Source organism: Rhodococcus sp. CH91 (genome assembly GCF_022554085.1).
In the GTDB taxonomy this organism is placed as follows: domain Bacteria; phylum Actinomycetota; class Actinomycetes; order Mycobacteriales; family Mycobacteriaceae; genus Rhodococcus.
Genome location: NZ_JAKFYR010000006.1, coordinates 57,672 through 115,342, shown reverse-complemented (window position 1 = coordinate 115,342; position 57,671 = coordinate 57,672). Strand labels below are relative to the sequence as shown.

General features: G+C 68.9%; 55 protein-coding genes (2 of these 55 cut by a window edge). 35 read left to right on the top strand and 20 right to left on the bottom strand.

Translation table 11 applies throughout. The features are described 5' to 3' along the window. Nucleotides 1-341, top strand: the 3' portion of a protein-coding gene (hpf, locus tag MOM01_RS13490) for a ribosome hibernation-promoting factor, HPF/YfiA family (protein ID WP_241385938.1). The gene continues 328 nt to the left of window position 1, outside the view; 341 of the gene's 669 nt are visible here — the last part of the coding sequence; its start codon lies off the left edge, out of view; it ends in the stop codon at nt 339-341. Between the two features lie 183 nt (nt 342-524). Beyond that, entirely contained in the window at nt 525-3,329 is a 2,805-nt protein-coding gene (gene secA / locus MOM01_RS13485; RefSeq protein WP_241386109.1) for a preprotein translocase subunit SecA, read from the top strand. A 52-nt stretch (nt 3,330-3,381) separates the two neighbouring features. On the opposite strand, the gene MOM01_RS13480 is transcribed toward secA, so the two are convergent. Next, nucleotides 3,382-3,924: an Rv3235 family protein gene (locus tag MOM01_RS13480; protein ID WP_241385937.1), complete on the bottom strand. Its 543-nt coding sequence runs from the start codon at nt 3,922-3,924 to the stop codon at nt 3,382-3,384. Between the two features lie 173 nt (nt 3,925-4,097). On the opposite strand from MOM01_RS13480, the gene MOM01_RS13475 reads away from it, so the two are divergent. The 6 genes from MOM01_RS13475 to MOM01_RS13450 all read left to right on the top strand — a co-directional run bounded on the left by MOM01_RS13475 (nt 4,098) and on the right by MOM01_RS13450 (nt 10,346). Further along, nucleotides 4,098-4,586: an HAD-IA family hydrolase gene (locus MOM01_RS13475; RefSeq protein ID WP_241386108.1), complete on the top strand. Its 489-nt coding sequence runs from the start codon at nt 4,098-4,100 to the stop codon at nt 4,584-4,586. Beyond that, nucleotides 4,583-5,992: a WS/DGAT/MGAT family O-acyltransferase gene (locus MOM01_RS13470; RefSeq protein WP_241385936.1), complete on the top strand. Its 1,410-nt coding sequence runs from the start codon at nt 4,583-4,585 to the stop codon at nt 5,990-5,992. Before MOM01_RS13475 ends, MOM01_RS13470 begins: the two co-directional genes overlap by 4 nt. 3 nt (nt 5,993-5,995) lie before the next feature. After that, a complete protein-coding gene (locus MOM01_RS13465; RefSeq protein WP_241385935.1) occupies nt 5,996-6,505 on the top strand; it encodes a DUF6912 family protein in 510 nt (169 codons plus the stop codon). A gap of 96 nt (nt 6,506-6,601) precedes the next feature. Continuing rightward, nucleotides 6,602-7,732 carry a ferredoxin reductase gene (locus tag MOM01_RS13460; RefSeq protein WP_241385934.1) on the top strand — a complete coding sequence of 377 codons (1,131 nt, stop codon included), beginning with the start codon at nt 6,602-6,604 and terminating at the stop codon, nt 7,730-7,732. 30 nt (nt 7,733-7,762) lie between these two features. Then, nucleotides 7,763-9,049 carry a fatty acid desaturase family protein gene (locus MOM01_RS13455; RefSeq protein ID WP_241385933.1) on the top strand — a complete coding sequence of 429 codons (1,287 nt, stop codon included), beginning with the start codon at nt 7,763-7,765 and terminating at the stop codon, nt 9,047-9,049. Between the two features lie 61 nt (nt 9,050-9,110). Continuing rightward, nucleotides 9,111-10,346, top strand: coding sequence for a fatty acid desaturase family protein (locus tag MOM01_RS13450; RefSeq protein ID WP_241385932.1), 1,236 nt, complete (start codon nt 9,111-9,113; stop codon nt 10,344-10,346). Between the two features lie 58 nt (nt 10,347-10,404). Here the strand turns inward: MOM01_RS13450 and rsgA are convergent, their stop codons facing one another. Both rsgA and aroA read right to left on the bottom strand, forming a co-directional pair. Continuing rightward, complete coding sequence (rsgA, locus tag MOM01_RS13445) at nt 10,405-11,424, bottom strand: ribosome small subunit-dependent GTPase A (protein ID WP_241385931.1); 1,020 nt, start codon at nt 11,422-11,424, stop codon at nt 10,405-10,407. Beyond that, complete coding sequence (aroA, locus tag MOM01_RS13440) at nt 11,391-12,677, bottom strand: 3-phosphoshikimate 1-carboxyvinyltransferase (RefSeq protein ID WP_241385930.1); 1,287 nt, start codon at nt 12,675-12,677, stop codon at nt 11,391-11,393. The genes rsgA and aroA overlap by 34 nt, the downstream gene beginning before the upstream one ends. A 90-nt stretch (nt 12,678-12,767) precedes the next feature. On the opposite strand from aroA, the gene MOM01_RS13435 reads away from it, so the two are divergent. Further along, nucleotides 12,768-13,514, top strand: coding sequence for an SOS response-associated peptidase (locus tag MOM01_RS13435; protein WP_241385929.1), 747 nt, complete (start codon nt 12,768-12,770; stop codon nt 13,512-13,514). A gap of 6 nt (nt 13,515-13,520) precedes the next feature. Here MOM01_RS13435 and ybaK read toward each other — a convergent pair whose 3' ends face one another. Further along, nucleotides 13,521-14,018, bottom strand: a complete 498-nt coding sequence (gene ybaK, locus MOM01_RS13430; protein ID WP_241385928.1) for a Cys-tRNA(Pro) deacylase — start codon at nt 14,016-14,018, stop codon at nt 13,521-13,523. A gap of 205 nt (nt 14,019-14,223) precedes the next feature. On the opposite strand from ybaK, the gene MOM01_RS13425 reads away from it, so the two are divergent. Then, nucleotides 14,224-14,868 carry a sigma-70 family RNA polymerase sigma factor gene (locus MOM01_RS13425; RefSeq protein WP_374112307.1) on the top strand — a complete coding sequence of 215 codons (645 nt, stop codon included), beginning with the start codon at nt 14,224-14,226 and terminating at the stop codon, nt 14,866-14,868. Beyond that, a complete protein-coding gene (rsrA, locus tag MOM01_RS13420; protein WP_241385926.1) occupies nt 14,865-15,143 on the top strand; it encodes a mycothiol system anti-sigma-R factor in 279 nt (92 codons plus the stop codon). Before MOM01_RS13425 ends, rsrA begins: the two co-directional genes overlap by 4 nt. 75 nt (nt 15,144-15,218) lie before the next feature. On the opposite strand, the gene MOM01_RS23435 is transcribed toward rsrA, so the two are convergent. Next, a complete protein-coding gene (locus MOM01_RS23435) occupies nt 15,219-15,293 on the bottom strand; it encodes a 50S ribosomal protein bL37 (RefSeq protein WP_022597109.1) in 75 nt (24 codons plus the stop codon). Between the two features lie 94 nt (nt 15,294-15,387). On the opposite strand from MOM01_RS23435, the gene MOM01_RS13415 reads away from it, so the two are divergent. After that, nucleotides 15,388-15,603 (top strand): biotin/lipoyl-binding carrier protein, encoded by a 216-nt coding sequence (locus tag MOM01_RS13415; protein ID WP_241385925.1) that lies wholly within the window; start codon nt 15,388-15,390, stop codon nt 15,601-15,603. Between the two features lie 34 nt (nt 15,604-15,637). After that, the gene (locus MOM01_RS13410; RefSeq protein ID WP_241385924.1) at nt 15,638-17,113 is read left to right on the top strand and encodes a sensor histidine kinase; all 1,476 of its coding nucleotides are present in this window, start codon (nt 15,638-15,640) and stop codon (nt 17,111-17,113) included. Between the two features lie 89 nt (nt 17,114-17,202). On the opposite strand, the gene MOM01_RS13405 is transcribed toward MOM01_RS13410, so the two are convergent. After that, nucleotides 17,203-17,457, bottom strand: a complete 255-nt coding sequence (locus MOM01_RS13405) for a WhiB family transcriptional regulator (RefSeq protein ID WP_006550236.1) — start codon at nt 17,455-17,457, stop codon at nt 17,203-17,205. Between the two features lie 259 nt (nt 17,458-17,716). Further along, complete coding sequence (locus MOM01_RS13400) at nt 17,717-18,667, bottom strand: diacylglycerol/lipid kinase family protein (RefSeq protein ID WP_241385923.1); 951 nt, start codon at nt 18,665-18,667, stop codon at nt 17,717-17,719. A gap of 47 nt (nt 18,668-18,714) precedes the next feature. On the opposite strand from MOM01_RS13400, the gene MOM01_RS13395 reads away from it, so the two are divergent. Continuing rightward, nucleotides 18,715-19,140, top strand: coding sequence for a hypothetical protein (locus MOM01_RS13395; RefSeq protein WP_241385922.1), 426 nt, complete (start codon nt 18,715-18,717; stop codon nt 19,138-19,140). 12 nt (nt 19,141-19,152) lie between these two features. On the opposite strand, the gene MOM01_RS13390 is transcribed toward MOM01_RS13395, so the two are convergent. Further along, on the bottom strand, nt 19,153-19,656 hold the full coding sequence (locus tag MOM01_RS13390; protein WP_241385921.1) for a GNAT family N-acetyltransferase: 504 nt from the start codon (nt 19,654-19,656) through the stop codon (nt 19,153-19,155). A 74-nt stretch (nt 19,657-19,730) separates the two neighbouring features. Between MOM01_RS13390 and MOM01_RS13385 the strand changes: the two genes are divergently transcribed. Further along, nucleotides 19,731-20,531 (top strand): ParA family protein, encoded by an 801-nt coding sequence (locus tag MOM01_RS13385; protein ID WP_241385920.1) that lies wholly within the window; start codon nt 19,731-19,733, stop codon nt 20,529-20,531. A gap of 82 nt (nt 20,532-20,613) precedes the next feature. On the opposite strand, the gene MOM01_RS13380 is transcribed toward MOM01_RS13385, so the two are convergent. Both MOM01_RS13380 and MOM01_RS13375 read right to left on the bottom strand, forming a co-directional pair. Then, nucleotides 20,614-21,825, bottom strand: coding sequence for an Rv3212 family protein (locus MOM01_RS13380; protein WP_241385919.1), 1,212 nt, complete (start codon nt 21,823-21,825; stop codon nt 20,614-20,616). A 4-nt stretch (nt 21,826-21,829) separates the two neighbouring features. After that, nucleotides 21,830-23,512 (bottom strand): DEAD/DEAH box helicase, encoded by a 1,683-nt coding sequence (locus tag MOM01_RS13375; RefSeq protein WP_241385918.1) that lies wholly within the window; start codon nt 23,510-23,512, stop codon nt 21,830-21,832. Nucleotides 23,513-23,717: 205 nt separating this feature from the next. Here MOM01_RS13375 and MOM01_RS13370 point away from each other — a divergent pair, with 205 nt between their 5' ends. Both MOM01_RS13370 and MOM01_RS13365 read left to right on the top strand, forming a co-directional pair. Continuing rightward, the gene (locus MOM01_RS13370) at nt 23,718-24,422 is read left to right on the top strand and encodes a ferritin-like fold-containing protein (protein WP_241385917.1); all 705 of its coding nucleotides are present in this window, start codon (nt 23,718-23,720) and stop codon (nt 24,420-24,422) included. 60 nt (nt 24,423-24,482) lie between these two features. Next, on the top strand, nt 24,483-24,713 hold the full coding sequence (locus tag MOM01_RS13365) for a DUF3107 domain-containing protein (RefSeq protein WP_241386107.1): 231 nt from the start codon (nt 24,483-24,485) through the stop codon (nt 24,711-24,713). 88 nt (nt 24,714-24,801) lie between these two features. Here MOM01_RS13365 and MOM01_RS13360 read toward each other — a convergent pair whose 3' ends face one another. After that, complete coding sequence (locus MOM01_RS13360; RefSeq protein ID WP_241385916.1) at nt 24,802-25,461, bottom strand: TetR/AcrR family transcriptional regulator; 660 nt, start codon at nt 25,459-25,461, stop codon at nt 24,802-24,804. Between the two features lie 211 nt (nt 25,462-25,672). On the opposite strand from MOM01_RS13360, the gene MOM01_RS13355 reads away from it, so the two are divergent. From MOM01_RS13355 to MOM01_RS13320, 8 genes are all read left to right on the top strand, one after another. Then, entirely contained in the window at nt 25,673-26,707 is a 1,035-nt protein-coding gene (locus MOM01_RS13355; RefSeq protein WP_374112301.1) for a DUF3152 domain-containing protein, read from the top strand. Between the two features lie 44 nt (nt 26,708-26,751). Then, a complete protein-coding gene (gene moeZ / locus MOM01_RS13350; protein WP_277609667.1) occupies nt 26,752-27,984 on the top strand; it encodes an adenylyltransferase/sulfurtransferase MoeZ in 1,233 nt (410 codons plus the stop codon). Between the two features lie 75 nt (nt 27,985-28,059). After that, entirely contained in the window at nt 28,060-28,914 is an 855-nt protein-coding gene (locus MOM01_RS13345) for a TIGR02569 family protein (RefSeq protein ID WP_241385915.1), read from the top strand. Between the two features lie 143 nt (nt 28,915-29,057). Then, on the top strand, nt 29,058-30,512 hold the full coding sequence (locus MOM01_RS13340) for an MFS transporter (protein ID WP_241385914.1): 1,455 nt from the start codon (nt 29,058-29,060) through the stop codon (nt 30,510-30,512). A gap of 29 nt (nt 30,513-30,541) precedes the next feature. Next, nucleotides 30,542-33,058, top strand: coding sequence for a nitrite reductase large subunit NirB (nirB, locus tag MOM01_RS13335; protein WP_241385913.1), 2,517 nt, complete (start codon nt 30,542-30,544; stop codon nt 33,056-33,058). An 86-nt stretch (nt 33,059-33,144) separates the two neighbouring features. Continuing rightward, entirely contained in the window at nt 33,145-33,579 is a 435-nt protein-coding gene (gene nirD / locus MOM01_RS13330) for a nitrite reductase small subunit NirD (RefSeq protein ID WP_241385912.1), read from the top strand. Further along, nucleotides 33,576-34,715: a uroporphyrinogen-III synthase gene (locus tag MOM01_RS13325; protein WP_241385911.1), complete on the top strand. Its 1,140-nt coding sequence runs from the start codon at nt 33,576-33,578 to the stop codon at nt 34,713-34,715. The genes nirD and MOM01_RS13325 overlap by 4 nt, the downstream gene beginning before the upstream one ends. Next, nucleotides 34,712-35,437, top strand: coding sequence for a sirohydrochlorin chelatase (locus tag MOM01_RS13320; RefSeq protein WP_241385910.1), 726 nt, complete (start codon nt 34,712-34,714; stop codon nt 35,435-35,437). Before MOM01_RS13325 ends, MOM01_RS13320 begins: the two co-directional genes overlap by 4 nt. Before the next feature lie 30 nt (nt 35,438-35,467). On the opposite strand, the gene MOM01_RS13315 is transcribed toward MOM01_RS13320, so the two are convergent. Then, entirely contained in the window at nt 35,468-37,204 is a 1,737-nt protein-coding gene (locus MOM01_RS13315; RefSeq protein ID WP_241385909.1) for an NTP transferase domain-containing protein, read from the bottom strand. A 68-nt stretch (nt 37,205-37,272) separates the two neighbouring features. Between MOM01_RS13315 and MOM01_RS13310 the strand changes: the two genes are divergently transcribed. The 3 genes from MOM01_RS13310 to MOM01_RS13300 all read left to right on the top strand — a co-directional run bounded on the left by MOM01_RS13310 (nt 37,273) and on the right by MOM01_RS13300 (nt 39,623). After that, nucleotides 37,273-37,686 (top strand): DUF6412 domain-containing protein, encoded by a 414-nt coding sequence (locus MOM01_RS13310; RefSeq protein ID WP_241385908.1) that lies wholly within the window; start codon nt 37,273-37,275, stop codon nt 37,684-37,686. A 19-nt stretch (nt 37,687-37,705) separates the two neighbouring features. Next, nucleotides 37,706-38,272, top strand: a complete 567-nt coding sequence (locus tag MOM01_RS13305; RefSeq protein WP_241385907.1) for an ABC transporter ATP-binding protein — start codon at nt 37,706-37,708, stop codon at nt 38,270-38,272. Between the two features lie 127 nt (nt 38,273-38,399). Further along, entirely contained in the window at nt 38,400-39,623 is a 1,224-nt protein-coding gene (locus MOM01_RS13300; protein ID WP_241385906.1) for a DUF6297 family protein, read from the top strand. Here MOM01_RS13300 and MOM01_RS13295 read toward each other — a convergent pair. Further along, nucleotides 39,582-39,932, bottom strand: coding sequence for an MGMT family protein (locus MOM01_RS13295; protein ID WP_241385905.1), 351 nt, complete (start codon nt 39,930-39,932; stop codon nt 39,582-39,584). The genes MOM01_RS13300 and MOM01_RS13295 overlap by 42 nt on opposite strands. A gap of 3 nt (nt 39,933-39,935) precedes the next feature. Next, complete coding sequence (locus MOM01_RS13290; RefSeq protein ID WP_241386104.1) at nt 39,936-40,730, bottom strand: alpha/beta fold hydrolase; 795 nt, start codon at nt 40,728-40,730, stop codon at nt 39,936-39,938. 150 nt (nt 40,731-40,880) lie between these two features. Between MOM01_RS13290 and MOM01_RS13285 the strand changes: the two genes are divergently transcribed. Genes MOM01_RS13285 through MOM01_RS13275 form a run of 3 tightly spaced genes read left to right on the top strand, consistent with a single transcriptional unit; the run spans nt 40,881 to nt 48,295 of the window. Continuing rightward, a complete protein-coding gene (locus MOM01_RS13285; protein WP_374112306.1) occupies nt 40,881-44,234 on the top strand; it encodes an ATP-dependent helicase in 3,354 nt (1,117 codons plus the stop codon). Next, on the top strand, nt 44,231-47,602 hold the full coding sequence (locus tag MOM01_RS13280; protein WP_241385903.1) for an ATP-dependent helicase: 3,372 nt from the start codon (nt 44,231-44,233) through the stop codon (nt 47,600-47,602). Before MOM01_RS13285 ends, MOM01_RS13280 begins: the two co-directional genes overlap by 4 nt. A gap of 9 nt (nt 47,603-47,611) precedes the next feature. Then, nucleotides 47,612-48,295, top strand: a complete 684-nt coding sequence (locus tag MOM01_RS13275; RefSeq protein WP_241385902.1) for an alpha/beta fold hydrolase — start codon at nt 47,612-47,614, stop codon at nt 48,293-48,295. Between the two features lie 8 nt (nt 48,296-48,303). On the opposite strand, the gene MOM01_RS13270 is transcribed toward MOM01_RS13275, so the two are convergent. Together MOM01_RS13270 and MOM01_RS13265 are read right to left on the bottom strand one after the other, a co-directional pair. Next, nucleotides 48,304-49,368, bottom strand: coding sequence for an NAD-dependent epimerase/dehydratase family protein (locus MOM01_RS13270; RefSeq protein WP_241385901.1), 1,065 nt, complete (start codon nt 49,366-49,368; stop codon nt 48,304-48,306). A 39-nt stretch (nt 49,369-49,407) separates the two neighbouring features. Then, nucleotides 49,408-49,797, bottom strand: coding sequence for a DoxX family protein (locus MOM01_RS13265; RefSeq protein ID WP_241385900.1), 390 nt, complete (start codon nt 49,795-49,797; stop codon nt 49,408-49,410). Nucleotides 49,798-50,151: 354 nt separating this feature from the next. Here MOM01_RS13265 and MOM01_RS13260 point away from each other — a divergent pair, with 354 nt between their 5' ends. Together MOM01_RS13260 and nudC are read left to right on the top strand one after the other, a co-directional pair. Then, on the top strand, nt 50,152-51,240 hold the full coding sequence (locus MOM01_RS13260; protein WP_241385899.1) for a potassium channel family protein: 1,089 nt from the start codon (nt 50,152-50,154) through the stop codon (nt 51,238-51,240). Nucleotides 51,241-51,249: 9 nt separating this feature from the next. Continuing rightward, a complete protein-coding gene (nudC, locus tag MOM01_RS13255; RefSeq protein ID WP_241385898.1) occupies nt 51,250-52,149 on the top strand; it encodes an NAD(+) diphosphatase in 900 nt (299 codons plus the stop codon). A gap of 51 nt (nt 52,150-52,200) precedes the next feature. On the opposite strand, the gene MOM01_RS13250 is transcribed toward nudC, so the two are convergent. Then, entirely contained in the window at nt 52,201-52,455 is a 255-nt protein-coding gene (locus tag MOM01_RS13250) for a mycoredoxin (RefSeq protein ID WP_241385897.1), read from the bottom strand. Between the two features lie 110 nt (nt 52,456-52,565). Here MOM01_RS13250 and MOM01_RS13245 point away from each other — a divergent pair, with 110 nt between their 5' ends. After that, nucleotides 52,566-54,707 (top strand): ATP-dependent DNA helicase UvrD2, encoded by a 2,142-nt coding sequence (locus tag MOM01_RS13245; RefSeq protein ID WP_241386103.1) that lies wholly within the window; start codon nt 52,566-52,568, stop codon nt 54,705-54,707. Nucleotides 54,708-54,732: 25 nt separating this feature from the next. On the opposite strand, the gene MOM01_RS13240 is transcribed toward MOM01_RS13245, so the two are convergent. Then, a complete protein-coding gene (locus MOM01_RS13240; protein ID WP_241385896.1) occupies nt 54,733-55,092 on the bottom strand; it encodes a VOC family protein in 360 nt (119 codons plus the stop codon). Nucleotides 55,093-55,549: 457 nt separating this feature from the next. Between MOM01_RS13240 and MOM01_RS13235 the strand changes: the two genes are divergently transcribed. Then, a complete protein-coding gene (locus MOM01_RS13235) occupies nt 55,550-55,849 on the top strand; it encodes a WhiB family transcriptional regulator (protein ID WP_241386102.1) in 300 nt (99 codons plus the stop codon). A gap of 18 nt (nt 55,850-55,867) precedes the next feature. Here the strand turns inward: MOM01_RS13235 and MOM01_RS13230 are convergent, their stop codons facing one another. Beyond that, a complete protein-coding gene (locus tag MOM01_RS13230) occupies nt 55,868-57,193 on the bottom strand; it encodes an ABC1 kinase family protein (RefSeq protein ID WP_241385895.1) in 1,326 nt (441 codons plus the stop codon). Further along, on the bottom strand, nt 57,190-57,671 hold the 3' portion of the coding sequence (locus MOM01_RS13225; RefSeq protein WP_241385894.1) for a TOMM precursor leader peptide-binding protein. It continues 415 nt past the right edge of the window; the window shows 482 of its 897 coding nt (coding positions 416-897); its start codon lies beyond the right edge, outside the window — the gene reads right to left on this strand; it ends in the stop codon at nt 57,190-57,192. The genes MOM01_RS13230 and MOM01_RS13225 overlap by 4 nt, the downstream gene beginning before the upstream one ends.

The window sequence follows — 57,671 nt, the reverse complement described above, 5'->3', positions numbered from 1 at the left end:
AGTCCCGCCTGCGGCGGACCAAGGAGCGCCGGAAGGTCTCCTACGGAGAGAAGACGCCGGTTTCCGTCGCGGAAGCCACCGCGGAACTCGCGCAGGACGACTCGCTGGCGATCTCGCCGGATGCGGCGCTCGGCGAAAACGAGACGCAGCCGCAGGACGGCCCCGGGCGCATCGTCCGGACGAAGGAGCACCCCGCCCAGCCCATGACCGTCGACGACGCCCTCTACGAGATGGAGCTCGTCGGTCACGACTTCTATCTGTTCCACGACAAGGAGACGGACAAGCCGTCCGTGGTCTACCGGCGACACGCCTTCGACTACGGTTTGCTCAGGCTCGTCTGACGCCGCCGGGGTGACCGGGGGCACCTCGCCATCGCGGTCACTCGGGCGCAGCGCCTACCATGGAATCCGGCCGGGGTCCGACGAGGCCTCGGCCGGATTTCTTGTCCGTGCAGGTACCCGAGATTGAGGACGAACACACCAGTGCTGTCGCTGACGAAGCTGCTCCGGATCGGTGAAGGTCGCATGGTCAAGCGGCTCAAGCACATCGCCGAGCATGTCGATTCCCTCTCCCCGGACTTCGAAGCCCTGACCGACGCCGAACTCCGTGCCAAGACCGACGAGTTCCGTGCCCGCTATCAGGACGGCGAGACGCTCGACGAACTGCTTCCGGAGGCGTTCGCCGCTGCCCGCGAGGCGTCCTTCCGGGTGCTGGGGCAGAAGCACTATCTCGTCCAGATCATGGGTGGTGCGGCGCTGCACTTCGGCAACATCGCCGAGATGAAGACCGGTGAGGGCAAGACCCTCACCTGTGTGCTGCCGGCCTACCTCAACGCGATCTCGGGCGACGGTGTGCACGTCGTCACGGTCAACGACTATCTCGCCAAGCGCGACGCCGAGTGGATGGGCCGGGTGCATCGATTCCTCGGCCTCGAGACCGACGTGATCCTGTCGGGTATGACGCCGGCCCAGCGCCGTGCCGCCTACGCCGCGGACATCACCTACGGTACGAACAACGAGTTCGGCTTCGACTACCTGCGCGACAACATGACGCACTCGCTGGACGATCTCGTGCAGCGGGGCCACAACTTCGCCGTCGTCGACGAGGTCGACTCGATCCTCATCGACGAGGCCCGCACGCCGTTGATCATCTCGGGTCCGGCGGACGCCTCGAGCAAGTGGTATTCGGAGTTCGCACGCATCGCCCGGCTGCTCAAGCCCGACGTGCACTACGAGATCGACATCCGCAAGCGGACGGTGGGCGTGCACGAGGCCGGTGTCGAATTCGTCGAGGACCAGCTCGGCATCGACAATCTGTACGAGGCCGCGAACTCCCCGCTGGTGAGCTACCTGAACAACGCCATCAAGGCCAAGGAGCTCTACGCCAAGGACAAGGACTACATCGTCCGCGACGGCGAAGTCGTCATCGTCGACGAGTTCACCGGTCGTGTGCTGTCGGGCCGCCGCTACAACGAGGGCATGCACCAGGCGATCGAGGCCAAGGAAGGCGTCGAGATCAAGGCCGAGAACCAGACGCTGGCCACGATCACGCTGCAGAACTACTTCCGCCTGTACGACAAGCTGTCGGGCATGACGGGTACGGCCGAGACCGAGGCCGCCGAGCTCCACCAGATCTACAGCCTCGGGGTCATCCCGATCCCCACGAACCGCCCGATGGTGCGTGTCGACCAGGGCGACCTGATCTACAAGACCGAGGAAGCGAAGTTCGCGGCCGTCGTCGACGACGTGGTCGAGCGTCACGAGAAGGGGCAGCCGGTCCTCATCGGTACGACGAGCGTCGAGCGTTCCGAGTACCTGTCGCGTCAGTTCACCAAGCGCGGTGTGCCCCACAGCGTGCTCAACGCGAAGTTCCACGAGCAGGAAGCGCAGATCATCGCGCAGGCCGGTCGTTCCGGTGCGGTGACCGTCGCGACCAACATGGCCGGTCGTGGTACCGACGTCGTGCTCGGCGGCAACCCCGACATCCTCGCCGACATCGCGCTGCGTCAGCGTGGTCTCGATCCGGTGAACACCCCGGAGGAGTACGAGGCGGCCTGGGACGAGACCCTCGAGCGGATCAAGGCCGAGTCGAAGGCCGACGCGGAGAAGGTCCGTGCCGCCGGCGGTCTGTACGTCCTCGGTACCGAGCGGCACGAATCCCGTCGTATCGACAACCAGCTGCGTGGTCGATCCGGTCGCCAGGGCGATCCGGGCGAGTCGCGGTTCTACCTCTCGCTCGGTGACGAACTGATGCGCCGCTTCAACGGAGCGGCTCTCGAATCGATCATGACGCGGCTGAACCTGCCCGACGACGTGCCGATCGAGGCGAAGATGGTCTCGAAGGCCATCAAGAGCGCGCAGACCCAGGTCGAGCAGCAGAACTTCGAGATCCGCAAGAACGTCCTCAAGTACGACGAGGTGATGAACCAGCAGCGCACCGTCATCTACGAGGAGCGTCGCCGCATCCTGCGCGGTGAGGATCTCGAGGGACAGGTGCAGCACATGCTCACCGACGTCGTCACCGCCTACGTCGACGGTGCGACCGCCGAGGGCTACGTCGAGGACTGGGATCTCGAGCAGCTGTGGACCGCTCTGAAGACGTTGTATCCGGTCGGTGTCGACCACCGCGCGCTCGTCGCGGAGAACGAGGACCTCGACCGCGACGGTCTGCTCGAGGTGCTCCTCGAGGATGCACGTGCCGCGTACAACCGTCGCGAAGCCGAGCTGGAGTCCATCGGCGGCGAGGGCGCGATGCGCGAACTCGAGCGTCGCGTGCTGCTGTCGGTCCTCGACCGCAAGTGGCGTGAGCACCTCTACGAGATGGACTACCTCAAGGAGGGCATCGGTCTGCGCGCGATGGCGCAGCGCGATCCTCTCGTGGAGTACCAGCGCGAGGGCTTCGACATGTTCACCGCGATGCTCGACGGCCTGAAGGAGGAATCGATCGGATTCCTCTTCAACCTGCAGGTCGAGGCCGCTCAGACGCAGCCGTCCGCGGGTGTCTCGGTGACCTCCGCCTCGGCGGCGGCAGCTGCGCAGGCCGCACCGATCCTCGCGAAGCAGGCGCCGGCCCCGCAGGCCGTGCGCACGGCGCCGGCCGCCCAGCAGGCTGCACCCGCACCCGCCCCGGCACCGGCAGCGTTGCGCGCGAAGGGTCTCGACGAGACCGAACGGCGCCTGACCTACACCGGCCCCGACGAGGACGGCCGCGCTCACGTCGCCCGCACCACCGGTTCCGATGCGGGATCGTCGCCGAAGCAGGCCGGAGGGACACGCAAGGAGCGTCGTGCAGCCGCACGGCGTGACGCGAAGGCCAACCGCCGGCACTGATCCGGGACGTCTCCTCCCCGGCGCAGCCGGTTTCGTCTCACGACCCTGCGGCTCAACCGAGCCACAGGGTCGTGATCGTCCAGCGGTGCGGCATCCGGGCGCGGGGGCGTGTGCGCACCATCCTTCCGGCGAATGCGAACACCCGGTCTCCGCGGCTGTAGCTGCCGAAGATCTCCGCGGTGTCCGGGTCGACGGCGCGCACGCGTGTGCGCAGCAGCACTGCGGTACCGCGGCCTGCCCGAGGAGCCCGGCCGGCGGTGAGGGTGGAGACGAGCCGCGGGTCGAGGACGGTCGCCAACTGCGCCGCGGGTCGCCGCCCGTCGACCGATTCGAGGACGAGGCGCAGGGCGGAGCCCGCGAAACGTGCGGCGGCAGGATCGAGAACGATCTCCGGTGTGTCCTCCGCGCGGCTGCGGTGCTCGGCCGCGCGTGCGGCCGTGTGATCGTTCCCGGCGGCAGGTGCCGGGCGTCCCGAACGGCCGTCGTGAGGAGTGGCGCGCGGGGCGGCGTGGCTGCGAGGGTGGCCGCAGCTTTCCTCGACCGGCGGTTCGAGGTGAGTGAGTCGGCGTACGTAGCGCCCTGTTGTGTGCGACATGGATCCCTCCCGAGTCGACGACGACCGAGCGCCGGCGGACGCCGGCGCTGTACGGCCCGGGAGAGGACGAACCGCGCACATGATGTCACAGCCCGGAGGCTTCCGGACAGATGCGACGCGCACGCGCCGCCTTTCTCCTCCGGAGCGGTATCGGCACATACGGTGGTCCCGTGCTGCGCGGACTCGTACTCGATGTCGGTGGTGTCCTGGTCGGGCCGGGAAGCGATCCCGAGACCCTCGGCTCACTCGTGTGCCACCTGCGCGCGCGGGGGGTCCGCACCGCGCTGCTCAGCAACGATCCGGGCAGGCCGTCGGCGCGATGGTTGCACGACCTGGAAGGGCCCTTCGTCGATCGGGTGGTGCTCTCGGGCGAGGCCGGGGTCGCCAAACCCCACCCCGAGAGCTACGCGTTCGTGGCCCGGCTGCTCGAGCTCGAGCCCGGTGAGTGCGTCTTCGTCGACGACCTGCTCGTCAACGTGCGCGGCGCCGCTGCTGCAGGGATGGTCGGAGTCCACCATGATGGTTCACACGAGGCCCTGGCGGAGCTGGCCGTGCTCTTCGGCGTCGATCTCGAGCAGGTCGACGACGGAGCGGTGGGCGATGCCGAGCCGTGGTGGCGATGCAGGGGTGGGCCGGAACTGGAGGGGGAGACGGAACATTGACGAGCCGGATGACTGCGCAGGACGCGTCCTACTACTACCTGGAGACGAGCAATACGCCGATGCACGTCGGTTCGCTGGCGATCCTCGAACCCCCCGAGGGTGGTCTCGACTACGAGAGCGTGCTCCGGATCGTCGAACAGCGACTCCCCGAGGTGCCCAGATACCGCAAGAAGGTGCGTGAGGTCGCGTTCGGACTGTCGCGTCCCGTGTGGGTCGACGACCGCGACTTCGATATCACCTATCACGTGCGGCGTTCGGCTCTGCCGAAGCCGGGTTCCGGGGAGCAACTGCACGATCTCGTGGCGCGTCTGGTCTCACGGCCGCTGGACCGGACGCGACCGCTGTGGGAGATGTACCTCGTCGAGGGGCTCGCGGACGACCGGATCGCACTGTTCACCAAGTCCCATTCGGCGCTCGTCGACGGCGAGGAGTCCCTCGACATCGTGCAGGTGCTGTTCGACAAGGAGCCCGTGCCCCGCGAGGCTTCCGAGGAATTGTGGATGCCCGAACGGGAACCCTCGGACTCGGCGCTGCTGGTGGGGGCGCTCGCCGAACTCGTCGCGCGACCGGGCGAGGGCCTCGCCACGGTCCGCTCGGCGATGAACGACCTCGCCTCGACCCTCACCGAGACCGTCGACGCGGTCGGCCGGCTCGCGCGTACGGCTGCGCAGTCGGCCCCCGCGACGCCATTGAACGCGCAGATCTCGCGGAGTCGCCGGTTCGCTGTGGTGTGTTCCGAACTCGAGGCGTATCGCAAGATCCACACGCGTTACGGCTGCACGATCAACGATGTGGTGCTCGCGGTCATCGCCGGCGCGCTGCGGAACTGGCTGCTCTCCCGGGGAGAGTCGGTGACCGAATCGACCGTGGTACGTGCGATGGTCCCGATGTCGGTCTACACGCAGGATCCGAACGGGCTCGCGGAGAACGACACGATCCAGGCGCATCCTCAGGGGGAGGTGTCCTCGTTCCTGCTGGATCTGCCGGTGGGTGAGCCGAACGCGGTGGTCCGGTTGTCGCACATCGCGCACGCCGGTGAGGCGTACTCGCGGCAGCGACGGCGGGTCGCCGCGCAGTCCATGGTCCGGTTGTCGGGTTTCGCGCCGGCGACCATGCATGCGGTGGGTGCCCGGGTCGCGATGGGATTCTCGCAGCGCATGTTCAATCTCATGATCACCAATGCGCCGGGGCCTCAGCACCCGCTCTACCTGGCCGGAGCCCGGTTGCTCGAGATGTATCCCGTCTCACCCCTGCTCAAGAATCAGGCCCTGAGCATCGCGTTGACGTCGTACGACGGCAAGATCTACTACGGTTTGAATGCGGATCGTGATGCGATGCCCGATGTGGACGTGGCATCGACGCTGGTCCAGGAAGCACTCGAGGAGTTGACGGATGCCGGTAGGTGAGAAGTGACGCGTGTCTATGTGCCGGCGACGCTCGCGATGTTGCAGAGACTCGTCGCCGACGACGAAGTGGAGGCCGTCGGCAGGACCGCCTTCACGGTGACCCCCGCCCTGCGGGAGGCGTACACCGCCGGGGACGACGAGGAACTCGCCGAGGTTGCCATGGCCGAGGCTGCGCGCGCGTCGCTGCGGCTTCTCGCAGCGGAGGAGCCGGGCGACCATCCGTCCTTCTCGTCCCGTCGTGTGGTGATCGCGGCCGACGTCGACGAGGTGAAACCGCGTCCGGATCTCGACGATGCGGTCGTCAAGCTCGCCGGGCCCGTACCGATGCGTGCGGTCGCTTCCGTGCACATCGATCTCCAGGACGCCGAGACGGACATCGCGCGGGCACGTGAGATCGTCGACGTGGCGGACCTGGGCGACGAGGAAGCCGAGTTCGTGCTCGGAGACGCCGAGGACCACGAACTGGCCTGGTACGCCGCGCAGGAACTGCCTTTTCTTCTCGAACTGCTCTGAACCGGCTGTGCTGTGAGCGCTGTCTCGCCTCAACCTACGCTTCCGTAACCTCTGATAACCTACGCGGGCGTAACCTGAGTGAGGAGAAGGAGTCGGATGGGTCTGAAGGAATGGATCGAGAAGCCTGCGGCACACGTCGCGCCCGGGGAGCGGTCGCTCTCCAACGTTCTGCGCGGCGCAGTGGCCCGGTTGACGACTCCTCTGCTCCCCGACGACTACCTCCACCTGGTGAATCCGTTGTGGTCGGCCCGTGAGTTGCGCGGGCGGATCGTCTCGGTCCGGTCCGAGACCCCCGATTCGGCGACGATCGTCATCCGGCCCGGCTGGGGATTCGACTTCGGATACGCGCCCGGCCAGTACATCGGTATCGGCCTGCACATCGACGGTCGCTGGCACTGGCGGTCCTACTCGCTGACCTCGTCGCCCACCTGGGACCACAAGGTCATCTCGATCGCCGTGAAAGCGATGCCCGAGGGCTTCCTGTCGAGTCACCTCGTCGGCGGTGTCCCGGAGGGGACGGTCGTGCGTCTCGCCGCTCCGAAGGGCGACTTCGTTCTCCCCGACCCGCCGCCGGAGAAGGTCCTCTTCCTCACGGCCGGCAGCGGTATCACGCCGATCATGTCGATGTTGCGTACCCTCGACCGGCGGGCGGCCGCGCGCGAGATCGAGTTGCCCGATGTCGTCCACCTCCATTCCGCACCGACGGCGGATCGTGTCATGTTCCGTTCCGAACTCGAGCACTTCGACGCGACGCACGAGACCTACCGGGTGCACGTCCGGCACACGCGTGAGCAGGGCAAGTTCTCCCTGTCGGAGCTCGACGACGTCTGTCCCGATTGGCGCGAGCGTCAGACCTGGGCATGTGGTCCCCAGCAGATGCTCGACGACATCTCGGCGCACTGGGCCGCAGCGGGCATCGAGGATCGTGTCCATCTCGAACGGTTCGCCGTCAGCCGCGCCGACACCTCCGGATCGGGCGGAACGATCACCTTCGCGAAGTCCGGGAAGACGGTCACGGTGGACGGTGCCACGACCATTCTCGAGGCGGGGGAGAGCGTCGGCGCGCTGATGCCCTTCGGCTGCCGGATGGGAATCTGTCAGACTTGTGTGGTGCCGCTCGAGAAGGGGCACGTCGTCGATCTGCGATCCGGCAAGGAACACGCAGAGGGCGAGCGCGTCCAGACCTGCATCTCGGCTGCCGCCGGAGACTGCACACTGGACGTGTAGACACCGACTGCACTCTGTGAAGGACCCCGCTTGGCAATCACCGACATCCGTGCGTTCTCTCATCTGACCGAAGCCGACATCGTTGCCCTGGCAAACGAATTCGACTCCATTCGACGGGATGTGGAGAACTCGCGCGGCCCGCGTGACGCTCGTTACATCCATTCCGTCATCCGCCTCCAACGTGTTCTGGAGGTCGTCGGACGGACCGTACTGTTCGGTTCGAGACGGCGGTCACGCTGGCTCGTGGGTACCGCCGCGCTGTCGCTCGCGAAGATCATCGAGAACATGGAGCTCGGGCACAATGTGATGCACGGGCAGTGGGATTGGATGAACGACCCGGAGATCCACTCCACGTCGTGGGAGTGGGATCAGACGGGACCGTCGGGACACTGGAAGCGCGCACACAATTACGCGCACCACACCTACACCAACATCGTGGGTATGGACGAGGATGTGGGATTCGGCATCCTGCGTATGACGCGCGACGAGAAGTGGCGCCCACGCAATCTCGCGCAGCCGATCGCCAACATCGTGCTCGCGCTGACCTTCGAGTGGGGTATCGCGCTGCACGACCTCTCGGCCGAGAAGGACTCCGAGGGTGTTCCTCCGGCGCAATGGAATTCGGGACCCAACAAGGAGTTCGCCGCGAAGGCCGGCCGTCAGCTCGTCAAGGATCTGGTGTTCTTCCCGGCTCTCACCGGTCCGGCCTGGCGGAGCACGTTGTCGGCGAATCTCACCGCGAACGTGGTGCGCAACATCTGGGCGTATCTGGTGATCTTCTGCGGCCACTTTCCCGACGGCGCAGAGAAATTCACCGTCGAGCACTACGAGAACGAGACGCGAGGCGAGTGGTATCTGCGTCAGTTGCTCGGCAGTGCGAACATTTCCGGTGGACGCGTGATGGATTTCCTCACCGGCAATCTCAGTTACCAGATCGAGCATCACCTGTTCCCCGACCTGCCGAGCAATCGCTATCCGGAGATCGCCGCGCGTGTGCGCGCGCTGTGCGGGAAGTACGACCTGCCGTACACCACCGGCTCGCTCGCCCGGCAGTACTTCCTCGCCCTGCGCACGATCCACAAGCTCGCGCTGCCCGACCGGTTCCTGAAGGCGTCCTCCGACGACGCTCCCGAGACCTCGTCCGAGCGCAAGTTCGAGGCGTATCGCGCGGCTGCGAACGGCGTTGTGACGGAGGCGTCCACCGGCCGCCGCCGAGGCCTGCTCACGGCGATGCGGGTCCACGCGGAGCAGGCCGTAGCAGAGCGTCGGCGTCGCCGCAGGGAATCGAAGCGTACGGGCCTTCCGGCCGCGGTGTGATTCGCGCCATACCGCGAAATCGGGGAACCTACGGAGCCGTAACTTACGGTAGGGTAGGCGCATGGCGATATCGGATGTCAAGGAGTACGCGCACCTGACGGAGGCGGACGTCGAGGCCATCGGCCGCGAACTCGACGCCATCCGGCGCGATATCGAGGAATCGCGCGGCGAGCGCGACGCGCGCTACGTCCGCAACACGATCCGGTTGCAGCGCGGCCTCGAGATCGGTGGACGTCTGGTCCTGCTCGGTTCGCACAAGCGCCCGCTGTGGCTGCTCGGCACCGGCATGCTCTCCCTGTCGAAGATCATCGAGAACATGGAGCTCGGGCACAACGTGATGCACGGGCAGTGGGACTGGATGAACGACCCCGAGGTCCACTCGGCGAACTGGGAGTGGGACAACGTCGATCCGTCGGCGCACTGGAAGATCACCCACAACTACCTGCACCACAAGTACACCAACATCCTCGGCATGGACGACGATGTGGGATACGGCCTGCTCCGCGTCACCCGCGACCAGCGATGGAAGCCGTTCTATCTCGGCAACGTGGCCTACAACGCGATTCTCGCGGCGTTGTTCCAGTACGGCATCGCCATCCAGCTGCTCGAGCTCGGCAAGGTCGTCCAGGGCCGCGACGACCGTGAGCTGACCAAGGCGCGCGGCAAGGAGGTGCTCGCCAAACTCGGCAAGCAGCATCTCAAGGACTACGTGATCTATCCGGCACTGACGGGCCGGTCGTGGAAGTCCACGATGAAGGCGAACGCCACCGCGAACTTCGTGCGCAACATCTGGACCAATGCCGTGATCTTCTGCGGACACTTCCCGGACGGCGCGGAGAAGTTCACGAAGCAGGACATCGAGAACGAGACGCGCGCCGAGTGGTATCTGCGGCAGATGCTCGGTTCGGCCAACATCTCGGGTGGCAAGGTCATGGACTTCATGACGGGCAACCTGAGCTACCAGATCGAACACCACATCTACCCGGATCTGCCGTCCAACCGGTATGCCGAGATCGCGGTGCGCGTGCGCCAGCTCTGCGAGAAGTACGACCTGCCGTACACGACAGGCCCGCTCGCCGTGCAGTACTGGAAGTCCTGGCGCACGATCGCGAAGCTGTCGCTGCCCGACAAGTACCTCAAGGACGACCGCGACGCGGCTCCGGAGACCGCCTCCGAGCGTGGTTTCGGCGGTGCCCCCGTTGTCGATCCGCAGACCGGTCGCCGTATGGGTCTGGCCACCACCATCGAGAAGACCCGTAAGCGCGGCTTCATCCGTCGCGCGCTCGGAATGCGCTGACGACAGGCACGAGAACGAACCCCGGCACCGCTCACGGCGCCGGGGTTCGCTCGTTCGATCACCAGGAGTCGTTGGAGGCCAGGGCGGTGAGCAGTTCGCGGACGGCCGTGGCCCGGCGCAGCGACTTGCCCTCGAGGGAGTCGAACGCGCATTCCGGGTCGGCCGGCGGCCCGAGATGGGTACAGCCGCGCGGGCAGTTCTCCACCGCCTCGGACAGATCCGCGAAGGCCGCGACGACGTCGTCGGGCCCGATGTGCGCGAGTCCGAACGACCGGATCCCCGGTGTGTCGACGACCCATCCGCCGCCGGGAAGGTACAGGGCCAGCGACTGCGTCGAGGTGTGGCGGCCCTTGCCCACGCCCGAGACCTCGCCCGTCGCGCGGTCGGCGTCGGGGACGAGCCGGTTCACGAGCGTCGACTTGCCGACCCCCGAGTGACCGATCAGCGCCGTCACCCGGCCGGAGAGCCGATCGGTCAGTTCGGCGAGGTCGTCGCCCTGCCCCACGAGGAGAACCGGGATGTCGAGATCGGCGAAGTGCGCGGCGAACTCGTCGGAATCGGCGAGATCGCTCTTGGTCAGCCCCAGCATGGGTCTCAGGCCGCCCGCGTAGGCGGCGACGAGGGCGCGTTCGACGAGCCCGGTCCGGGGCGGGGGATCGGCCAGTGCCACGACGATGAGCAACTGCTCCGCGTTCGCGACGACGACCCGCTCGAACGGATCGGTGTCGTCGGCGGTCCGGCGCAGGACGGTACTGCGCTCCTCGACCCGCACGATGCGCGCGAGCGTGTCGGGCCGGCCGGAGAGGTCGCCGACGACGCCGACGCTGTCGCCGACGACGATCGGCGTCCGGCCGAGTTCCCGTGCGCGCATGGCCGTGACGATCCGATCCGGATCACCCGCGAGCGCCACCCCCCACCGGCCCCGGTCGACCGAGACGACCATGCCTTCCTCCGCGTCGCGGTGGGCGGGACGGTCCTTCGTACGCGGGCGCGAGCCGCGTCCGGGACGGACCCGGACGTCGGACTCGTCGTACTCGCGCCGCCTCAGGACTCGCTCCCGGTGAGCAGCGACTCCCACAGTGTCTCGAAGCCGGGGAGTGTCTTGGCGGTGGTGCCGATGTCCTCGACCTCCACCCCGTCGACGACCAGTCCGAGGATCGCCCCGGCCGTCGCCATCCGGTGATCGGCATAGGAATGCCACACACCGCCGTGCAGGGCCGCCGGTTCGATGCGCAGCCCGTCCTCGGTCTCCGAGACCGAGCCGCCGAGCCGGCCGATCTCCGTGGCGAGGGCGGCCAGCCGGTCCGTCTCGTGGCCGCGCAGATGCGCGATACCCCGCAACTGCGAGGGCGAGGACGCGAGTGCCGCGAGTGCCGCGACGGTCGGGGTGAGCTCACCGACATCGTGCAGGTCCACGTCGATCCCCACGAGCTGTTCCGGCCCGCGCACCGTGAGTGTGCCGCCGGACCACGACACCTCGGCACCCATCCGTTCGAGGATGCCGCGGATCGCGTCGCCGGCCTGGGTCGTGGTCTCGGGCCACAGTGGTACCGACACCGCGCCTCCGGTCACCGCTGCGGCAGCGAGGAAGGGTGTGGCGTTCGACAGGTCGGGTTCGACGGTCACGTCCAGAGCCTTGATCGTCGACGGCGGCACCCGCCAGGTGTCCGGCTCCGAGGTGTCCACCACCACCCCGGCCGCACCGAGCATGTCGACCGTCATGTCGATGTGCGGCATGGACGGCACCGGTTCGCCCGCGTGGCGGACGAGCACACCCTCGTCGAATGCGGCCCCCGAGAGCAGCAGGCCCGAGACGAACTGCGACGAGGCCGACGCATCGATCGTGACCGCTCCGCCGGGCACCCTGCCGCGGCCGTGGACGGTGAACGGAAGCCGGTCGCCGTCGATGTCGGCGCCGAGTGCGCGCAGGGCGTCGAGCACGGTGCTCATCGGGCGTACCCGGGCCTGTTCGTCACCGTCGAAACGGACGTCGCCGTCGGCGAGCGCGGCCAGCGGAGGAACGAACCGCATGACCGTGCCGGCGAGCCCGCATGCCACGTCACCGCCTCGCAGCGGCCCGGGTGTCACGTCGAGCGTGGTCCCGCCGTCCTGTTCGACGACCGTCGTGCCCAGGGTGCGCAGTGCCCCGATCATCAGGTCGGTGTCGCGGCTGCGCAGCGCGCCGGTCAGGCGGGACGGGCCGTCGGCGAGTGCGGCCAGGATCAGGGCCCGGTTGGTGATCGACTTCGATCCCGGCAGCGTCACCGACGCTCGGACCGGGGACACGGCACGGGGTGCTCTCCACAGACTCACCCGACCATCTTCGCCCATCCGGCTCCGTGCGGGCATCCTCGCCCACCGTGCTCCTGCTCGACCGTGCCTCCCGACCGCCCTGTGGTCCGGGCGGTGCACACTGGCGGCATGTGCGGAAGGTATGTCTCCACGGCCGACCCGGCGACCCTCGCCGTCGAACTCGACGCGCTCGACGAGACCGGCGACGAGGGTGTCGGGCCCGACTACAACGTCGCGCCGACGACCGAGGTGCTCACCGTGGTCGCACGACACGACCGGGACGATCCCGACGGGCCTGCCCGGCGCCGCATCCGCCGTATGCGCTGGGGTCTCGTCCCACCGTTCGCCGAGGAAGTCGGTCGGAGCGCGCCGTTGATCAATGCGCGCTCCGAATCGGTGGCGACCAAACCGAGCTTCGCGCAGTCGCTGCGCTACCGGCGATGCCTCGTGCCGATGGACGGCTGGTACGAATGGCAGGTCGAGCCCGCGCCGGACGGCAGGACCCGCAAGGTGCCGTACTTCATGTCCCGGGCCGACGGGGCGCGCATCTGCATGGCCGGACTGTGGGCGGTGTGGCGAGATCCCCGTGACCCGCAGGCGGCGCCGCTGTCGAGTACCACGATCCTCACCGCGCAGTCGGTCGAACAACTCGGCAACGTGCACGAACGGATGCCGCTCATCCTTCCGGCCGACCGATGGGACGCCTGGCTCGACCCCGACAGTCTCGGTCATCCCGATCTGATCGTGCCGAGCGCCGAGGCGGTCGCGGCCGTCGAGATCCGCCGCGTTTCCCCGAAGGTCAACAGCATCCGCAACAACGGTCCCGAGCTGCTCGTGCCCGACGACGGTGCGGGCGACCAGCTGGCGCTGCTGTAGGGCCGCTCAGCGTCCGGCCGTGATGGGCGCGACGACGGCATCGGTGAGCCGGATCAAGTCGCGGGGATCCAGGTCGATCTCGAGTCCGCGCCGTCCCGCGCTGCACAGCATGCGATCCCACCGCTCGGCGGACGCGTCGACGACGGTGCGCAGATGCTTGCGCTGTCCGAGCGGAGAGATGCCGCCGAGAACGTATCCGGTCGCCCGCTCGGCAGCGGCGCGCTCCGCCATCGTGGCCTTGCCGCCCCCCAGCGCACCCGCCACGGCCTTGAGGGACAGGGTCGCCGGCACCGGGATCACCGCGACCGCGAGAGAGCCGTCCGTCAGCGAGACGACGAGCGTCTTGAAGATCTGGTCGGGCAGGACACCGAGACGCGCCCCGAGTTCCTCCACCGCCTCGGCACCGAAGGAGGCGGCTCTGGGGTCGTGCTCGTATTCGTGCACCCGATGCGCGACCTTCTCGCGCCGGAGCAGAACGGTCGCGGGAGTGGACGTCGAAGCCATCGGATCACTCTAGGCAACCCGGTGCCGGGAACAAGTACCACGGGTGCGGCGTTGAATTCCGGCGGGTGGCTCCACAGGTCGCCCGCACCCGACGATCGGAGAATTCGTGGCAGTGCTGAGCCCGCCTCGACCGGACTCGGTCCGGCGTCCCCGCGATCGGGACGCCTCCCTACCGGTAGCCTTCTCGACGGACGTCGATGAAGGGATCGGTGTGGTCGAGGAGTCTGTCGAAGAACTGACCGAGCGGTTCGAGCGGGATGCGCTTCCGTTGCTCGACCAGCTCTACGGAGCTGCGCTGCGGATGACCCGCAACCCCTCCGACGCCGAGGATCTCGTACAGGAGACGTACATCAAGGCGTTCTCCGCGTTCCGATCGTTCCGGGAGGGCACCAACCTCAAGGCGTGGATGTACCGGATCCTCACCAACACGTACATCAACTCGTATCGCAAACGGCAACGTCAGCCTGCGCAGTATCCGACCGACGAGATCACCGACTGGCAGCTCGCCGCGAATGCCGAGCATTCGTCCACCGGCCTGCGCTCGGCGGAGGTCGAGGCGCTCGACGCGCTGCCGGACGACGACATCAAGGCCGCCCTGCAGGAGCTCCCCGAGGAGTTCCGCATGGCCGTCTACTACGCCGATGTCGAAGGGTTCCCCTACAAGGAGATCGCGGAGATCATGGGGACGCCCATCGGCACGGTGATGTCGCGACTGCACCGGGGGCGCAAGCAGTTGCGCGGCCTGCTGGCCGATGTCGCGCGCGAGCGGGGTTTCGCCCGGGGCGCGGCGGTCGACGCCGCGACCGGAACATCGGATTCGACCGAGAGCGGAAAGGGAGCAGAGCAGTGAGCGAACCGGATGTCGATCGACTCGACTGCTCGGCAGTGATCGCGGACGTCTACCTGCTGCTCGATTCCGAGTGCGACGCGGGCTCCCGGGCCAAGCTGCAACGGCACCTCGACGAGTGCGGTACGTGTCTCGAGGCCTACGGCATCGAAGAGAAGATCAAGTCGCTGCTCGGACGCAAGTGCGGAGGCGAACACGCACCGGAGGGACTGCGGGAACGGCTGCTGCTGCAGATCCGCCGGACCGTCGTGGTCACGGAGATCGACAGCACCGACTGACACGAGGATCGTCCCGGGCGTGGCCCGGAACGGACCGGGGCCGGAAAGCTGCTACTTTCCGGCCCCGTCTGCAACTCAAGCGTTGGGACGCTTGCCGTGGTTGGCGGCATTGCCCTTGCGGCTGCGCTTCTTGCGACCTCGCTTACCCATGGTGGGATCTCCTTTCTCTTTCATTACAGTGTTTCACGTGCGGTCGAGTGGTCCTGTCGGCAGGTCCACCGCCGGAGCGTGAAAGAGGTGTTCGATGGCGGAAGACGTACGCGCCGAGATGGTATCGACCGTGTTCGAGGTCGTGGTGCGAGAGGGTGACGTGGTGACCGAAGGGGACACACTGGTGATCCTCGAGTCCATGAAGATGGAGATCCCCGTCCTCGCCGAGTCCGCGGGCACCGTCACATCGGTCGGTGTCGAGGTCGGCGACGTCATCCAGCAGGGCGATCTCATCGCCGTGATCTCCTGACGACGGATCTCTTCTGAGCAGGAAAGTGGTTCCCGTGTCCACACTCAGTTCGTTGCTCGCGACGTACACGGATCTTCCGGGCGCAGCCGTCGATCATCTCCAGCGTGTCGTGGGCGAGTGGCAGTTGCTCGCCGATCTCTCGTTCGCCGATGTCCTCCTGTGGGTCGATGCCGCCCCGTCCGGAATCGTGTGTGTCGCCCAGTGCCGCCCCACCACCGCGTCGACCGTCATCCCCGAGGACGCTGTCGGCACGGTCGTCTCCGACGACGAACATCCTTACGTGCGAAAGGCTTTCGAGACCGGGGAGATCGTCGAGGTCAAGTCGTCCGCCGGCGGCGGGATCAACACCCGTCAGGCCGTGCCGGTCCGCTGGGGCGGCCGGGTCGTCGGAGTGCTCAGCCGCGACGCGGCGCGGGTGTCACGCCGGTCGGCGAGCGCTCTGGAAACCGCCTACCTCGAATGTGCCGACGATCTCTACCGCATGATCAACGAGGGCACCTTCCCCACGCCCGAAACGCGCTCGGACACCAAGTCGAGCCCGCGGGCAGGGGACGGTTTCATCCGCCTCGATCGTCAGGGCCGGGTCGTCTACGCCAGCCCCAACGCGCTGTCGGCCTACCACCGCATGGGTCTCAATTCCGATCTGATCGGGCAGGATCTCGTGGAGACGACCCGCGCGCTGGTCACCGATCCGTTCGAGAGCCGCGACGTCACCGACTACCTGCGCGGCGCCGTCGAGGGACGTCTCGGACAGCGGATGGAGGTCGAGGCACGCGGCGCGACGGTCCTGATCCGGGCCCTGGTCCTGAATCCGGGCGGGCGGATCGAGGGTGCCGCGGTGATCGTGCGCGACGTCACGGAGGTCAAGCGGCGCGACCGTGCGCTGCTCAGCAAGGACGCGACCATCCGGGAGATCCATCATCGGGTCAAGAACAACCTGCAGACGGTCGCGGCGCTGCTGCGACTGCAGGCCCGGCGGACCGGGAACACGGAGGCCCAGCAGGCCCTCGGTGAAGCGGTGCGCCGTGTCACCTCCATCGCCCTGGTGCACGAGGCGCTGTCGATGTCCGTGGACGAGGAGGTCGATCTCGACGGTGTCTTCGATCAGCTGATCCCGATCGTGGTGGACGTGTCCACGGTGGGCAGCCAGATCCGGGTGCGCCGGGAGGGTGATCTCGGGGTGTTTCCCGCCGACCGTGCGACGCCGCTGGTGATGGTCCTGACCGAGCTCGTCCAGAACGCCGTCGAGCACGCCTTCGAGCCCGGAGTGAACGGCACCGTCACGGTCAACGCCCAGCGTTCGGCGCGCATGCTCGATGTCGTGGTGCGGGACGAGGGGAAGGGACTGCCCGAGGGGTTCAGTCTCGAATCGTCCAACCGCCTGGGGTTGCAGATCGTCCGGACGCTCGTCGCCGCCGAACTCGGCGGGACGTTGGAACTCGCGGCCAACGAGAGCGGCGGAACCGACGCGCGGCTGCAGTTGCCGCTGGGGAAGGTCCAGGTGCCCTGACCGAGGTGCCGCGGCCTCCGCTGCGGTGCCCGAACGTTCGAAGGCCCGGCCCCCCGCGGGGGACCGGGCCTTCGAACGTTTCGGAGTGCTCAGACCGCCGTGCGGGCCCGGGTGCGTGCGTTGCGGCGCTTGAGGGCGCGACGCTCGTCTTCGCTCATGCCGCCCCAGACGCCGGCGTCCTGGCCGGATTCGAGTGCCCAGGACAGGCATTCGGCGGTGACAGGGCAACGGTTGCACACGAGCTTGGCATCCGCGATCTGCGCGAGAGCCGGGCCGCTGTTCCCCACGGGGAAGAACAGTTCCGGATCCTCGTCGCGGCAGATGGCCTTGTGGCGCCAGTCCATGCTTCTACTCTCCTTCGATGGTGCGTGTGCACCGGCTGATTGGTCATTGCGTGTTCACGCGTGCGGCGCGGAGTATTTCCGCGCGGTTACTTGTGAATGCTTTCACGAACGCGCGTGGAGTCAATAGAATCGACCACGATCGTGGGGAAGCTCACGATTGAGTGAGCTACGAGTTCGCCAATCCCTCTTTGTACACCGATTCCCGCGAGAACGTCACCGTAATCACAGAATTCGTGCTTCTCTTTCGGGTCCGAGAAGGCTATACGGCTCCGGCGCGAGGTATGACGACATCGAGAATCGAGGGTACCGACACGAACTCGACCTCGCTGCGGAGCCCGAGATAGTCACCGTCCACCTGGAGACCGATGGGCCGCGACGATCGAGCGACCACTCGGGAGATGTCGTCCGCGCGGACGAGATGCGGGGAGGCCGGGTCGCCGTGCGCGGCGAGGAGCTGCCGCACCACGCGGAGGCTGGGGAACACCCGGGTCGTCGTCATCGCGAAGACGCCGAGCCCGGTCTCGAAGGAGGTGCCGGGATTCGTGTGCACGGGCCGGGCTTCGAGATAGGTCCACGGACTCGAGTTCGACACGAACGCGTAGTGCACACCCGTGATCGGCTCGAGACCGGGTATCTCGAGCGTGAGAGCCGGTTGCTCGCGTTTGGAAGCGAAGAACCGGCCGATCGCATGTCGTACGTAGCGCGCCGTGGTGACCTTCTTCCCGTCGGCGCGGGCGAGGTCGATCGCCTCGCACACCTGGGCGTCGAGGCCGAGACCGGCATTGAAGGTGAACCACCGTCCGTCGCAGTGGCCGAGTCCGATGCGTGCGATCGTTCCGTCCTGCAGCGACTCGAGTACCTGCTGTGTGGCTTCGAGGGGATCGGCGGACAGCCCCAATGATCGTGCGAACACATTGGCCGAACCGCCGGGAACCACCGCAAGGCGCGGGAGCGTGGGGTCGGCCGAGCGGTCCGGAGACGGTCCGAGCAGGCCGTTGACGATCTCGTTGACGGTGCCGTCGCCGCCGTGCGCGACGATCACATCCATCCCGTCGGCGTGCGCCGACCGCGCGAGTTCGGCGGCGTGCCCCCGGTGGGTCGTGTGCGCGACGGTCAGCGCGAGCCGCCCTCTCAGGGCGTGAGCGAGGCGGTCGCGACCGGCAGGAGTGGTCGTCGTCGCATTCGGGTTCACGATCAGCAGGGCGCGCACGGAACATCAGCCTAAGTGCTGCCCCGCGGGTCCACTACGCTGGACGGGTGCCTCTCGAAACACCTCGCAGCAGTGTCCCGACGACCGTGCGTGCCGCCGGTTGGCTCGTCGTCCTCGAGGGTGTCGTGGCGATGGCGTTCGCGGTCTACTCGGTGATCCGGGCACTGTCGGGCGAGCACGATCAGACGGTGAGCAACGGTTACGGCCTCGCACTGTGGCTGATGATCCTGTTCGGTGGCGTTCTGGCCGCCGGGATCGCCCTCGTGCGCGGCGTGCGGTGGGGACGTTCCGTCGCGGTGCTGGCGCAATTGCTGTTGCTGCCCGTGGTGTGGTCGTTGCTGACCGATTCCCATCAGCCCGTCCCGGGCACGTTGCTGGCGCTCGTGGTCGTACCGACCCTCGTCCTGTTGTTCAGCCCGCCCACGACGAGGTGGCTGGCGCACGAGTACGCGCCCGACAGTCCGGAGGAGTGAACCGCCGGGTCGTCAGCCGGCGGCCGCGCTCCCGCTGCCGAGGGCACGCAGCGCCGAACCGCTGAGCCGGAAGGTCGTCCACTCGTCCTGGGGCACGGCACCGAGCGCGCGGTAGAACCCGATCGACGGTTCGTTCCAGTCCAGCACGGACCAACTGAGGCGGGTGTACCCACGCTCCACGCATTCCTCGGCCAGCGCCGCCAGCAGGGCACGGCCGTATCCCTTCCCGCGATGTTCCGGCCGGACGAACAGGTCCTCGAGATAGATGCCGTGCACACCGTCCCAGGTGGAGAAGTTCCGGAACCACAGCGCGACACCGACGACCTTCCCCGGAGCCTCGGCCTCGGTGCGGTCCTCCGCGACGTGCGCGTAGACCGAGGGGTCCGGCCCGAAGAGGGCGTCGTGGATCTGCTCGGGCACCACGGTGCACTCGTGCCGGGCCTTCTCGTATTCGGCGAGGTCGTAGATCAGGCCGGTGACGGCCTCGACGTCCTCCGGTGTGGCTCTGCGGATCACGACGGACTTCCTCCTGCTGGCTCGTATTGCGGTTTGTCTCGCACTCGGCGGTCGAGTACGCGAGGATCTGATCCGTGGCAACGGTACTTGCGGTGGCAAATCAGAAGGGTGGCGTCGCCAAGACGACCACCGTCGCGTCGTTGGGCGCGGCGTTGTCGGCCCTCGGCCGGCGGGTGCTCGTCGTCGACCTCGACCCCCAGGGATGTCTGACCTTCTCGCTCGGACACAATCCGGACAAGCTCGACCAGTCCGTGCACGACGTGCTCGTGGGGAACGTCGAGACGAAGGACGTGCTGCTCGACACGGCGGAAGGGATGTCGTTGCTCCCGGCGACCATCGACCTCGCGGGCGCCGAAGCGATGCTCCTCATGAGGCCCGGGCGCGAGTACACCCTGAAGCGGGCGCTCGCGACCGTCGAGGACGATTACGACGTCGTCATCGTCGACTGTCCGCCCTCGCTCGGGGTCCTCACCCTCAACGGACTGACCGCGGCACGCTCCGTGCTGGTGCCCCTGCAGTGCGAGACCCTCGCGCACCGAGGGGTGGGGCAACTGTTGCGGACGGTGAACGAGGTCAAGCAGATCACGAACCCGGATCTCGAGCTGCTCGGCGCGTTGCCGACCCTGTACGACTCGCGGACCACGCACAGCCGCGACGTGCTCGCGGATGTCTCCGACCGATACGACCTGCCGGTGCTGGCTCCGCCCGTTCCCCGGACCGTCCGTTTCGCCGAAGCGTCCGCCTCGGGGGCGACAGTGCTGGCCGGGCGCCGGAACAAGGGGGCGGAGGCCTACCGCACGCTCGCCGGGAATCTCCTCCGGTACTGGTCCGGCGAAGCCGGACTCGAGGTCCTGGACACCACCCTCACCGACTGAACCGGTACGCCTTCTCCTCTGCCGGACTCGCCCGTCGACACGGCGCTGGGAGCGCCCGTCAACGCAGCGCTGGGAGCGCCCGTCAACGCAGCGCCACGAGTGCGTCGCCGCGCTGCTCGACGACGACGTCCCCGGTCACCGAGACGTTCACCGACTCGACCTCGCCCCGCTCGACGGCAATGCGCACTCCGGGTACGCCGGTCGCCGCGTCGACCCCCACCAGGGCGTCCTCGACGGGGAGCAACAGGGAACCGGCCATGACGTCACCGTTGCCGAGAGTGCCCTCGAGAGTCCAGCGGGGAGCGAAGTCGGTGGTGGACAGCGCGACGGTGTCCCGTCCCGTCCACCACACCAGTACTCCGCCGCGTTCGACGGCAGGGGCCTGCGCTGCTCCTGCGGGTCGCGGCAGGGGATGAGTGTCGACGAGGGTGCCGTCGCCGTCGAACACCTCGATGCGCGGACCGGCGGCGCCACCCGGCGGCAGGTAGACGGCAGTGTGGTCGCCGACCACCGCGACGATGCGCGAGTCGGTCCCGCGCCCGGCGTCGGGCAGCACCGAGGAGGCGTATTCCACGGGTTTCTGGCTGTCCTCGGGTGTGGGATCGAGAAGGGTGAGCCGGTTGGACGGCTCGTTCGCGCACTGCTCGAGCACCGCGAGTACCTCGGCTCCGGAATCCGCCGAGAGCAGCTCGCATCCGGACCGGGGCTGGGCGTTCGGGTTCACGGGAGCGCCGACCCGTCCGTACTCGACGGTGCGTACGAGATCGGAACGCCACATCTCGAGCCGGGTGGAACCGAGCGCGATGAGATGGGAACCGGTGTCGACGAGCCGGACGGGGTCGTCGATGTCCCCGGTGCGCTGGGCACCGCGCGCGCCGGTGGAGGCGTCGAGCGCGGTGATCTGTCCGCATCCTCGCGGGTCGTGGTAGACGGAGATCACGTCGCCCCACGCCTCGGTGGCCGTACACAACTCGCGGTCCCGTTCGTATCGCCACCGCTCGTCACCCGAATACGGGTCCCGGCCGATCACCGAACCGCCGTCGGCAGTCGCGATCGTGCCCCCGGCCGTGACGGGTGCGGTCGTCGCGGTGCTCGGAGCACGCCATATCTCGGCGAGGCTGCGTGGCAGCGACTGCGGGGCCGCCGGGGGTGGGACGGGCCCGTCCCAGGTGGTCGACGTGGTGCCCCGGGCATCCGACTGCAGCCAGACGACACTCGCCGCCACCAGAGCGGTGACGACGAGTGCGGCTGCGACGAGAAGGTCGGTGCGGGTGCGTCGCTCGGGCGCGAGCACGTAGCTACCGGGCAGGTGACGTCGAGACCGTTTCCACGTTCGACGTGTCGGACTGATCCGTGTGCGCGGCCGTGCCGTCGCTCGACCCGTTGCGGCGGCGGCGCCGACGACGACGCGCCGGAGCGGATCCTTCGGTCTTCTCGCTCCGGTCCGGGGACTCCGACTGCGCGGCGGCCGTCTCGGAAGCCGGCTTACCGTCGGTCGCGGAACCCTCGGTGGCGGACGTGTCGGTCGCGGAGGCGTCCACCGTCCTGCCACGCACGGTACGGCGGCGCACCCGGTTGCGCTTCGGCCGCGACCCGGCTTCACGTGCCGGACGTTCGGGCTTCTCGCCGTCCTCGGCGGGAGCGGGTGCGGCCTTGCGGACGCGGCCCGTGGCATCGGTGGGGATGCTCAGCTCTTCGAACAGGTGCGGGGAGCTCGAGTAGGTCTCGACGGGATCCGGCATACCGAGATCGAGCGCTTTGTCGATGAGCTGCCAGCGCGGCACGTCGTCCCAGTCCACGAGGGTGATCGCGATACCGGTGCGGCCCGCGCGACCGGTGCGGCCGATGCGGTGCACGTAGGTCTTCTCGTCCTCGGGGCACTGGTAGTTGATGACGTGCGTCACGTCGTCGATGTCGATACCGCGGGCGGCGACGTCGGTGGCGACGAGCACATCGATCTTGCCGTTGCGGAACCGGTCGAGTGCCTTCTCCCGGGCGATCTGGCCCAGGTCGCCGTGCACTGCTCCACAGGCGAAGCCACGCTCGACGAGATCGTCCGCGACCTTCTGCGCGGTGCGCTTGGTGCGGGTGAAGATCATGGTCGCGCCCCGGCCCTCGGCCTGCAGCACGCGGGCGACGAGTTCGGCCTTGTCGAGCGCGTGCGCGCGGTAGACGTGCTGCTGGGTGCGCTCGTGGACGGCCGACGATTCGGCCTCCTCGGCACGGATGTGCGTTGGGCGGTTCAGAAACGTCCGCGCCAGAGTGATGATCGGGCCGGGCATGGTGGCCGAGAACAGCATCGTCTGGCGACGCTCGGGGACCATGGTGAGGATGCGTTCGATGTCGGGCAGGAAGCCGAGGTCGAGCATCTCGTCGGCCTCGTCCATCACGAGCACGCCGATCTTGCCGAGGATCAGATGTCCCTGGTTCGCGAGGTCGAGCAGGCGTCCCGGGGTTCCGACGACGACGTCGACACCCTTCTTCAGCTGATCGATCTGCTGCTCGTAGGGCCGGCCGCCGTAGATGGCGAGGACCTCGAGGTTCTTCTTGCCGCTTCCGGGCAGGTATTTCGACGCGTTCTCGAGGTCGTGCGTGACCTGCACGCACAGCTCGCGGGTGGGGACGATGACCAGCGCCCGCGGAGTGCCGTCGAGAGTGGTGGTACCCGACCCCTCGGTGGCGATGCGATGCAGGAGCGGGACGCCGAAGCCGAACGTCTTGCCCATGCCCGTGCGGGCCTGGCCGATGAGGTCGTCGCCCGCGAGGGCGAGGGGGAGTGTCAGCTCCTGGATTGCGAAAGTGCGTTCGATTCCCACCTCGGACAGGGCGCGGACGATCTCGTCGCGCACGCCGAGTTCGGCGAAGGTGGGGGAGACGTAAGTGGAATCGAGAGTTGCGGAGACGGTCGTCTCGCTCGCGTCGTCTTCGTGGTCGATGGTGATCTTGCTCAGGGGTCCGGCCTTCCTGGTCTCGGCACGCACGCTCGAGGGAGAAAGGCGACCGGCCTGCATCTCAGCGCGAGCGGTCGACGACCAGGCTCGGCGAAGCGCGGCAACGGTCCGCAATTCGGGTGCGCGCACATATCTCGGGAGCTCGCGGGCCACTGTCGGCGGCTCGAAGCGCGGGCTCCTCGAACCATTGTACCGGTCCGGTGCATTCCACGAGGTGGTACTACGCTTCCTCGTCATGGGAGCCGAATTGCCGCCGTCCACATCAGAGTCCGGCACGACGCCGGACGGACCCGCAGTCCCCGCCGATCATCCCGGCGTCGCCGAGTTGTTCGCCGTGCTCGCGTACGGCGAGATCTCCGCCTTCTACCGCCTCTCCGAGGATGCCCGGTTCTCCCCGTCGCTGCGGGGGCGGGTCGCGCTCGCCAGCATGGCGGCGGCCGAGATGAGCCACTTCGAGACGTTGCACGCCGCGCTCACCGATCGCGGCGTCGAGATCTACACGGCGATGGAGCCCTACCGGAAGGCCCTCGACGCGTACCACGCGTCGACCACGCCGTCGACCTGGCTCGAGGTGCTCGTCAAGGCGTATGTCGGCGACGGCATCGCAGCGGACTTCTACTGTGAGATCGCCGACATGCTCGACCCCGAGGTCTCCGCGGTGGTGCGGGAAGTGCTCGCCGAGACCGGCCACTCGGAGTTCGTGGTGCAGGAGGTCCGGCAGGTGGTCGAGCGGAGTCCGCTGCAGAAGGACCGGCTGATGCTGTGGGGACGCCGTCTGCTCGGCGAGGCCATCACGCAGGCGCAGTACGTCCTCGCGCAGAACGAGGAACTCGCCGAGCTGGTCATTCTCGCGTCCGGCGACCTGACGAACATCGCGGCACTGTTCGATCGCATGCAGGTCGAGCACGCCGAACGGATGGCAGTGCTCGGACTGCACTAGCCTTGCGTTGACAGCAGTACACGCTCGGTTTTCATGCAGCATGAGATTCGGAGGTCCACCGTGGAGGTCAAGATCGGCGTCGCGGACAGCCCGCGCGAAGTTGTCGTCGTCAGCGACCAGGCGCCCGACGAGGTGGAAAAGCTCGTGAGGGACGCGCTGAACGGCGCCGACGACGGAGTGCTCGCACTGGTCGACGAGAAGGGCCGCAAGGTCCTCGTGCAGGCCGCCAAGATCAGTTACGTCGACATCGGTCCTGCCTCCCTGGGCAAGGTCGGCTTCGCCGCCAGCTGAGACGGACAGACGAGAACGGGCCGGGGCGTTTCGCCCCGGCCCGTTCGCCGTCCGTGTGTGCCTGCGCTCGGCGCGCTGTGCCTGCCTGTCAGCGTCGGCGGAGCTCGGGCTGGAGCGGCACGTGCTTGAGGCCTCCCCAGGCCAGAGCGACCGTCGTGTCGACGGCGTCCTCCTTGGGGATCGGGCGCGCGGCGTCGAGCCAGTAGCGGGCCGTGAACTGGCTCGTTCCCACCAGACCGACCGCCAGGATGCGAGCGCGATAGGGGTCGAGACCGGAATCGTGGCTGACGAGGTCGAAGACGGCATCGACGCACGCCTCGGTGGCCTGCTCGACGCGCCGGGAGACCTGCGGTTCCCCCATCAGATCCGACTCGAACACCAGCCGGAAGCCCTGGCTGTCGTTGTCGACGAAATCGAAGAAGGCCTGCACCGCCGCGCGCACGCGCTGCCGGTTGTCGGTGGTGGACCGCAGTGCCTGGCGCACACCGTTGATGAGGGTGTCCACATAGTTCTGGAGCACGGCGCAGTAGAGCTCGAGCTTGCCGGGGAAGTGCTGGTACAACACCGGCTTGCTGACGCCGGCGCACTCGGCGATCTCGTCCATCCCGGCGGAGTGGTAGCCGCGTGTGACGAATACCTCGCTGGCGGCCTCGAGCAACTGGGCGCGACGTTCGTCACGTGGCATCCGGGCGCCCCGTTTGGCGTTCGAATTGCCCCGGCCGGAGGCTCGTTCGGTGACGTCGGTCATGCTTACTCCCAATCTGCACTACCCCGAGAGTGGCGTGTGCCACCTCGGCGCTCCTCGTCTCTGCAGGTTACAGGTGAACCCGCTCGTCGAACGGACCGCCCTACCGAGCGGTATTCGTTTCGTGGCACAGACAGGGGCGCTCCGTTCGGCGACCCGGATATCGAAACGGTCTCGATATGACATTCTGGCATCCGTGATCGAGCGAGGAGGAATGCGCGAGAGCAGGGGTCCGCAAGGTTCTTCCCCCGTACCGTCGGCGTCGTCGCAGCCGCGGAGAAATACCGGACAGACCGATTCGGCAGGACGCCGGTCGCATCAGCCCCTGCGGGCGGTGTGGGATCCGGTGGGAGGGCCGGCCCGGCCGCCCCGCAGGCCGCGACCCGAACGGAACGTCCGCAAGCAGTCCCGTCTGGGCAGGTTCGTGGCCGCCTACGGTTGGCGCGCCTACGCCGTACCGGTCCTCGCCCTGGTCACCGTGATCGTGCTGTGGGACGCGGTCCGGACCGCAGGAGTCACCGAGGGCTCGGAGGAGACGACCGCCACGGGCGGTGACACCGAGTTCCTCGTCGAGGCACCGCAACCCGACAGCACTTCTCCGGAGACACTCGAATCGGGCGCGCTGCCCGAAGGCGGTCCGTTCACGGAGGTGGGTGGCCGCGAATGGCGGGTACTGCCCGGAACCACCGAGCAGGTGGGCGCGGGGCAGAGCCGCGTGTTCACCTACACGGTGGAGCTGGAGGAGGGGATCGACACCACCGGCTACGGCGGTGACACGGCGTTCGCGACGATGGTGGACCGGGTCCTCGCCGACCCGCGGAGCTGGATCGGAGACCCCGCTCTCGCCTTCCGTCGCATCGACACCGGGCAGCCGGACTTCCGGATCTCCCTCACCTCGCAGATGACCGTTCGCGAAGGATGCGGCTACGACATCCCCCTCGAAGGGTCGTGTTTCAACCCGTCGAAGGGGCGGGTGTTCCTCAACGAGGCACGGTGGGTGCGGGGAGCCGTCGCCTTCGAGGGAGACATCGGTTCCTACCGGCAGTACCTCGTCAACCACGAAGTGGGACACGCGATCGGTCTGGCCCGGCACGACGCCTGCACGACCGACGGGGGTCTCGCGCCGATCATGATGCAGCAGTCCTTCGGTACCGCCAACGACGACATCGCCCGCCTCGATCCGGACGGCCCCGTGCCGGCCGACGGACTGCGCTGCCGCTTCAATCCGTGGCCCTATCCGCGAGCGTGACCTCCGGGACGTGCTCCCGGACCGGAAACGACGGGAATGGGACAATGGGCGGTGACTCGAGATGCACCGCGACAGGAGATCCCGTGACCGCAACCACACCGCCGGAGCACCGTCCCCTTCCGCCCCTGGTGGAACCCGGCGCGGAACTCGGTCGCGACGAGGTCGCGCGATACAGCCGCCACCTGATCATCCCGAACGTCGGAGTGCTCGGCCAGCGACGCCTGAAGAACGCGCGGGTGCTGTGCATCGGCGCCGGGGGACTGGGCTCGCCGGCGCTGCTGTATCTCGCCGCGGCGGGCGTGGGAACGATCGGCATCGTCGAGTTCGACCGGGTCGAGACGTCCAACCTGCAGCGGCAGGTCGTCCACGGACGTTCCGACGTCGGCCGGCCGAAGGGGGAGAGCGCCCGGGACAGCATCCTGGCGATCAACGACGGAGTGGATGTCCGGCTGCACGAGATCCGGTTGGATCGGGACAACGCGGTCCCGCTCTTCGAGCAGTACGACCTGATCCTCGACGGCACCGACAACTTCGCGACCCGCTATCTCGTGAACGACGCCGCGGTCCTCGCCGGCAAACCCTACGTCTGGGGATCGATCTTCCGTTTCGAAGGCCAGGTGTCGGTGTTCTGGGAGGAGGCCCCGTACGGGCGCGGTCTGAACTACCGCGATCTCTATCCCGAGGCGCCGCCGCCGGGCATGGTTCCGTCCTGCGCCGAGGGCGGAGTCCTCGGGGTCCTGCCCGGCACGATCGGGACGGTCATGGCCACCGAGGCGATCAAACTGATCACCGGGATCGGTGAGCCGCTGCTCGGACGCCTCATGATCTACGACGCGCTCGCGATGTCGTTCCGTACCGTGACCCTGCGCCGCGATCCGGGACGGCTGCCCGTCACCGAACTCGTCGACTACGAGGCCTTCTGCGGCGTCGTCCCGGAGGCCGCCGCGTCGACACGGTCGGCGATCACCCCCACCGAGCTGCGCCGGATGCTCGACGAGGGGCGTGAGGTCGCGTTGATCGACGTCCGCGAACCCGTCGAGTGGGACATCGTGCGTATCGACGGTGCCCGCCTCGTGCCGAAGGGCCGGATCGTCTCGGGCGCCGCTCTCGCCGAGCTGCCGCAGAACACTCCGATGGTGCTGTACTGCAAGACGGGGGTCCGTTCGGCCGAGGCCCTCGACGTGCTCGTACGTGCGGGATTCTCGGACGCGACACACCTGCACGGCGGCGTGATCGCCTGGGCGCAGCAGGTGGACACGTCGCTGCCCGTGTACTGAAGGAGACCTCGTTGTGACCTGAAACAGCGGAGTGCCTTCCGGTTGCGAGCGGTTTCCGGCGGTAGGTTGAGCCCCGTGAGCTCACTCGAACCGCCTCAGCACGTGTGCTCCACGTTCGGTCTCCGCGATGTCGAACCGGTCCCGCTCGGGCCCGACTGGGACGGAGGTTTCCGGTGTGGGGACGTCGTGTTGTCCCGAGTCGCCGATCATGCCCGCGCGGCGTGGTCCGCCAAGGTGAGGGAGACCCTCACCGTCGACGGGGTACGGCTGGCACGTCCGGTGCGGTCCACCGACGGTCGCTACGTCGTCTCCGGCTGGCGTGCCGACACCTACATCGTGGGTACTTCCGAGCCCCGGCACGACGAGGTGGTGTCGCTGTCGCTGCGCTTGCACACGGCGACGGCGCAGCTCGAACGTCCTCGTTTCCTCATGCAACCACCGGTCGCGCCCTGGGAGGACGTCGACGTCTTCGTCGCCGCCGATCGCGCGGCCTGGGAGACCGTACCGCTGCGCAGCGCCCGGGCGGCGGGTGCGCCCGAGGCCACGACCCCCGACGGTCGCAAGAGCCTCGACCTGATCAACCAGCTCGCGACCTTCCGCAAGCCGGTACATCTGCCCGACCAGCTCGTCCACGGCGACCTGTTCGGAACGGTCCTGTTCGCCGGGCGCGCGGCCCCGGGACTGACCGACATCACCCCCTACTGGCGTCCCGCTTCATGGGCGGCGGCCGTCGCAGTGGTCGACGCGCTCTCGTGGGGAGGTGCCGACGAGGGACTGATCGGCCGGTGGGAGGACCTGCCGGAGTGGCCGCAGATGCTCCTGCGGGCGGTGATCTTCCGTCTGGCCGTGCACGCACTGCACCCCCGGTCGACGGAGGACGCCTTCCCGGGTCTGGCGCACACCGCCGATCTGGTGCGCTTCCTGCTGTAGGCGGTGGCCCCCACAAGACGGGGCCTCACATCGGGCGCCGGCCCGGGGTGAGCAACTCTTGACGCGCCGGTCACCGCGGGCAGCACCGTGGCAACACCCGTTTCCTAACTTGGGATCATCACAGATCCCGAGGAGGAGCGGCGATGACGACCTTGGTCGAAAAAGAAAGTCTCCGAGACAAAATCGCGCGTAAGCACTACATCGAACGGTGGGACGCCGAAGATGTCGACGCGTGGGAGGCCGGGGGCAAGCAGGTCGCCAAGCGCAACCTGATCTGGTCGGTGATCGCCGAACACGTCGGCTTCTCCGTCTGGTCGGTCTGGTCGGTCATGGTGCTGTTCATGCCCACCGAGGTGTACGGCATCGATGCGGCGGGCAAGTTCTTCCTGGTCGCGGTGCCCACGCTCGTCGGGGCGATCCTGCGCATCCCCTACACCCTCGCCACAGCCCGTTTCGGTGGCCGCAACTGGACGATCTTCAGCGCCCTCGTGCTGCTGATCCCCACCCTCGGGGCGCTCTACCTGATGCTCGATCCCGGTCACTCCTACACGACCTTCATGCTGGTCGCGGCGCTTGCCGGGGTCGGCGGCGGCAACTTCGCCTCGTCGATGACCAACATCAACGCCTTCTACCCGCAGCGGCTGAAGGGCTGGGCTCTCGGCCTCAATGCCGGTGGCGGGAACATCGGGGTACCGGCCATCCAGTTGATCGGCCTGCTGGTGATCGCAACGGTCGGCAACACCGAACCCTGGATCGTGTGTGCGGTCTATCTCGTCCTGTGCGCCGTGGCGGCTCTCGGTGCCGCACTGTTCATGGACAACCTCGGTGACCAGAAGGCCGACCTGCGGGCGATGGGGACGGCCCTGAAGTTCCGCGACTCGTGGATCATCTCCTTCCTCTACATCGGCACCTTCGGTTCGTTCATCGGCTTCAGCTTCGCCTTCGGCCAGGTTCTGCAGATCAACTTCCTCGCCGGCGGGGACACCCCTGCTCAGGCCGCACTGCACGCCGCACAGATCGCCTTCATCGGCCCCCTGCTCGGATCCATCTCCCGCCCGCTCGGCGGGAAACTCGCCGACCGCATCGGCGGGGGCCGGATCACCCTCTACACCTTCGTCGCGATGGCTCTGGCCGCAGCGGTGCTCATCGTCGCCGGAACGCTCGACGACGCCACCGCAGGTGCTGCCTCCGGTGGCGTGTTCGCCGCGATGGTGCTCGGTTTCATCGCCCTGTTCCTGCTCTCGGGACTGGGCAACGGCTCGGTCTACAAGATGATCCCGTCGATCTTCGAGGCACGTGCGCAGAGCCTCGACGGCCTCGACCGTGACGAGAAGGCCGCTTGGTCGCGCAGCATGTCGGGGGCTCTCATCGGATTCGCCGGTGCCATCGGTGGCCTCGGCGGCGTCGGAATCAATCTGGTCTTCCGCGCCTCCTACGGAGGTCAGGCCCAGTCCGCGACGATGGCCTTCTGGGTCTTCGCGATCTTCTACCTCGTGTGTATCGCGGTGACCTGGTTCGTCTTCCTCCGGCACCCCCGTTCGGCCTCCCCGAGCGATCCGGCCACCGAGGTCCCCGCTCCGGCCCGCGTCGCGGTCTGACCGGTCACCGGCACGAAGAAGGAGAAGTCATGAGCCGCAAGAACGTCGTCGTCGTCGGACACGGAATGGTCGCGCACCGCTTCGTCGAGGCCCTGCGGGCCCGTGACGAACAGGCGACCTGGTCGGTGACGGTCCTCGGAGAGGAGGCCGACGCAGCCTACGATCGTGTCGGTCTGTCGTCGTACATCGGGTCCTGGGATCGCAAGGAGCTCGCCCTCGCCGGAAACGACTACGCCGCAGACGATCTGGTCGATCTCAGGGTAGGCGTCCGTGCCGCGGGAATCGACCGCTCGGCGCGTACCGTGACCACCGAGGACGGCGACGTTCTGCCCTACGACGCGCTCGTCCTCGCGACCGGCTCCTATCCGTTCGTGCCGCCCGTGCCCGGGCACGATCTGCCGGGCTGTTTCGTCTACCGCACCCTCGACGATCTCGACGGCATCCGGGCCGCGGCAGACCGGGCGAAGAGCAGCGGACGTGCCGGCGTGGTCATCGGGGGTGGTCTGCTCGGCCTCGAAGCGGCCAACGCGCTGCGCCTGCTGGGCGTGACCCCGCACGTCGTCGAGTACAACGACCGGCTCATGCCGGCCCAGGTCGACGAGGGCGGTGGCCGTGTCCTGGACCGGCTCGTCACCGATCTCGGCCTCGTCACCCACACCGGGGTGGCCACCGAGAAGATCGAATCCGGGCCGGACGGCCTGCAGGTGGCACTGTCGGACGGAAGCGTCCTCGACGCCGGGCTCGTGATCTTCTCTGCCGGTGTCCGCCCCCGCGACGAACTCGCCCGCGCAGCGGAACTCGATCTCGGTGCGCGCGGAGGTGTACTCACCGACCGCGGATGCCGCAGCATCACCGACGAGGCCGTCTACGCGATCGGTGAGTGCGCCGCGGTCGAGGGCACCTGTTACGGGCTCGTCGCTCCCGGCTACAGCACCGCCGAAGTGGTCGCCGACCGGCTCGTGGGTGGTACCGCCGAATTCCCGGGCGCGGACCTGTCGACCAAGCTCAAACTGCTCGGAGTGGACGTCGCGAGCTTCGGAGACGCACACGCCAGGACCGCGGGTGCTCTGGAAGTCGTGCTGTCCGACGCTGCGAAGGGCACCTACGCCAAGCTCGTCGTCTCCGACGACGCGAAGATCCTGCTGGGCGGCATCCTCGTCGGGGACGCCTCGGCATACGGCACCCTGCGTCCGCTCGTCGGTCGTGAACTCCCGGGCGATCCGGCCTCGCTCATCTCTCCGGCGGGTGAGAAGCCCGGTGCGGGTTCACTTCCCGACGACGCCGAGGTCTGCTCGTGCAACGGTGTGACCAAGGGTGCGATCTGCGGGGCGATCGCCGAGGGTGCCTGCGACATCGCGCAGATCAAGTCCTGCACCGGAGCCGGCACCACCTGCGGCGGCTGCCTTCCGAGCGTGAAGCAACTGCTCGCGCAGTCGGGGGTGCAGATCTCCAAGGCGCTGTGCGAGCATTTCGAACAGTCCCGCGCGGAGCTCTTCCAGATCGTCCAGGCGACCGGCATCCGCACGTTCTCCGCGCTCATCTCGCAGTACGGCAGCGGACGCGGTTGCGACATCTGCAAACCGGTGGTCGCCTCGATCCTCGCCTCCACCGATTCCGACCACATCCTGCACCGGCAGCAAGCGGGCCTGCAGGATACGAACGACCACTTCCTCGCCAACATCCAGAAGAACGGCACCTATTCGGTCGTACCGCGTATGCCCGGTGGTGAGTGCACCCCTGAACAGCTCATCGTGATCGGTGAGGTCGCACGCGATTTCGGTCTCTACGTGAAGATGACCGGCGGCCAGCGCATCGACCTGTTCGGCGCGCGCGTCGAACAGCTCCCGCAGATCTGGAAGCGGCTCGTCGACGCCGGGATGGAATCCGGCCAGGCGTACGGCAAGTCGCTACGCACCGTCAAGAGCTGCGTCGGATCCACCTGGTGCCGGTACGGTGTCCAGGACTCGGTGGCAATGGCCGTCGCCCTCGAGCTGCGCTACCGCGGGTTGCGGTCGCCGCACAAGCTGAAGATGGGTGTCTCCGGCTGTGCACGGGAGTGCGCGGAGGCGCGCGGCAAGGATGTGGGCGTCATCGCGACGGAGAACGGCTGGAATCTGTACGTCTGCGGTAACGGCGGTCAGTCGCCCAAGCACGCCCAGTTGCTCGCCGGGGGTCTCGACGACGAGACCCTGGTGCGCTACATCGACCGGTTCCTGATGTTCTACGTGCGCACGGCGGATCGGCTGCAACGTACCGCCCCGTGGCTCGACTCCCTCGAAGGTGGTCTCGAACACCTGAAGGAGGTCGTCTGCAACGACGCGCTCGGGATCGCCGACGAACTCGAGGCGGCCATGGCCAAGCACGTCGGAGGATACAAGGACGAATGGGCGGGTGTGCTCGAGGATCCCGAGAAGCTCGCGCGGTTCGTCTCGTTCGTCAACGCCCCGGAGCAGCCCGATCCCACGGTCCGGTTCGACGACAGCGGCCCCCGGAAGGTTCCCGTCCTCGTGGGGATGCCGGGCATCGGTCCCGGAAGCGGGGCATGACCGCTTACTCCGAGGGAACGAGCGGGTAACGCGCTGGAAACACCGGACACCCAGACTTCAGGACAGCAGTTTCAAGGAGGACAGCGATGACCGTCATCGAGACGCAGACCGTACAGGGATCGGCGCGCGACAGTGTGTTCGACGGGCGCCTGGAATGGACCTCGGCGTGTCCGCTCAGCCATCTCATCCCGGGCCGTGGAGTTGCGGTGTTGCTGCGCGGCGGCGAACAGGCGGCCCTGTTCCTGCTCGACGACGGAACGCTGCGCGCGGTGGGCAACTTCGACCCGTTCGGACGCGCCGCGGTGATGTCGCGGGGAATCGTCGGCGACCGCGCCGGAGAACCGACCGTGGCGTCCCCACTGCTCAAGCAGGTGTTCTCCCTGGAGGACGGGCGTTGCCTCGACGATCCGTCGGTGCGGCTGCCCGTCTACGACGTGCGCGTGTGGGCCGGTGTCGTCCAGATCCACAGCCTCGTCCCTGGGGACCGCCGGCACGACGGCGCGACCGGAGAGGATTCGTGAACGAAGACAGCGCGCCGTTGCGAGGATTCACCATCGGTGTGACGGCGGCGCGGCGGGCAGACGAGTTCGCCACGCTCCTCGCCAGGCGCGGTGCCGAAGTCGTGCACGCTCCCGCCATCCGCATCATCCCGCTGTCCGACGACGACGAACTCGAGCGGGTGACACGCTGCATCGTCGCCCGGCCCCCGGACATCACGATCGCCACCACCGCGATCGGCTTCCGCGGGTGGATCGGCGCAGCCGAGGGGTGGGGACTCGCAGACGAACTCGCTCGGGCGATCGGCACGAGCCGGATCCTGGCCCGGGGACCGAAGGTCACCGGAGCGATCCGGGCCGCCGAACTCCGGGAGGAGTGGTCACCCTCGTCCGAATCGTCCGCCGAAGTGCTCGAACTCCTCCTGGACGAAGGCGTCGAAGGCCTCCGGATCGCCGTGCAACTGCACGGTGAGCGCACCGAATGGGAACCCGGAACCGACATGTGCGAGGCGCTGCGCGTTGCCGGCGCCGATGTCGTGCCCGTACCCGTCTACCGGTGGACACCGCCGGAGGATCCGACGGCACTCGACCGGATGATCGAACAGATCGTCGACCGTGGACTCGACGCCGTGAGCTTCACCAGCGCCCCGGCCGTCGCCTCGATGCTCATGCGTGCCAAGGAGATCGGGCTCCTCGAACCGATGCTGCGCGCGTTGCGTACCGGCGTCACCGCAGTGTGCGTCGGTCCGGTCACCGCGGCCCCCTTCGCCGAACTCGACGTCCCGGTCACCCTGCCGGCCCGCGCCCGCCTCGGTTCGCTCGCCCGGCACATCGCGGAGGAACTGCCCCGGCGGGCCGTCCGCATCGAAGCAGGTGGCCACGTGCTCAGCCCACGCGGACGTTGTGTGATCGTCGACGACACGGTGAGGTGCCTCCCGCCCGCAGGAATGGCGCTGATGCGCACGCTCGTCGCGCGGGCCGGCCGGGTCGTCTCCCGCGAGGAACTGCTCGCCGCGCTGCCGGGCGGCGGTGACGACACGCACGCCGTCGAAACCGCTGTGGCACGGATGCGTTCGGCACTCGGTGCGCCGTCGATCGTGCAGACCGTGGTCAAGCGGGGTTACCGCCTCGCCGTGAACCTCGACGGGGTGCCCTCGTGACCGGCCTGCGCACCGACCCGGCGCCGCTGCTCGTCGCCCACGGCACCCGCAATCCGCGCGGTGTGGACATGATCGCCTCGCTCGCCGACGCCGTGTCCGCCCGGATCGGTCCCACCCGAGTGGCATTCGTCGACGTACTCGGACCGTCGCCGTCCGAGGTGCTCCGGGACACCCGCGGCCCGAGTGTGCTCGTCCCCGCCTTCCTCGCCTCCGGCTACCACGTACACACCGACATTCCGCGCGAGGTCGCAGCGGGCGGGAACGATGCTGTCACCGTCACGCGCGCACTCGGCCCGGATCCCGTCCTCGCGCACGTGCTCGTGCACCGGCTGCGGCAGGCCGGTTGGGAGACGGGAGATGCGATCGTCCTCGCGGCGGCAGGTTCGTCCGATCCCCGCGCCCGTCGCGACGTCCTCCTCGCGGCCCGGATGGTCGCGGCGTTCGTGCACGCCCCCGTGCGGGTGGGGTGGATCGCGACCGGCGAACCGCGGGTCGCCACCGTCGTCGACGAGGTGCGCGCCGGGGGCGCGCGACGGGTGTTCGTCGCGTCGTACCTCCTCGCGGACGGGCTTTTCCACCGGAGGCTGGCCGAGGCGGGGGCCGACGGTGTGGCCGCTCCGATCGGTGTGTCCGACGCCGTGGTGGATCTCGTGGTCCGGCGGTACCGCTCTGCGGTGAACCGCCCGGATCGTGCGATACGGATCGCGACGAGCCGCCGCTGATATCCGAGGCGCCCCGACCGGGTCCGGTCGTCAGCGCGGGAGCGTCACGAGTTCGACGAGGTCGCCGTCCGAGGCTCCCGGCGGGACCACCGCGATCGCGGCGCGGCCGATGAGACCGGCGAGGTGGGCAGTGCGAACAGCGTTGTCGCACAACCATCGTCCGTTCCTGTCCTGACGGGCAGGAAGGAGACGTGTGATGTCCCCGGCCACCTCGGAGGCGTTCGCCAGAGGAGCGGTGACCGCCGGGGCCGGCGTCCGGCCCGTGCGTCCCTCGACCACCGCGGGCAGCATCACCAGCAAGGTCGCCACCGCCGCAACCGGATTGCCGGGAAGGCCCAGTACGGCCCGGCCGTCGGGCAGGACAGCCGCGACCTGCGAGCCGCCCGGTTTGCAGCGGACCCGGTCGACGACGACGTGAGCCCCTGCCCGTGCGAGTGCACCGCGTAGTTGATCGGCGGCCCCGCCGCCCGTCGCGCCGACGATGACGATCGCGTCGGCGTCGGTACCCGAGATCAGTGCGTCGAACCCGTCCGCGGTGTCGCGGAGATGTCCCTCGCCTGCCACGTCGGCACCGCACCAGCGCACGAAGTCGGGAAGGACCGGGCCGAGCGAGTCGCGCGTCTGCCCCTCACGAAGTGGGCCCGTGCGCCGGATCTCGTCGCCGGTGAGTGCGATGTGGACCCGGAGCGGGCCCCGCACCTGTACCTGCGTGATCTCGCCACTCGTAGCCGCCGACAGTACGGCGGGTGTGACGGCGGTCCCGGGGACGGCGAGGATCGTTCCGGTGTCCCAGTCCTCACCGCGCCGGCGCGCGTCGTCGCGCACGGGCGCAGCGGGAAGGCGGGTGACGACGCCGTCCTCCACGCGGACGAATTCGTCCCGCACGACGGCGGTGGCCCCGGTGGGCAGATGGGCGCCGGTCGCGATCCGGGCGGCCTCACCGTCGCGCAGCGAGAGCGACGATCCGTCGCCCGCGTAACGGATCTCGTCCCGGAGCAGCCACGGACCGTCACCGGCGACGGCGTATCCGTCCATGGCGGACGTCGGGACGCGTGGCAGGGCCTCCGCGGTGACGAGTGGCGCTGACAGGGTCGCCCGCCGCGAAGCGGCCAGGGGAACGGTTCGGGAAGGCAATGGCAGCAACGATTCCCGGATCATCGTCCGCGCCCGGTCCGGATCGGCGGCGATGCCGGTGACGGTGTGCTCGGTGCGCACCGTGTGCAGTTCGGCCGGAGTGTCGCAGTCACCGGACTCGGGGACCGGGACCGCGACGTACCGTGCGGGCAGCAGCGTCTTCATGGGCCGGTTCGTCACATCGTCCCCGAGACTCGCCAGTCGCTCGGCCAGCGCCGGAGCCCGCCACGCGGCGAGCAGGAATTGCACACGGCCGGCGTCGTCCACCGCGAAGGCCGCCTCGGCCTTCGCGTCCTCGTTCAGGGCATCCAACAGCGCGGTGACGGTCCGCGGAGTGATGAACGGCAGGTCGGCAGCGAGAGTGACCACGAGATCCGCGACCGGATCGGCGGCCGCCAGTGCGGCGACCGGTCCTGCACCGGCCGGGGCCTCCTGGATCTGCAGGATGTGAGGATCGAGATCGTCACGGTGCGGGCCGACCACCGTGATCCGAGCACAGCCGTCGACCGCGGCGATCGCGATGTCCAGCATCCTGCGGCCACCGACCGTCAGCGTGGGCTTGTCGACTCCGCCCATGCGGGTCGCACGACCTCCTGCGACGATCACCGCTTCGACGTGGGTCAGCGTGCTCATGCCTTCATGCTGCCTCATCCCGTCGTTCACGACCCGGTTCCCCCATACCTCCGGGATAGACTGCCCGTGTGTTCTTCGGATGGCGGAACGGCGCAGCGGTTCTCGTCGTCGTGCTGTCCTGGTTCGTGACCGCCGCCCTGCCCGTGACGGCGGTGTCCGCGGGTGAGACCGCCGGGTTGCTCGCAGGCCTGCTGGTGCTGGTCCTCGCAGTGTTCGTGTCGGTCGCGGACGCCGACGACCTGCTGCTCGCATCCGGCCGCGGTATCCGTGGTCCGACCTCCGAAGAACGACGTCTGCGCGGCGGATTCCGCCGCCACTCCCATCCCGACACCGCCGGCCGGCCGCGTCCACGAGCCCCCGGTTCCCGTCCTCGCACCCCGATCGCTGCCCGACGAGGACCCCGGGAGAACGTTCATGTCCTGTTCCAGCCGACACGGCACACCCGCCGTGTCCGTCCGCAATGCCCACCGATCGTTCGGTGATCTGACCGTTTTCCGGGCAGTGAGTTTCGATCTCGCTGCGGGCCGATGCTGCGCCGTGGTCGGCGCCAACGGCACCGGCAAGTCGACCCTGTTGAGATGTGTCGTCGGTTCCGACCGGCTCGACGAAGGTTCCGTCGAGATCGACGGAACGCCGGTGGACGAGACCTCCGCGAGCCTGCGGAGCCGGATCGCCGCCGTGCTCGGTGATGTCGCCACCTTCGCCCATCTCACGGCACACGAGCATCTGCAACTCGTCGCCACCGGTCACGGCGTGGCCCGCCCCTTCGAGGCGGCGAGCCGGGCGCTGGCCGAGGTCGATCTCGCATCGGCGGCGGATCGCCTTCCCGCGACCTTCTCGAGCGGGCAGCGCCGTCGTCTCGGCCTGGCCTCCGCTCTGGTGCGGCCCCGCAGGCTGCTCGTCCTCGACGAACCCGAACAACACCTCGACCACGCGGGTCGCCACTGGCTGGCCACCATGCTCGCCGACGAGAAACGGGCGGGTGGGACGGTGCTCATGGTTTCCCACGACGCCGAACTGGTGGATGCGGTGGCCGACCTGATCGTGGAGTCGGACACATGGTGCTGACCGCGGCCGTTCCCGGAGGACGGGAGGTGCGTGCACTCCGTCGCCGCTTCGAGCATCGGCACGCCTCTTCCTCGGGCCGGACGGCGACGGTCGTGCTGACCATCCTCGGGCTGTACGTGGGTGGGGCGTGGGCTGGTGGTTGCTCACACTTCCGGTGGTGTTGCCGGCGTGCGGGGATCCTGCCGCGACTGCGCCGTGCTCGCCGGCCTGGGGGTGGCTGGTGGTCGCGGTCGCGGCGGCGCTCGGAACGGCGACCGCCCGCGCGCTCGGTCCCGTGACCTGCGCTGCGGAGAAACAGTTCTGGTTGCTGTCCACCCCGATCGATCGCGGTGCGTTCCTGCGGCCGACGGTCGCGGCGGGCCTGCTGGCCGGTGCCGTCGCAGGCGCGGTGGCCGGCCGCCTCGCGGCGTTCGTCGCGGCACCCGCGGATCGGGTGGCGTTCGTGCTGGTCGCCGCCGCTCTCGGTGTCGGAGCCGTCGCGCTCCCGGTGCTCGTGCAGTGCCGGATCCTCGCACCTGCTCCCGTGACCGTGCTGATCCGGGTCTGCCCGGTGGTGGGAGCCGCAGCAGCCGTCGCCGGTGTGGCAGGTGTGGCAGTCCCACCGCCGGGGCCGGCGGTCGCCGCGGGAGCGTGGGCAGCCGGTGCTCTCCTCGGGGCCGTCGCGCTCGTGTCGTGCGGTCGCATCGGGGCGCCCGAATGGGCGACCGCAGCGGAGACCACGACGGCCCTATCGGTCTCTGCCACCGCGCTCGATCCGGCACCGCTGTTCGATCTGGTGGAACGGAGGAGATGGTTGCGCCGTGCATCCCGGCGTTCCCGCGCTTTGCCGCACACCAGGATCTCCGCACTCGTCGGATCCGACCTGCTCCGTCTCACTCGCCGGCCCGCACCGACGGCTCTGGCGTTCGCCGGGGTACTCGGCAGTGCGGCGGTCGCGGCGGTCGTGCCTGCACCCGCGGCCGCAGTTCTGCACCTCGCCGCCGTGTTCACGGTGGCGACGGTGTCCGCCGCGGGACTGCGCGAGGTGTGTCGGGAGCCCGACTTCGCCGGTCTTCTCGGCATGGGCGACCGGCAGCTGCGCCTTTCCCTCTCGGTTTTCCCCGGAGCGGTCGCGACGGTCGCCGCCGCGGTGACGGCTCTCGCCTCGGATGTCTCGACGGTGAGCGTGGCAATCGGTCTCGTCGGGGGGTGCGCGGCGGCCTACCGCCTGCGCACGCGGCCTCCGATCGGCTACGACGGCCTGAATCTGGTGACGGCTGTCGGGCAGCTACCGGTCGATCTGCTCCGGCAGTGGTGCCGGGGACCGGACCTACTCGTCGCGTCCGCCTGGCTCGCTGCCGTCCTCGCCTGACCGTGATGATGCGCTCGGGAAGCGGTGCCGGGCGCGCGGAAGGTCGATGCGGTCACCGTCGATCGGAACACCCTCGAGCTCGAGGCGGGCGAGTTGTCGTCGTGCGAGGTGCTCGGCCGGCCGGCCGGAGGCGGGGACCACGCGATGCCACGGCAGGTCGGCGGAATCGGTCCGCATGATCCATCCGACGGTCCGCGCACTCGACAGGCCCGCCGCGACGGCGATGTCGCCGTAGGTGACGACTCGGCCCGCCGGAACGGACGCCACGAGTTCGCGGACCCGCTCGATCTGCTCGTCCGTCGTGACCATCGGCTACAGCATCCGGGTGAGGATCTCGGCCGTCTTGCCGGGCCGGGCCTGGTCGATCATGTGGTCGCAGTCGAATTCGAGCACGGTTAGGTCGTCACCGAGTCGTTCCGCGAGATCCTGCCGGAACTCCGGTGTCGTGTACGGGGGCTGCACCTTCCCGGCCTGCACGAGGATCGTCGGGACACCCGCCGGAGGAAGGACGGGAGGGCGGGCGAGTTCGCCCCACGATGCGACGAGGGCAGGCACACACACCCGCCAGCTGACGCGGCCCGAGTCGAGCTCGACGAGGTGCTCGGCGATCTCATCCTCGAGGAGGTCGCTCGCGACCTCGGCCCAGTCGCCGTGGACCTTCTCGGACCGGGCTTCGGCCTCGTCCGTGTAGTCGGGGTGGCGGAGCGTGAGGTCGGCGATCTCGAGCATCCGGTCGGCGGGAAGTCCGATCGCCGGATCGAGGAGCACGAGCGCCCGAATCCTGTCGGGGACCGCCGCGGCGAGATGGAGCGCGAGCGCGCCTCCGAACGAGTGGCCCACCACGGTGACGGGACCGGTGGCGTGCGCGTCCAGCACCGCCGTGAGGTCGGTGACGTGGGTTTCGAAGGACCACGGGGGAGTCCACGGCGAACGTCCGTGACCGCGCAGATCGGGCGCGACGAAGCGTACCTGCGGAAAATACCGTTCCGCGAGGTTACGCCAGCGGCGGCCGTGTCCTGTGAGCCCGTGCAGAGCGAGGACCTCCGGTCCGTCGGCGGGCCCGAACAGGTGGGTGTGCAGAAGGTCCTCGGTGCTCACGCCGACCACTATCGCAGTCGTCGTGTCTTCGCGCAGCACCCGGACCCGGCTGTCGTACCCGTCTGGTGGGATGGAGTCATGCTCGACGTCGATACCGGCCTTCTCGCCCTGCCGCCCGCACCGGGGCAGGGCACCGACGTGCCCGCCACCGTCTCGCGCATGTCCGAGCCCCAGACCCCCGATCGTGTCCGTCGTCCGGCGGCCCGGTTGGTGCGCAGGCCGGGCACGGCCCAGGAGCCGCGCACGTGGCCCGACGAGGTACGCGTGGTGTTCGACGACGCCCCTCCGTCCCTCCGATGGCGGCCCTGGCAGGTTCTCGGGGGGCCGGGCACGGGGAAGACGTCCCTGCTGGTCGACCTCGCGGTCCATCGCATCGCGAACGGCGCCGATCCCGAATCGGTGTTGATCCTCACCCACTCGCGGCGGGCCGCGACCGCGGTGCGGGAGGCGATCACGGCCGGTCTGCTCGCGCTCGGTGACGGCGCGGTTCCCCGCGCCACGCGTGAGCCGCTCGTGCGGACCGTGCACTCGTACGCCTTCGCGGTCCTGCGCCTGCAGGCGTCCGCGCACGGCAACCCGCCGCCGCGGTTGATCACCGGAGCCGAACAGGACGCCGTGTTGCGCGAACTGCTGCGTGGCGACATCGACGACGGCGCCTGGATGTGGCCCGAACGTCTGCGTCCGGCCCTGGGAATGACGGGTTTCGCGGTCGAGTTGCGCGACCTGATGCTGCGGGCGAACGAACGCGGTCTGGGCCCGGAGGATCTCGTCGAGCTCGGTGAGCGACGTGATCGCCCGGAATGGGTCGCGGCGGGACGGTTCGCGGAGCGCTACGAACAGGTGATGTTGCTGCGCGGCGCGGTCGGCCTCGAAGCTCCCGAGGCCACTGCTCCGGCGCTCGACGCCGCCGAACTCGTCGGTGCTGCCCTCGCGGCGTTCGCCACCGACCCCGACCTCCTCGCCTCCGAGCGCGGCCGGATACGTCACCTGCTCGTCGACGATGCTCAGCATCTCGACCCCCAGGCGGCCGAACTCGTCCGGGTGATCGGGACCGGCACACGGACGAGCACTGTTGCCGGCGATCCCGATCAGAGCGTGTTCGGCTTCCGGGGAGCCGATCCCTCCTTCCTCGAGGGACTCGGCGAGACCGACGCTTCCCGCCGGGTCGTGCTCGGTGTCAACCACCGGGCGGCCCCGGCAGTGGCCGACCTCACCGATCGCGTCGCGCGCAGACTGCCGGGCCTGCCACCGCACCGAGGCGTGGCCGAGCCGCGTGACCGAGGCGTGGCCGAGCCGTGTGACCGAGATGTGGTCGAGCCCGGGCGTGTGCGGGTGGCGGTGTGCTCCTCGCAGGCCAAGGAGGCGGCGCTCGTCGCCGACACGCTGCGCCGGGCACACCTTGCGGACGAGGTGCCGTGGTCGCGGATGGCGATCGTGGTGCGCTCCGTGCCGCGGGTGCTGGCGCCGCTGCGGCGAGCACTCCTCGCGGCGGGCGTACCGATGACGACCGCAGCGTCCGAACTCCCATTGGCCCGCCAGCACAGCGTCGCAGCGCTGCTGCTGGTGCTGCGCGCGGTGGCGAGTCACGGTTTCGGCGGGGAAGAAGCTCTGGCCCTGCTCTCCGGCCCGGTCGGCGGTGCCGAACCGGTCGCTCTGCGGCGGCTGCGGCGAGGCCTGCGCCGCGTCGAACTCGCCTCGGGAAACGACCGCGATTCCGCCGAACTGCTGCGTCTCCTGCTCACCGAGGGCGACCACACCTCCGACAATGCGCATCTCGTGCGTGGACTGACCGACGTCGAGGCAGCGCCCCTGAAGAAGGTGCTCGCCGTATTGCGCAAGGCGCGGTCGGCTGCCGAGCGCGGGGGCGGGCTCGAGGACGTGCTGTGGGAGGCATGGCAGGCCACCGGCCTCGAACGACGGTGGGCCGCCGCGTCGGCCTGGGGCGGCCCGATCGGTGCGCAGGCCGACCGCGATCTCGATGGGGTCGTGGCATTGTTCGACGCCGCCGCCGACTACGTCGATCGCCTGCCGCGCGCGCAGATCGCAGGATTCGTCGATTACCTCACCGAGCAGGAGATCCCCGCTGCCGTCCGGAGCCGTGTGGCTGCCGAAACCGAGGCCGTCACGGTCGTCAGCGCACATTCCGCCGCCGGCCGCGAGTGGGACGTCGTGGTGGTCGCCGGTGTCCAGGAAGGGCTGTGGCCGAGCCTGCGTGCTCGCGGCACCCTGCTCGGCATCGAGGCACTGATCGACGCCGTGTCCGGCGCCGACGGCGGCGAGGACGGCACTGCCCGGCTCTCCCGCACGGCGCCGTTGCTCGCCGACGAGCGACGCCTGTTCCTCGTCGCGTGCAGCCGGGCCCGTACGAGTGTGCTCGTCACGGCCGTCGATTCCGTGGGTGGCGACAGCGAACTCGTCCGCTCGCGTTTCGTCGACGAGCTTCTCGCGGCGGACGACGGCGACGGCACCGACCCGGCCGAGGGCTTTCTCGATGCGGTTCCCGAGGAGGTCCGCACGCGGGTGCTCGCGCTTCCCGCGCTCGTCGCCGAGTTGCGCAGCGTGGTGTGCGATCCGGTGATCGCCGAGGAAGAACCGGAGCGGCAGCAGCGCGCGGCCGAGCAGCTCGCGCGTCTCGCCCGAGCCGGGGTGCGCGGAGCGCACCCCGACGACTGGTACGGCACCGCCGATCCCAGCACGGCGGATCCGCTGTGGGATCCGGACGACGACGCGGTGCGGTTGTCACCGTCGACGGTCGAGCAACTCTCGACGTGCCCGCTGCGGTGGATGTTCGAACGTCACGGTGGCTCCGACGGCGAGAACAGTCATGCCGTGACCGGAACGCTCGTGCACACCCTCGTCCAGGCGCTGGCCGGACGGATCCCTCCCGACCGGGTCGATCAGGCGCTCGAGAAAGCGTGGGATTCGGTCGATCTCGGTGCCGAATGGTATGCGCGTCGCGAACTCGAACGCACCCGCCGCATGCTCGACACCTTCTCGACCTGGCTCCAGGGCACCCGCGGCGAGCTCACCGAGATCGGTGTCGAGGTCAAGGTCGACGGCATCCTCGAGCCCGACTCCGGCGACAAACCTCGTGTGAGACTCCGCGGCCGCATCGACCGGCTCGAACGCGACGCCGACGGGCGTCCGGTCGTCATCGACGTCAAGACCGCGAAGAACCCGGTGTCCAAGGATGCGGCACGCGATCACGCCCAGCTGGCGGCCTACCAGGTCGCCGCGGCGGCCGGTGCGATCGAGGGAGTGCCCGCCGCGACACCGGGAGGTGCGCGACTGGTCTTCGTGGCGAAACCGCACAACAAGGAAGGCGCGACGCAGCGGGTGCAACCGCCTCTCGACGACGAGGGTCTCGCACAGTGGCGCGAGATCATCCACGAGGCCGCCGCCGCGACCCGCGGTCCGCAATTCGTCGCGAGGGTCAACGACGGGTGCCGGCACTGCCCGGTCCTGTCGAGCTGCCCCGCACACGACGCAGGCAGGCAGGTGACGGGGGAATGAATGCACCGCGGGTGAGCGCGCTTCGCCTCGCCGAGGCGCTCGGGCAGTTGCCGCCCACGCCGGAGCAGGCCGCCGTCATCGAGGCTCCGCCCGGCCCGATGCTCGTCGTCGCCGGTGCCGGGGCCGGTAAGACCGAGACGATGGCCGCCCGCGTCGTCTGGCTCGTCGCCAACGGTCTCGTCGAACCCGAACAGGTGCTCGGCCTGACCTTCACCCGCAAGGCGGCGCAGCAGCTCACCGCGCGGATCCGGGCGCGGCTGGCCAAACTCGCCGGTTCATCGCTGCTCCGTGATCTCGACCCTTCGGGTGGGCTCCGCACCCGCATTCTCGGCAGCGAACCCGAGGTGAGTACCTATCACGCCTATGCGGGTCGCCTGCTCGCCGAGCACGGCCTGCTGCTGCCGATCGAACCGTCGGCCACGCTGCTGTCCGAGACGCAACTGTGGCAGGTCGCGCACCGGGTGGTCAGTTCGTGGGACGGCGAACTCGACACCGACCGTAATCCCGCTTCGGTGACCGAGGCGGTGCTCGCCTTGTCCGGCCAGCTCGCCGAGCATCTCGTGGAGCCCGGTGCCTTGCGCGACGCCCATCTCGAACTCGAACGACTCGTGCAGACGCTGCCCCCGGGGCCGGGGCAGCGCGGGACACCGTCGAAGGCCCTGCTGGGTTGTCTCGAGACGCAGCACGCGCGTCTCGAACTGCTCCCGCTCGTCGAACGGCTCTCGGAGACCCTGCGTCGTGAAGGCGCCCTCGACTTCGGCAGCCAGATGTCGCTCGCCGCCCGTGTCGCCCGCGACCACCCCGACGTGGGTGCCGGGGAGCGCAGCCGGTTCCGGGCCGTGCTGCTCGACGAGTACCAGGACACCGGTCACGCTCAGCGCATCCTGCTCGCCGCTCTCTTCGGGGGTGGCAAGGATCCCGGACTCGCAGTGACCGCGGTCGGCGATCCCATGCAGTCCATCTACGGATGGCGCGGTGCTTCGGCCGCCAACCTGCCGCGTTTCGCGACCGACTTCCCGTCGGCCGGGGGGCGGGCAGCGCCGACCCTCGAACTGCTCACCAGCTGGCGGAATCCGCCGCAGGCTCTCGAACTGGCGAACGTTTCCTCCGAACCGCTCCGCGACCGCGGGGTCTCCGTCAGCCGTCTGCGTCCACGGCCGGATGCGACCGGTGGCGACGTCCGGCTCGCCCTCCACTCCGACGTCGCGGCCGAACGCGAGTGGGTGGCAGAGCGGATCGCCGCCGAATACACCGCCGCTCTCGAGGGCGGGCGGAAGCCCCCGACCGCGGCCGTCCTGGTGCGGCGCAACGCCGATGCCGCGCCGATCGCCGAAGCGCTCCGGGCCCGGGACCTGCCCGTGGAGGTCGTCGGTATCGGCGGGCTGCTCCACACTCCGGAGGTCGCCGATGTGCTCGCGATGCTCCGCCTGGCAGCGGATCCGCTCGCCGGGAGCGCGGCGGTGCGGGTGCTCACGGGCGCCCGCTGGCAGCTCGGTGCCGCCGATCTGAAGGCGCTGTGGCAGCGCGCCCAGGAACTGGCCATCGCGGGGCGCTGGGGTGTCGCCGGTGCGGTGACCGACCCCGAGGCTCTCGAGGAGGCCCTCGATTCGGCGCTTCCCGGTGAGTACGCAGACCAGGCGGGCCTCGCCGACGCGATCTCCGATCCCGGCGACCGCGCCCGCTACTCGGAGTTCGGTTACGCGCGGATCGTCGCACTGGGCCGGGAGCTGACCTCGCTGCGAGAACGACTCGGGCAGCCGCTCACCGAACTCGTCGCCGAAGTCGAACGTGTCCTCGCCATCGGTATCGAGACCGAGGCCCGGGTGGGCAGTCGACGCGGTGTCGCCGGTCGAGAGCACCTCGACGCGTTCGCCGCCGTCGTCGCGGACTACGCCGGACGGACCAACGCGAGCCTGCCGGGGCTGCTGGCCTATCTGTCGGCGGCCGAGGAGATCGAGCAGGGACTCGCGCCGGGGGAGGTGGAGGTGGACCCGGATCGGGTGCAGGTCCTCACCGTCCACTCCGCGAAGGGCCTCGAATGGGAGGTCGTCGCCGTTCCGCACGTCGCGGCGGGAGTCTTCCCCTCGTCCACCGCCGCCGCGACCTGGCTCGGCTCGACGAGCGAACTGCCTCCGCATCTGCGGGGCGATCGGGTGCTGCCCGGCGACGAACCGGGCAGCACCGACGGTGTGCCGGTGCTCGAACTCGCCGACGTCTCCGACCGCAAGATGCTCGAGCGTGCCATCGACGCTCACAAGGACGCGCTCAAACGACGCAAGCTCGAGGAGGATCGTCGGCTCTTCTACGTGGCGCTCACCCGCACCGAACGGGCACTGTTCGTCTCCGCGCACCACTGGGCCGACACGGGAGCCGACCCCAAGGGCCCGTCGCCCTTCCTGGAAGAACTCCACGAGATCGTCACTGCCCGGACCGAACTCGGTGTGGTCGAGCACTGGGCGCCGGAACCCGGACCCGACGAGGAGAACCCTCTCACCGCGTCGCCGCGCAGCGCCCTGTGGCCGCACGACCCTCTCGGTTCCCGCCGCGCCGCGGTCGAACGCGGGGCTGCGCTCGTCCTCGCCGAACTCGGCCGGCCCGACATCCCCACCGGATACGACGACGATCCCGACGACTGGGCTGCGGATGTCGACGCGCTGCTGGCGGAACGTGAGCAGCGTGCCGAGCAGAGTGCCGAGGTGATCCTGCCGGCGCAACTGTCCGTCAGTCAGCTCGTCGACCTCGCCACGGATCCCGGTGCGCTCGCGGCCCGGCTGCGCCGGCCGCTGCCCTTCCGGCCCAACCCTCTCGCTCGTCGTGGCACCGCCTTCCACGCGTGGCTCGAGCGCAGGTTCGGTGCGACACGCCTCCTCGATCTCGACGAGCTTCCCGGCGCCGACGACGAGGACGGCGACGAATCGCATGTCGACCGGCTCCAGGACGCTTTCCTGCGCTCACCATGGGCCTCGCGCAATCCCGTCGAGGTGGAGGTGCCCTTCGAAACGGCCCTGGGTGGCACCGTGATCCGCGGCCGCATCGACGCGGTCTTCGAGGATCCGGACGGAGGCTGGACGGTCATCGACTGGAAGACGGGCGCCGAACCCGAAGGGGAGAAGCTCGCCGCGGTGGGCGTGCAGCTGGCCGCCTATCGGCTCGCCTGGGCGCAATTGATGGCGGCGCGAACCGAGCGGCTCACCGGGCGGCCCGCCGACCTGCCCCTGCACAAGGTCCGGGCGGCATTCCACTACGTCCGCACCGGACGCACCGTCGCGCCGGAAGATCTGCCCGGTGCGGCAGCCCTCGAACGACTGGTTCTGGAGGCCGGGGACTCGTCGCCCGACGGCCCGCCCGACTCCGACCCGACCGGTTAGGACTCGACGATGACGACCTTCGCGCTGCTGCCCGGTGCCGGATCCGATGCCTGGTACTGGCACCGTGTGATCCCGCTTCTCGAACGCGGCGGCCACCACACCATCGCGGTGGAGTTGCCCTATGCGGATGAGACCGCCGGGCAGTACGACTATGCCGACGTCGTGGTCGGGGCGGTGCGGGCGGCCCCGCGACCCCTGGTGGTCGTGGCACAGTCCATGTCGGCGTTCACCGCCGCTCTCGTCGCCGAGCGGTACACCGTCGACGAACTCGTGCTCGTCGCCCCGATGATCCCGTCACCGGGCGAGTCGCCTGCGCTGTGGTGGGAGAACGTCGGCCACGCCGCCGCGAGGCGTGAGCAGGACGTCGCCGAGGGCCGCGACCCGGACGCGCCGATGGATGCACGGGAACTGTTCTTCCACGACGTACCCGAGGATCTCGCCGCCGAGGCGCTCACCCGCGAGCAGGCAGCCCTCGCCGATGCGGCATTCGAACCGGCCTGGAATGCCGACCGGTGGCCGCAGGTGCCCGTCCGGGTGATCGCCGGACGTCACGACAGACTGTTCCCGTTGCCCCTCGTGACCCGGCTGTCGCGCGAGCGTCTCGGGGTGGAACCCGAGATCGTCGACAGCGGCCACCTGCCGGCGCTGGCACGGCCGGTCGACCTCGCGCAGCTCCTGGTGCCGGCGACGTGAGGCTCCGGTCAGGGACGTTGCCCGACTCCGGTGGCTACCTCGTGTGCCCGGCGGCCGGCGGTATCGGGAGCCAGCGGGGCGGTGGGCATCCCGGCGCCCTCACGCAGGCCCGACAGGAACTCCTCGAGAATCTCGGAGGGCGAGTATCGCGGTGTCCATCCCAGTCCGGTGCGGGCGCGTGTGCTGTCGAGCAGCGGAAGTTGCAGCACGGTGTCGAGCAGGCCCGGCGACGCCGGAACCAGATGCGCGTGCCAGGCCGCACGTACCGCCTCGCGTAGTGCCGCGCGCGGCACCGGGATCTTCCGGGCGGAGAACATCTCTGCGAGGAACGCGCCGTCCACCGGAGGTTCCGTCGCGAGGTTGAACGCTCCCCGCACGGGCCGGACGGTCGCGCGAGCGAACGCGTCGGCCACATCGCTCGTGTGCAGCACCTGAGCGCGCAGGTCCTCGACGAGCGGCATCACGGGCAACAGCCCGCTTCGCATCAGATTTCCGGGCAGCAGGGGGCCGACGAAGAGCCGCCGCTGGGACGTCGCGGACTCGCGCTTGAAGATGAAATACGGCCGCATCCGCACGATCCGCATATCCGGTTCGCGCAGCTCGAGCGTGTCGAGAACACGCTCCAGATAGGACTTCTCGCGCGGATAGGCCGCGCCGGGCCATCCGTGGGTCGGCCAGTCCTCGGTCACACGCTGTGTCGACCCGCCGGGCGAATAGGCCGCGACCGACGACGAGTACACCAGCGCGGGGACCTTCTCCGCTGCCGCGGCCTCGAACACCGAGATCGCACCGAGGACGTTGTTCGCCCACGTCACTTCCGGGCGGTGGGTGGGCTGGAAAAGCCACGCGAGATGGATCACCACGTCGGCGCCGCGCACGAGGGGACGGAAATCGTCGGTGGTGGTATCGGCGACGATGAAGGTGGTCTTGGGGCAGGTCCATTCCGTCGGGCGTCGCGCGACCCCGACGATCTCCGCGACGTCGGGTTCTCTGCTCAACGCCTCGACCACACCGGTTCCCACATTGCCGGTCGCGCCCACCACGACGACCTTCAGAGCACGTCGGTTGTCCATGCCGGTGCATACCCCGTCGCGGTGACGGTAATCACAGGATCAGTGGACGGCGGCGCGGCGCACCTTCAGCGCCTCGGTGACGAGCGGAATCTGCAGCGGCAGCCGGGCGACCGAGAGCGCCTTCGCGGCAGGGGAGAGCTTCGGGCTGCGCAGCCAGGTCGCAGTCATCTGCACATTGGCGGGGAAGACGGCGAGGAACAGGGCGGCGGCCAGGGCACCGCCGAGCCGTCGCGATCGCGGCACTGCGAGAGCGCCGGCCACAGCGATCTCGGCTGCACCGGACAGGTAGGTATAGGTGCGGGCCTCACCCGGGAGGGCACGAGGAACGATGCCGTCGAAGGGTTCCGGTCGTACGAAGTGCAGGACGCCGGCGCCGAGAAGCAGGCAGGCCAGCCGGATCGCGGATCGCTGCGACGGTTGCGTGGACATGCGCGCCACGGTACAGCCGCAGCGCCGCAGAGATACATACCTTCGACACGCGCGGCGAGCCGNTTGCGTGGACATGCGCGCCACGGTACAGCCGCAGCGCCGCAGAGATACATACCTTCGACACGCGCGGCGAGCCGGCGCTTTCGGCACTGCGGCGAGCCGCGCTTTCGGCACTGCGGCGAGCCGCGCTTTCGGCACTGCGGCGAGCCGCGCTTTCGCACGGGTGAAGATGCGAACCTCGGCCGTCCGGGCGCGTAGGCTGCGATCCGATATCGGGCGCAGTAGGCACCGGTACCGACACGACCGAGAGCGGCCACCGGTGTGAGCCGGCACGAGAAAGGTGGGAGACCCGCGATGCCCGGGAGGTTGCGTGCGCGCTTCAACCGCTCCGATCAGCTCACCGAGCGGCCCGACTTCGCTCTGGTCGGCGTCCTGCGGGTCCCGCAGGAACAGACGAGCCCCGGCCTCGCGATCGCCCGCCGCATCGGCTACGCGTTCGCGGCGCTGCTCCTCGCGGTGGTCGTCGTCTACCTCGATCGAGACGGTTACCGGGATGCCCAGGGCGACGAACTGTCGCTGCTGGACTGCGTCTACTACGCCACCGTGTCGCTCTCGACCACCGGCTACGGTGACATCACCCCCGTCACTCCCGAAGCGCGACTGATCAACATCCTGCTGATCACTCCGCTCCGGGTGTTCTTCCTCATCGTGCTGGTCGGTACGACACTGTCGGCCCTGACCGAGAGCTCACGACAAGCATTCAAGATTCAGCGTTGGAGGCGCCGCGTGCGTAATCACACCGTCGTCATCGGTTACGGCACCAAGGGACGGACCGCCGTCGATGCGATGCTCGGTGACGGGATCGCCCCGTCGGACATCGTCGTCGTCGACACCGACCCGGTGGTGCTCGAGTCCGCAGCGGGCCAGGGGCTCGTGACGGTGCAGGGTTCGGCGACGAAATCCGATGTGCTCCGTCTCGCCGGCGTCCAGCACGCGGCGGCCGTCATCGTCGCTGCGAACCGCGACGACACCGCGGTGCTCGTGACCCTCAGCGCCCGGGAGATCGCGCCGCGGGCGAAGATCGTCGCCGCTATCCGTGAATCGGAGAACACCCATCTGCTGCGGCAGTCCGGTGCGGATTCGGTGGTCATCTCCTCGGAAACGGCAGGTCGCCTTCTGGGCATCGCCACGACGACGCCGAACGTCGTCGAGATGATCGAGGACCTGCTGACCCCGGAAGCGGGATTCGCGATCTCCGAACGAGATGTCGAGCCGAGCGAGGTCGGGGGCTCGCCGCGGCATCTCAAGGACATCGTCCTGGCGGTCGTTCGGGACGGGCGGATGTGGCGGATAGGTTCACCGGAGGTCGACGCGCTCGAGGCGGACGACAAGCTGCTCTACATCCGGCTGGTGGGTTCGCCGCCGGGCGCGATGCGTGGCTAGGGTGCTGATGTGACCGGTTTCGCCCTGGCGGGCACCCCTCTGCTCTCACGTACCGTCGTCGACCGGGCGGAGGAATTGCGTTCCGACGAGGACGCACTGCGCGCCGGATGGGCCGCTGCGAAGTTGTTGCGGGTCGATCGGCGCAATCAGGTCCGCGTGTCCGACGGGGCGCTGGTGCTCGGCGAGGCAGCCGATCTCGGTGCCGAACCGGTGCCCGGCGCGGTCTTCCTCGGCATCCGGGACGGACATCACGTCTGGGCGGCTCGGGTACTCGCACAGACCGGGACGGTGGCCGACCTCCGGCGTGTGGGCGAGCATCTCGACGATGCCGACGCCGACCTGATGGTCAGTGCCGTCGCCCTGCTGAACTGGCACGACAACGCCGGATACAGCGCGGTCGACGGCTCGCCCACCCACTCGACGATCTCGGGCTGGTCGCGGATCAGTACCGAGACGGGGCACGAGGAGTTCCCCCGCACCGATCCGGCCGTCATCTGCCTGGTGCACGACGGACACGACCGCGTCCTGCTCGCCCGGCAACCGGTCTGGCCCGAGCGGCGCTTCTCCGTACTCGCGGGCTTCGTCGAAGCGGGCGAGTCGCTCGAATCGTGTGTCGTCCGCGAGATCCGCGAGGAGGTCGGGGTCGATGTGCGGGATGTGCGGTATCTCGGCAGCCAGCCGTGGCCCTTCCCGCGATCTCTGATGCTCGGTTTCGCAGCGGTCGCCGATCCCGGCCAGGCATTGGACTTCCGGGACGGTGAGATCACCGAGGCGCGCTGGTTCACGCGCGAGGAGGTCCGCGCGGCACTGGCGACGGGCGACTGGGCCTCGGCCGAGGACGTTCCGCTGCTGCTGCCCGGATCGATCTCGATCGCACGCGGCATGCTCGAGGGCTGGGCGAAGGAATGAGCGAGGCCGGCCGCGACGAACGCGACCGGCCTCCCGGAACGATCTACCGGATCACAGACCCAGTGCGCGCTTGACCTCGGCCAGCGGGGGATTGGTGGCGGTGCTGCCGTCGGCGTACTTGACGGTGGGCACCACGTGGTTGCCGTTGTTGACGCTTCCGACGAATTCGGCGGCGGCCGGATCCGATTCGATGTCGATCTCGGTGTACCCGATGCCGTTCTCGTCGAGCTGCTTCTTCAGCCGCCTGCAGTATCCGCACCAGCTGGTGGAGTACACGGTCAGAGCAGGCGAGTCGGTGGTCGTCATGTCTGAGACAACATCACAGCCGCCTCCCGTGTTCCACACCGGGTCGGGCGTGTCCGACGCCACACCGCTTGTGCTGCCGGTGGACTGCGCTGTCGGCGGCCGCTGTCATGATGGAGGCCATGTGTGCGGATGTGGTGGACGGTCTCGACCCGGAGCAGGCAGCTGCAGTACTCGCCCCCCGAGGACCGGTCTGCGTGCTCGCCGGTGCCGGCACCGGCAAGACCCGGACGATCACCCGCCGGATCGCGCATCTCGTCTCCGCTGGGCACGTCTCGGCAAGTCAGGTCCTCGCCGTGACGTTCACCGCTCGTGCCGCAGGTGAGATGCGATCGCGGCTGCGTGAACTCGGCATCGGTGGCGACGGATCACAGGTGCAGGCACGTACCTTCCACGCGGCTGCGTTGCGGCAGTTGCGCTATTTCTGGCCGCGGGTCGTCGGCGACACGCCGTGGCAGCTGCTCGACCGCAAGTTCGCGGCCGTCTCCCAGGCCGCGGGCCGGTGCGGCTTCGCGACCGACACCGACACCGTGCGCGATCTGCTGTCGGAGATCGAATGGTCGAAGGGCACCCTCGTCGCCCCGGAGGACTATCCGGCCGCGGCGGCCCGGGCCCGCCGTACCCCGCCGGCCGATCCGGAACGGATCTCCCATGTGTACGCGACGTACGAGCAGCTCAAGAACCGCTCGGGCGACGGGATGTATCTCGACTTCGACGATCTGTTGCTGCACACCGCCGCAGCACTCGAGGACAACCTCGCCGTGGCGGAGGAGTTCCGCGACCGATACCGCTGCTTCGTCGTCGACGAGTATCAGGACGTCACGCCGCTGCAGCAGCGTGTGCTCGACGCGTGGCTCGGCGACCGCGACGACCTCACCGTCGTCGGCGACGCCAACCAGACCATCTATTCGTTCACCGGAGCCACCCCGAAACATCTGCTCGACTTCTCCCGCCGGTTCCCCGACGCCACCGTCGTGCGCCTCGAGCGCGACTACCGATCCACCCCCCAGGTGGTCGATCTCGCCAACCGGGTGATCGGCGCCGCCCGGGGCCGGATCGCCGGAACACGTCTGAAGCTCGTCGGCCAGCGTCCGCCCGGACCGGAGCCGACCTTCGCCGAGTTCGACGACGAGCCGGCGGAGGCGCAGGCCGTTGCGAAGGCCGTCGCGAAACTGATGGGCACCGGTGTACCCGCCGCCGAGATCGCGGTGCTCTACCGCATCAACGCCCAATCCGAGGCCTACGAACAGGCTTTCACCGAGGCGGGAATCCCGTACCAGGTGCGTGGCGGAGAAGGCTTCTTCAACCGCGCGGAAGTGCGGCAGGCGGTCAACGCGCTCCGTCAGGCCGGTGCGCGCGACGACCTTCCGGACGGTGCCGACCGCGGTTCCGGTCTGCTCTCCCTCGTCCGGGCGACGCTCGTTCCCCTCGGCCTGACCGACACCGAGCCGGTGGGCACCCAGGCCCGCGAGCGGTGGGCCTCGCTCGTCGCTCTCGTGCAACTCACCGAGGAATTGCTCGAGCACGAGCCGGGGCTCGCTCTCGACGGCCTGCTGCGCGATCTCGCGGCGCGGGCGGAGGCACGTCAGCCTCCGACGGTCCAGGGTGTGACGCTCGCGTCGCTGCACGCGGCGAAAGGGCTCGAATGGGATGCCGTCTTCCTGGTCGGGCTCACCGACGGGACCCTGCCGATCACGCATGTCACCGGAGACAAGGACACCCCTCCCGACGAGGCCGGTATCGAGGAGGAACGCCGCCTGCTCTACGTCGGCGTCACCCGTGCCCGGGTCCATCTGCACCTGTCGTGGGCCCTGTCACGGACCGCAGGGGGTCGCCGCTCGCGCCGCCGCTCCCGGTTCCTCCACGGCCTGATCCCGGACAGCTCTCCCGCCTCGAAGATCGCCGAGCCCGCGGCGCCGCGGAAGAAACGGCCCCAGTGCCGCGTCTGCGGCAGACCGCTCATGGGCACCACGTCGACGATGCTCGGCCGCTGCGAGGGCTGCCCGTCGGATCTCGACGAGAACCTTCTCGTCGCGCTCAAGGAATGGCGCCGGGAGCGGTCCAAGGAGATGAAAGTGCCCGCCTACGTGGTCTTCAGCGACAACACTCTCGTCGCGATCGCCGAGCAGCAACCGCGCGACGACCGTGCACTGGTGGCCATCCCGGGGATCGGGGCGAAGAAACTCGAGCAGTACGGGGCGGATGTGCTCGCACTCGTGCGTGGCGAGCGCACCGTCGACACGTTGGATCTCTGAGAAGGATCGTCGTCCGGGGCGGAGTTCAGCACGCGCACAGGCAGAAATAGTGCCCGGCCGGATCGCGGAACACCCGGAAGGTGCCGGTGGTCGATCCGTCGTCGGCGCGCAGCGCATCGAGACCGAGCACGATCCGCTCGGCCTCGTCGAGATCCGGCACCTCGAAGTCGAGGTGGGCGTGCACTCCGTCGGCGGGCCAGTGGCGCGGTGTGAAGTCGGGGTCGCGCTGGAAGGCGATCGCGGTCGTGTCGTCCCGGGCGAGTTCGACCCACTCCTCCCGGTCGTCGGTGATCGTCCACCCGAGCAGCCTGCGGTAGAACTCGGCGAGTGCACGCGGATCGGGGCAGTCGAGCACAGGGAGGAATCTCGTGGTCGCGAGTGCCATGCCTTCCGACTGTAGTCCCGGCACCCGATGAGCGACACGAAACCGCAGGTAGAAAATCACTTGTGCGGATCGTGCCCGCGAAACTAGGCTGGCTGACGATGTCACGGGAGACGGTTCCGTGCGCGACGAGAAAGTGAGGTGGCCCCGATGCTCGGTTTCGACGCCTTCGCAACGGCAGTGGCCCCTCGCGTCGCAACACCTGTGGTTGCTGCCGCAGCGGCAGCCGCGCCGCGTGCACGCCGTCGTGTGCACGCCGCCGCCGTCTCGTCCGTGGCCGGACGTCAGCCGAGGAGTTTCTCCCGCTAGACGTTTCGTTCCTTCCAGGCCACGGACCCCGCCCAGCGGACCGTGGCCTTTCTCTTTCCGGCCCGGGTTCGCATCGCATTTCGAACGAACCAGCAAAGGAGCTCACGTGCCGAGCGAAAACCTGTCGATCCCGTCGAGGCGCAGGGAAGGAATCGAGGAGCATGGTCACAGCCCGTCGCGCCCCGGCAAGAACGTTCTGCCGTGCCACGACAACGATCCCGACCTGTGGTTCGCCGAGACCCCGGGGGAACTCGAGTACGCCAAGACGCTGTGCGCGGGCTGTCCGGTGCGGGCCCGGTGTCTGGCTGCGGCGCTCGAACGGGAGGAGCCGTGGGGTGTATGGGGTGGGGAGATCATCGACCGCGGCGTCGTGGTGGCCCGGAAGAGGCCCCGAGGGCGACCGCGGAAGCATCCGGTGGTGGAACCCCGAAAGGAACTGGTCTGCGTGTGAACCCGTTGCCCGGCTTCGTCACTCCTCGAGGAAGCCGGGCAGCCACTCGCTCAGGATGCGCATGTAGGGCGCCTCGGCGTCGAGCTGCGCGCAGATACCCACCGATCCCAGCAGGACACGGAAGATGCTCGCGTATTCGGGAGGCAGATTCAGGGCCCGGGCCGTCCGGAACGTCGAGCTCGTGAAATCCGTGGCCGTGCCCGCCACCCGCTGGAGCCACGACCGGGTGAAGTGGAAGGACTCGGTGTGTATGGGATCGGTGAAGGGCCGCAGGTAACTCGCGATCTCCTCGTCGGTGACCGTGCGCCCGGGCAGAACGAACTTGTTGTCGTAGAGGAGCTGGGTGAGCTCGTCGAAGCGTTCGTCCACGGCGAGCCGGACCATCCGGCCGAGCACCGGAGGGAAGCCGTCGGGCATCGCCGCGGTCGCGCCGAAGTCGATGATTCCGAGCCGCCCGTCGTCGAGAAGCATGAAATTTCCCGGATGCGGGTCGCTGTGGAGCAGGCCGGCACGTGCGGGCGAACAGAAGTGGAACTCCGCGAGCAGGGCGCCGGCCCGGTTGCGCTGTTCCCGTGTACCGCCGACGATGATCACCGATAAGGGGGTAGCCGAAAGCCATTCGGTCACCACGACTTTCGGCGCGCTGGCAACGACTCGTGGGATCACGAACTTGTCGTCGTCGGCGAAGGCCTTCGCGAAGGCCCGCTGATTGTCGGCTTCGATCCGGTAGTCGAGTTCTTCCTCGGTGCGTTCGGTCAGTTCGTCGAGCAGGGCGCGCACGTCGGCGCCCGGCATCAGTGTCGCGAACACCCCGGCGAAACGGGAGAGCGTGCGCAGATCGGCGCGCAGCGCTTCGTCGGCCCCGGGGTACTGGACCTTCACCGCGACATCGCGCCCGTCCGACCACACGGCTCGATGCACCTGGCCGATGCTCGCCGAGGCGACCGGGACGTCGTCGAACGACTGGAACCGCTCACGCCACTTGGTGCCGAGTTGCTGATCGAGAACGCGGTGCACGGCCCGTGCGGGCAGGGGAGGAGCCTCCGCCTGCAGTTTGGTCAGCGCTTCCCGGTACGGCTCGGCGTACTCCTCCGGAACCGCGGCTTCCATCACACTCAGCGCCTGCCCGAACTTCATCGCGCCGCCCTTGAGCTCGCCCAGCACGCTGAACAGCTGCTCGGCGGCCTTCGCCGTCATTTCGGCGTCGATCTCCTCCCGGTCTCCGCCGGCGAGCCGTCGCCCGAAACCGACGGCTGCGCGTCCCGCAATTCCCAAGGGAATACTCGCGAGTTTGGCGGTGCGGGACGAGCTTCTGCGAGGGATCTCTGGCACGCCTCCCATCATGCCTGACCGACCGACGCGATGGCCGAGCAGTCGCATTCGGGGTGGCGGAACCATCGTCGCGCGGCGATACGGTGGGTTCGCAGATCGAGTTCGAGCGTGCGGTCGACCGCGGGAGAGACGGACGGATCGGCCGAGAAGAACGCCTCGATCTGGACGACGGCCAGTGCCGCTGTCGCCGAGGTCACGGCACGTCCGGCCTGCCCCTCCCGCCCGTACAACTGGGTGGCCAGCCGTGGCCAGGACGGGTCGAGATCGGTCCGCACCAGATCGGCGCAGCGCAGGCAACTGCTGCGTCCGGGAAGCACGAACGGGCCCACGACGCCGCGTCCGTCACGGATCCGCACCGGGAGATGGGGAATCCCTGCCCGCACCAGCGCGCGTACGAGGCGGGGATCGGGTACCTGCCGATCGGCGAGGACGACACAGCCGGTCGCAGCGGCCGGATCCGGATGACCGTCACCGACCGGCGACCGCACCC

Coding starts and splice junctions, on each gene's coding strand:
- secA (WP_241386109.1), top strand. CDS start 525: ATGGTCAAGCGGCTCAAGCACATCGCCGAGCATGTCGATTCCCTCTCC.
- MOM01_RS13480 (WP_241385937.1), bottom strand. CDS start 3,924: ATGTCGCACACAACAGGGCGCTACGTACGCCGACTCACTCACCTCGAA.
- MOM01_RS13460 (WP_241385934.1), top strand. CDS start 6,602: ATGGGTCTGAAGGAATGGATCGAGAAGCCTGCGGCACACGTCGCGCCC.
- MOM01_RS13450 (WP_241385932.1), top strand. CDS start 9,111: ATGGCGATATCGGATGTCAAGGAGTACGCGCACCTGACGGAGGCGGAC.
- aroA (WP_241385930.1), bottom strand. CDS start 12,677: ATGGGCGAAGATGGTCGGGTGAGTCTGTGGAGAGCACCCCGTGCCGTG.
- MOM01_RS13435 (WP_241385929.1), top strand. CDS start 12,768: ATGTGCGGAAGGTATGTCTCCACGGCCGACCCGGCGACCCTCGCCGTC.
- ybaK (WP_241385928.1), bottom strand. CDS start 14,018: ATGGCTTCGACGTCCACTCCCGCGACCGTTCTGCTCCGGCGCGAGAAG.
- MOM01_RS13415 (WP_241385925.1), top strand. CDS start 15,388: ATGGCGGAAGACGTACGCGCCGAGATGGTATCGACCGTGTTCGAGGTC.
- MOM01_RS13405 (WP_006550236.1), bottom strand. CDS start 17,457: ATGGACTGGCGCCACAAGGCCATCTGCCGCGACGAGGATCCGGAACTG.
- MOM01_RS13370 (WP_241385917.1), top strand. CDS start 23,718: ATGGGAGCCGAATTGCCGCCGTCCACATCAGAGTCCGGCACGACGCCG.
- MOM01_RS13360 (WP_241385916.1), bottom strand. CDS start 25,461: ATGACCGACGTCACCGAACGAGCCTCCGGCCGGGGCAATTCGAACGCC.
- MOM01_RS13355 (WP_374112301.1), top strand. CDS start 25,673: ATGCGCGAGAGCAGGGGTCCGCAAGGTTCTTCCCCCGTACCGTCGGCG.
- moeZ (WP_277609667.1), top strand. CDS start 26,752: ATGGGCGGTGACTCGAGATGCACCGCGACAGGAGATCCCGTGACCGCA.
- MOM01_RS13340 (WP_241385914.1), top strand. CDS start 29,058: ATGACGACCTTGGTCGAAAAAGAAAGTCTCCGAGACAAAATCGCGCGT.
- nirB (WP_241385913.1), top strand. CDS start 30,542: ATGAGCCGCAAGAACGTCGTCGTCGTCGGACACGGAATGGTCGCGCAC.
- nirD (WP_241385912.1), top strand. CDS start 33,145: ATGACCGTCATCGAGACGCAGACCGTACAGGGATCGGCGCGCGACAGT.
- MOM01_RS13315 (WP_241385909.1), bottom strand. CDS start 37,204: ATGAGCACGCTGACCCACGTCGAAGCGGTGATCGTCGCAGGAGGTCGT.
- MOM01_RS13295 (WP_241385905.1), bottom strand. CDS start 39,932: ATGGTCACGACGGACGAGCAGATCGAGCGGGTCCGCGAACTCGTGGCG.
- MOM01_RS13285 (WP_374112306.1), top strand. CDS start 40,881: ATGTCCGAGCCCCAGACCCCCGATCGTGTCCGTCGTCCGGCGGCCCGG.
- MOM01_RS13280 (WP_241385903.1), top strand. CDS start 44,231: ATGAATGCACCGCGGGTGAGCGCGCTTCGCCTCGCCGAGGCGCTCGGG.
- MOM01_RS13275 (WP_241385902.1), top strand. CDS start 47,612: ATGACGACCTTCGCGCTGCTGCCCGGTGCCGGATCCGATGCCTGGTAC.
- MOM01_RS13270 (WP_241385901.1), bottom strand. CDS start 49,368: ATGGACAACCGACGTGCTCTGAAGGTCGTCGTGGTGGGCGCGACCGGC.
- MOM01_RS13265 (WP_241385900.1), bottom strand. CDS start 49,797: ATGTCCACGCAACCGTCGCAGCGATCCGCGATCCGGCTGGCCTGCCTG.
- MOM01_RS13260 (WP_241385899.1), top strand. CDS start 50,152: ATGCCCGGGAGGTTGCGTGCGCGCTTCAACCGCTCCGATCAGCTCACC.
- MOM01_RS13250 (WP_241385897.1), bottom strand. CDS start 52,455: ATGACGACCACCGACTCGCCTGCTCTGACCGTGTACTCCACCAGCTGG.
- MOM01_RS13245 (WP_241386103.1), top strand. CDS start 52,566: ATGGAGGCCATGTGTGCGGATGTGGTGGACGGTCTCGACCCGGAGCAG.
- MOM01_RS13240 (WP_241385896.1), bottom strand. CDS start 55,092: ATGGCACTCGCGACCACGAGATTCCTCCCTGTGCTCGACTGCCCCGAT.
- MOM01_RS13230 (WP_241385895.1), bottom strand. CDS start 57,193: ATGATGGGAGGCGTGCCAGAGATCCCTCGCAGAAGCTCGTCCCGCACC.